This window comes from Rhodococcus kronopolitis, assembly GCF_042654025.1.
GTDB classification, from domain to species: domain Bacteria; phylum Actinomycetota; class Actinomycetes; order Mycobacteriales; family Mycobacteriaceae; genus Rhodococcus_G; species Rhodococcus_G kronopolitis.
The window spans coordinates 1-57,671 of the sequence record NZ_JBHSFO010000004.1; the positions used below are offsets into that span (position 1 = coordinate 1).

Sequence of the window (57,671 nt, forward strand, 5' to 3'; positions counted from 1 at the left end):
GCACACCGACCCGGACCGCGATCTCGGCCACGGACGGCGACTGTGCGCACAATGCCACGATCGTCGCGTCCACGTCCCCGAGTTCCCAGTTTCGGTTCGCGGTGTCCGGCAACGCCTGGATCAGCGCCTCGAGCGCCAACTCCACCGCGGGGCGGGTACGCCCGGACGTCAGCGAGTACGGCCGAACCAGGCTCGGCCCACTGCCGGAATGTTCGAAGTACTCGTCGTCCCTGGCCACCGCGAACTCAGCTGCCGGCGGCGGCCCGAGGCGCCGCCTGCACCGACGCGCCGACGCGGTCGACCAGCAGCGCCATCTCGTAGCCGACCTGCCCGATGTCGCAGCCCGTCGAGGTGAGCGTCGCCAGGTGCGAACCGTCGCCGACGCTCATCAACAGCAGGTAACCGCGCTGCATCTCGACGACGGACTGGAGCACCCCGCCGCCCTCGAACAGCCGCGAGACGCCTGCCGACAGGCTCGCGAGCCCGGAGGTCACCGCCGCCAGCTGCTCGGCCCGGTCCACCGGCAGGTGCGCGCTGGCCGCCATCAGCAGCCCGTCCGCGGACACCAGCACCGCGTGGGTCACACCCGGCACGTCGCGCGCGAAGTTCGAGACCAGCCAGTCGAGTGAGCTGCGACCCGCGGATCCCTGATCCAGGTTGAGCTCGGATCCCTGATCCATGTTCATCTGTCTCCTTAGATGCTGTTGCGTTCGGCCTGGCCGGCGGCGCGGCCGTCGCGAATGCCCTGTTGGTGCCTGCTGAGCTTCTCGCGGATGGCTTCCGGGTCGCGCAGCCTCTCCGGCTGGTTGATCCTGTCAGCACCCTCGACGCCACCGGGCACCAGTCGGTGCCCGGGCTGGCGCTGCGGCAGCCCCGTCGGGGTCCGCGGCTCGTCGCGCATTCCGGTGGCCCGGTTGGCGGCGTCCCAGCCCGCGTCCGCGGCGGACTTCCAGCCGGGGTTCACCTCGGCGTCGGTGGGGTCGGTGAGCCAGTCCGAGACCATACCCATGAAGATCGGCGTCGTCTCGGTGGAGAGCAGCGCAGGCGACTCCTCCGGACGCGGACGGGCCACGAAGAACGAGGCCGTCTTCTCGGAGTTCAACCGGTAGCGGTGCCGGCGCGACACGCCCTGCTCGTCGGCCACCGGGGCAGGAGCCGGGGCGGGTGCCTGCGCGACCACCGGCGCCGGGATCTGCGCAGGGGTCGGCCCGACAGTGTCGGTCCGCTGCGGCAACCCGGGAGTGGCTCCGGGGGTGCGTCGCGGCAGCGCAGCGGCGGGGGCCGGGGCGGGACGCTGCGGAGGAGCCGCCACGGGGGGCGGGGAGGGCCGCTGCGGAGACGTCGACAGCGGCGGCGGGGAGGGTCGCTCCGTGAACCCCGCAGCGGCGCCCGGGTTGCGCTGCGGCAACGACGGTCCGGCGACGGGCTGCGGCGGTGCCTGCGGTGCCTGCGGAGCGGGCGGAGCGGGAGCCGCTGTCGGCACGGGCGCGGTCACGGGCTGCGCGGGTGCGGCCGGTGCGGCCACGGGGGCCGGAGCTGTGGGAGCCGGCGCCGCGACGTCCTGCGCCAGGGTGATCGGTCCCGGACCGACCGTGACGGAGACCGGGACGACGGGCTCGGGGATCTGCGACATCGGCGCGGGAGCCCACTGCTGAGCGGTCGGCGCGGTGCCGTAGGTGTCCAGGGGCGACTGCGGCCCCGTCATCGCCAGCGCCAGCGGCGAGACGATCGCGGTGTGCGGAATGTGCACACTGGTCGTGACGCCCTGGTTCCGGACGGAGTCGAAGGTCCGGCGCATCCGGACGGTCAGGCCGTGCTGTGCGGCGAGCTCGCTGACGACGAACAGACCCATGTGCCGGGCGGTCTCGGCACTGACCTCACCGCCGGACGCGAGACGCTCGTTGATCTTCGCCAGCTCAACGGCCTGGATGCCGATGCCGCAGTCCGCGATCTCGAGCAGCAGGCCGCCGTCGACCGCCCGGGCGAAGTTGAAGGTCACCTTGGTATCCGGCGGGGACGCCCGCAGCGAGTTGTCCAGCAGTTCCGCCAGCAGGTGCACGATGTCCGTGGCGACGGCACCGGCGATCGCACCCTGCGGCGTGTTGCCGACCTCCACCCGCTGGTAGTCCTCGACCTCGGACATCGCGGCGCGCAGCACGTCGCCGACCTGGACGGGCTCGGAGTGGCCACGTCGGGTCCGGGTGCCGGAGAGGATCAGCAGGTTCTCGCCGTTTCGGCGCATGCGTGCCGCGAGATGGTCGAGCCGGAACAGGCTTTCGAGGCGCTTGGGATCCTTCTCCTCGAACTCGAGGTTCTCGATCAGGCCCAGCTGCTGGTCGACCAGCGACTTGCTGCGCCGGGCCAGCGTCTCGAACATGTCGCCGATCTGCAGGCGCAACTGCGCCTGCTCGCCGGCCAGCTTGAGCGCCTGGCCGTGCATGTCGTCCACGGCACGCGCGAGCTGGCCGATCTCCTCGGTGGTGTGCACCGGGATCGGCTCGAAGTCGGTGACCGCGGAGGTGTCGCCGACCTTGATCCGCTCGATCGCGTTGGGAAGGTCCTCGGAAGCCACCTTGAGCGTGCCGCGCCGGAGCCGGCGAATCGGGCGGACGAGGGAACGCGCCACGAGCAGACCCAGCACGATCGTCGCGAGCATCGTCGCGAGCACCGCGAGGGCGGCACGCAGCGCCGCGGAACGGGTCTCGTCGGCCTTCGCCGCCACCAGGTCGATGATCGCGTTCGACGAACTCTTGATCAGGGGCGTGTAGACCTGCTGACTGTCGAGCATCGTCTGATGCATCGCGAGCCCCGGCGGCACACCCGCAGGCGTGGTGGCCATGATGTTGCTACGCGCGTTGACCGCCTGTCGCAGGGCGTCCAGGTTCGGGTCGTCGGCCGGGAAGTAGCGGGCGAGGATGTCGAGCATGGCAACTTCGGAGCCGATGGCCGAGACCAGCGCGGTGTCGGTCGACGTCGGATCCTGGTAGCGCTTGATGATCGCGAGGGTCTGGTCGAAGAGGCGGCGCTGCGCGGCCCAGGCGTCGATCAGCCGGTTGCCCTCGTTGGCGATCGTCTCGTCGCCGACCGCGGCGATCGCCGCGATGACGGTCTTCGCCGCCTGCCCCTGGATCGCGGCCGTGCGGGCACCGATCTCGTCGAGGGGAAGCTTCTTCATCTCGTCGCGGAGCGTCTCGGTGTCGGCGATCACCTGCTCGACGTCGGCCACCAGTGCGGGGTCGACGTCGGGGTCGGAGACCACACCGCGCATCGTCTCGATGGTCTGGTTGACCAGTTCGAGGTCGTCGGCGGGCGATCCCTGCTGGGAGAGGTAGTTGGCGACGAGGAAGCCGGTGGCGACGTCCATGTCCAGCAGTGGGGCGATCAGGGCGGTCTGTTCCGCGGCGTGGCTGAAGTGTGAGGACGTGCTGAGGTCGTCCTGTACCCGCATGCCACCGAGCACCAATGCCACGGTGACCGGGAGCACGAGCACCGCGGCGACCTTCCATCGCAGACCCCAGCCTTCGAGGTTCCACGGCCTGTTGACAGGCGGCGACTGCGTCTTCATCTTCCAAACTCACTTTCCACCCAGGTCCGACACGACTTTGCGCACTCGTGCCGCCCCCCCGGACCACAGAACGACTGTTCAGTGGAGGGAGTCGAGGACCGACTCCTCGGCGGTTCCGGAGCCGGAGAGGCCCCGACCCCCGAAGTGCGGCCTTATCGATCTCGGGTCGTTACCAATCCGTGACCATATGCCGACAGACCCATCCCATGCCGAGATGATCTCGACACGTCAGCCCCTATTGATACCGCCATGCGCCATCCGCTTCAGCTGGTTCGTCGAGCCGGGCGGCGAAAGTGACTCACTTCACACCCGCCCGGCTCGCCGGCGCACTGCTGGGTCAGACGTCGAGGAAACGGACATCCTTGGCATTGCGGGTGATGAAGCTGCGGCGCGCCTCGACGTCCTCGCCCATCAGGACGCTGAACAGCTCGTCCGCGGCCGCGGCATCGTCGAGGGTCACCAGGCGGAGCACGCGGACCGTCGGATCCATGGTGGTCTCCCACAGCTCCTTGGCATTCATCTCGCCGAGGCCCTTGTAGCGCTGGATGCCGTCGTCCTTGTTGATCTTCTTGCCGCTCTTGAGGCCGGCGTCGATCAGGGCGTCACGCTCACGGTCCGAGTAGGCGAAGTCCGGCTCGGACCGCTGCCACTTGAGCTTGTACAGCGGCGGCTGCGCGAGGTAGACGTGACCGTGCTCGACCAGCGGACGCATGAACCGGAACAGCAGCGTCAGCAGCAGGGTGGCGATGTGCTGGCCGTCGACGTCGGCGTCGGCCATCAGCACGATCTTGTGGTACCGCAGCTTGGCGATGTCGAACTCGTCGTGGATGCCGGTGCCGAACGCGGTGATGATCGACTGGACCTCGGTGTTCTTGAGGACGCGGTCGATGCGGGCCTTCTCGACGTTGATGATCTTGCCGCGCAGCGGCAGGATCGCCTGGTACATCGAGTCGCGGCCGGACTTGGCCGAGCCGCCTGCGGAGTCGCCCTCCACGATGTAGATCTCGGACTTGGCCGGGTCGTTGGAACGGCAGTCGGCCAGCTTGCCGGGCAGCCCGCCCAGGTCGGTGGCGCTCTTGCGGCGCACCATCTCGCGGGCCTTGCGCGCCGCCATCCGGGCCTGCGCGGAGGACACCGCCTTGGTCACGATCGTCTTGGCGTCCGCCGGGTTGGACTCGAACCAGTGCGCGAGGTGCTCGTTGCACGCCTTCTGCACGAACGACTTGACCTCGGTGTTGCCCAGCTTGGTCTTGGTCTGGCCCTCGAACTGCGGCTCACTGACCTTGACGCTGACGATCGCCGCGAGCCCCTCACGGATGTCGTCACCGGTGAGCTTGGTGTCCTTCTCCTTGAGGAGCTTCTTCTCCAGCGCGTACTTGTTGACCGTCGCGGTCAGCGCGGCGCGGAATCCCTCCTCGTGGGTGCCGCCCTCGTGGGTGTTGATGGTGTTCGCGAAGGTGTGCACGGACTCCGAGTAGCTCGAATTCCACTGCATCGCGACCTCGAGCTCGTGGCCGGTGCCCTTCGCCGTGAAGCCGACCACCGAGTTGTGGATCGCGGTCTTGGTCTTGTTGATGTGCCGGACGTAGTCCTCGAGACCACCGGGGTAGTGGTAGGTCCGGGACTTGATCTTCGGCCGGGCGGCGATCTCCTCCTCCTCGGCGGCCGACTTCGGCGCCTCGGCGGTGTCGGTGCCCTCGTCGTCGATGACCTCCGCGCGCTCGTCGGTGAGCGTGATGGTCAGACCCTTGTTCAGGAAGGCCATCTCCTGCAGACGCCGGGCGACCGTCTCGAAGTTGTAGCGGGTGGTCTCGAAGATCTCCGGGTCCGCCCAGAAGGTGACCGTGGTCCCGGTCTCCTTGCTGGGGCCGACCTCGACGAGTTCACCGGGCTTGGACTCGGTGTACGTCTGCTGCCACTCGGAGCCGTCGCGCTTGATGTCGACGTCGAGCCGGGTGGACAGCGCGTTGACCACGGAGATGCCGACGCCGTGCAGACCGCCGGAGACGGCGTACGAGTCCGAGTCGAACTTGCCGCCTGCGTGCAGCTGGGTGAGGACGACCTCGACGGTCGGGACGCCCGACGCGTGCATGGCGACCGGGATGCCGCGGCCGTCGTCGACGACCCGGATGCCGCCGTCCTCGAGGATGCTGACCTCGACCTTGGAGGCGTAGCCGGCCATCGCCTCGTCGACGGAGTTGTCGACGACCTCCCAGATCAGGTGGTGCAGGCCGCGCTCACCGGTGGAACCGATGTACATGCCGGGACGCTTGCGTACCGCCTCGAGGCCCTCGAGGACGGTGATGGAAGAAGCGCCGTAGTCCTTGTTCGGAGTGCTCTTGTCTGACTTCTGGGCAGCCACGGGCGGGGTGCTCTCCTTCTCATCTACATGCCGACCGCGGCCAGTGGTGCAGGAGGCCGCGAGGTACCACGCCATCTTACTGGCACGGGCATGACCGGGGGCGCCTACGACACCCCTGACCGCCCCGTGGGCGCGTTTTCGAAGGACCCGGTAGGTGGGAGCCTGCCGGGTCGGGTCAGGAAGAGGCCTCGGCGGTGTCGTCGTCGAGGTCACGGGCCAGCACGTCCTCGATGAACGCGACGGTCAGCGCGGCCACCTCCGCGGAGTGCGAGACCGGCGACCAGTGACCGGCGCCGATCACCCGTCGTCGCAGGTCAGGGGCCCACCGCTCGGCGTCCTCGTAGACCACCGGGCGCACCGCCCGGTCGCGCGCGTTGAGGATCAACTGCACCGGCACGTCGGTGCGACGTTCCCGCGGACCGCCGAGACGCGGCCGGATGTTGGCCCGGTAGAGCTTGAGCCCGTTGACCATGTCCGCGCGCAGTGTCGGCGCGGTCGGCACCAGCGCGGGGTCGAGGCCGTCGAAGAACCTCAGGAATGTCGGCCACATCCGGTCCAGGCCGAGCCGGAACGGGAGCGGTCCCAGGACGGGTATCTGGAAGAGCACCGTGTACGCGGACGCGACCGCCTGGGTGAGCCGGTTCCACACCCGACGCGGGTTCGGGGCGGCGAACCCGGCCCGGATCCAGGTCGCGAGGTGATCCAGGTTGGGACCGGAGATCGACGTGAACGACGCGATGCGTCGGGTCGCTCCGGGCTCGCAGACCGCCTCCCAGGCCTCGACCGAACCCCAGTCGTGGGCCAGGACGTGCACGGGCGAGTCGGGGCTGACCGCGTCGACGACCGCGAACAGGTCCTGCGCGATCGTCTCGAGCCGGTAGGCCGACACCTCGGTCGGGACGGTGCTCGCACCGGCGCCGCGACTGTCGTAGCTGACCACCCGGAACTTCTCCGCCAGGCGTGGCACCACGTGCTCCCACAGCCGGTGGGTGTCCGGCCACCCGTGCACCAGCAACAGCGTGGGCGCGTCCGGGGGACCCTGCTCGAACACGGCCAGCTCGACGTCGCCGTTGCGGACCGTCGACGCGACGGCCGGACGAGTACCACCGGAATCGTTGACGCTCTTGCTCATTCGCTACTCCTCAGGTCTAGAGGTCCAGGACCAGGCGGTCACCGGACGATCTCGACACGCAGATCAACATCTCGTCCGCGCGCTCGGACTCGCTCAACCGGGTCTCCCGGTGGTCGGGGGCGCCGGCGAGCACGCGCACCTTGCAGGTGCCGCAGAAACCCTGCTGGCAGGAGTACCCGACGCCCGGCAGCCGCTCCCGGATCACGTCCAGCGCGGACCGGTCCGCGGGCACCGCGAGCACCTCGCCGCTGGACGCCAGCTCGATCTCGAACTCTTCACCGTCCAGAACTGGTGGGGCACCGAACCTTTCGAAGTGCAGTGCGCTCGCCGAGGTGTCCGGGAAGCGGGACCGCACCAGCTCGAGCATCGGCGCCGGTCCACAGCAGTAGACCGCGCCGCCCACCGGCGCCCGACCCAGCAGGTCCTGCGCACTCGGCAAGCCGAACTCGTCGTCCGGACGGACGAAAACCCTTGACTGGTCCCATGATTCGATCTCGGACAGGAATGGCATCGACTCGCGGGACCGGCCCGAGTACACGAACTGCCAGTCCATGCCTGCCTCCCGGGCGGCCCGCACCATCGCCAGGATGGGGGTGATCCCGATGCCACCGGCGACGAAGAGCGCCCGGCCGTGTCCGACGAACGGGAAGCCGTTGCGGGGGCCCCGGACGGTCACGGTGGCGCCGGGCCTCAGGCCGTGCATCTCGACGGACCCGCCGCCGCCGTCCGGAATCGCCCGGACCGCGATGCGGTACCGGGTGCGGTCGGCCGGGTCCCCGCACAGCGAGTACTGACGACGACGCCCGGAGGGCAGATGGAAGTCGAGGTGACAGCCCGGCTGCCAGGCCGGCAGGTCGCCGCCGCCGGGGGCGGCGAAGGTGAGCGCGGCGACGTTCTCGTCCAGCGCGACGACCTCCCGCTCGGTCACCGTGAGGGTCATCGCGGAGTCCGGGTTGTGGCCGGCGTGGTCCGGGTTGTAGTCGTGCCGCTCGATAAACCGAAAGTAGTTGTCCGCCAACAGTTTGATCGCGGACATCACCCGGTCGCCGTGGGCCCGGCCGCGCAGGTCCGGCGGCGGCGCGGCGTTCTCGTCGGGCACGTTCGTCATGGTCGTCATCGAGGGTGGCGCTACCGGTCCGTGGCCTGCGCGGCCGGGGAGGCGGCGAGGTACGCCACGGCCTGGGCCGTCGAGCCCTCGTGCGAGGGGTGGTAATTGCGGCCGAAGTAGCGGCCCATCCGCACCACCACCTCCCTGGTGGACGGCAGCACCCCACGCCGTCCCGCCGCCCGGAAGTCGGACCAGTGCGGCTTGCGCCGGTGCGGCGCCCAGCTCGCCAGCTCGGGATCGTTCGCCATCAGGAACCGGGTGCCGCGCACCCACAGGTAGACGATGGCGGGGGTGGCGATGAGCTGGGTGCGCAGGCGCCGGGACTCCCGCTTGTCGAAGTAGCGCATCACGTCGTAGGCGACGGCGCGGTGCTCGACCTCCTCGCTGCCGTGCCAGCGCAACAGGTCCAGCATCGTCGGGTGCGGGTTCGCCCGGTCCAGGCCCCGGGCGTTGAGAACCCAGTCACCGAGGAACGCGGTCAGGTGCTCGATCGCCGCGATCAACGCGAGCCGCTCGATCAGGTAGTTCTCCCGGCGCCCCGCCGTGAACGGTCGCGGCCCGAGGAGCTTGCCGAACACCCATTCCATCTGGTCGGTGAACGGCGTCGGGTCCAGGCCCTTCTCCTTGAGGTGCACGAGCACGCCGGTGTGGGCGTGCGAGTGCATCGCCTCCTGGCCGATGAAGCCCGCGACGTCGGCGCGCAGCTCCTCGTCCTCGATCAGCGGGAGCGCCTCCTTGAACGTCTCGACGAACCAGTCCTCGCCCGCGGGGAGCAGCAGGTGCAGCACGTTGAACACATGGGTGGCGAAGGGGTCGCCCGGAATCCAGTGCATCGGCAGGTCCGACCAGTCGAACTCCACGTTCCGGGCCTGCAGCAGGAGATGGTCGGGTTCCGCCACGGCCGGTACACGCGACGTGTCGATGGACATCGGATTCCCCTCTCGACGTCGCGGGACGCGACGCCTGTGACACAGTTCACTCAACTAGAGACGAGTAACCGTAACACTGGGTTATAGACAAATCCAGGGTCGGCCTATCCGTAGGTGTCACGCGGGCCGCGCCCACGAATGTGCAACTCGCCCTTGCGCCAGCTCGGGGCGGTCGGCCCGGCGATGCGCAGGGTGGTGACCACGCCGTCACCGACGGCGGCGGCGATCTTCGCGAGTATCTGCGGCTGCATCATCCGCAGCTGGGTGGCCCAGGCCGTGGACTCGGCGGAGATGCTCAGCACGCCGTCACGCAGCCCCGTCGGGTTGGCGTGGTCGGCGATGTCCTCCCCCACCACCTGGGGCCACCGGCCCAACACGGTGCCCTCGGTGACCTTCGACGACCAGCCCCGCGTCTTGGCGATCGAGCTGGTCAGCGAGCCGAAGGTCTGGGGGTCGCGCCGGTCCGGCCCGGCCCCCGACCATCCGCGCCGACCGGTGTGCTTCTTACCCGACGACGACGAGCGGCCCTGCCCGACCGACTGCCCCTTGGCCTTCGCGGCCGCGCGGGCCTCCTCGAGCGCGCGCCGGGCCAGGTCGATTCCCCGCAGCTCGCCGCCACCGCCCTGACCGGGGTCGGCTGCCGTGTTCTCTGCCATGGGTGTGTCCTTTCCGTTCGGTGGCTCAGCCGAGCCTGGAGGTGCGGCCGGTCGGCGTCGCGACGGCCTCGACCGCGAAGCGGGCCGCGTCGAGTTCGGCAGGCACGTCCTCCGCGACCGCCGCGGTGATCAGGACCTGCTCGGCCCCCGCCGCGACCGCCGCGAGGGCGCTGCGACGCTTGCGGTCCAACTCGGCGAACACGTCGTCGAGCATCAGCACCGGGTCGGTGCCGTCCGCGCGCTGCAGCGCGAACGCCGCCAGCCGCAGCGACAGCGCGAACGACCACGACTCCCCGTGGCTGGCGTACCCCTTGGCCGGCTGGTCCCCCAGCACCAGCTCCAGGTCGTCTCGGTGCGGTCCGACCAGGCACACACCGCGGTCGATCTCGCGCTGGCGGGCCACCGCGAGTTCGTTGAGGAAGCTGGCCTCGAGCACCTCGACGTCCTCGCGGAGCCACACCCGTGCCGGGTCGAGCAGTTCCGGCGGCATGGAGGCGCCCAGGCTGCTGCGGTACCCGATGCTCGCCGGCCGTGACTCGGGCGCAAGGTCCCGGTAGGCCTGGGCGACGTGCTCGGTGAGCTCACCGACGAGACGGAGTCGGCCTGCGAGCAGTTCGGCGCCGTGCACCGCCAGGTGTCCGTCCCAGACATCAAGGGTGGCAAGGGCACTCGTTCCGTCAGTGGAGCGACCGCCGCGCCGCAGCGCACCGCCGGCGGACTTGAGCAGGGCGCTGCGCTGCCGCAGCACCTTGTCGTAGTCCGCCTTGACCGCGGCCATCCGCGGCAGCCGCGAGCACAGCAGTTCGTCCAGGAACCGGCGGCGGTCGCCCGGGTCGCCGCGCACCAGGGACAGGTCCTCCGGCGCGAACAGCACACTTCGGAGCACGCCGAGAATCTCGCGGGGCCGACGCACCGGCGAACCGTTCATCCGGGCCCGGTTCGCCCGTCCGTCATTGATCTCCAGGTCGACGGCCAACTCTCGCGAGTCGTTGACCACCACCGCCCCGACCTGGGCCTGACTCGCGCCGGCCCGGATCAGCGGGGCGTCGGTGGAGACCCGGTGCGAGGCCAGGGTGGCCAGGTAGCCGAGGGCCTCGATGAGGTTGGTCTTGCCGTGTCCGTTGGGGCCGAGGAACAGGGTGGTGCCGGGTCCCGGCTCGAGGGTGACTCCGTCCCAGGACCGGAAGTCCCGGAGCGTGAACTTGCGAACGAACACTTAGCCGGATTCCGAGACCCGCTGGACGGCGTGACCACCGAACTGGTTGCGCAGCGCGGAGACTGCCTTCATCGCGGGCGAGTCCGACTGGCGCGAGGCGAACCGCGCGAACAGCGCCGCGGAGATCACGGGTGCAGGCACTGCATGGTTGATCGCCTCTTCCACGGTCCACCGTCCCTCTCCGGAATCCTGTGTGTAGCCAGAGATTTCGGAAAAATTCGGGTCCTCGGCGAGGGCCTTCACCAACAGGTCGAGCAGCCAGGAACGCACGACGGTGCCCTTGGTCCAGGCGCGCAGCACGCCGTGCACGTCGGTGACGAGGTCCTCCGCCTCGAGCAGTTCGTAGCCCTCGGCGTAGGCCTGCATCAGCCCGTACTCGATGCCGTTGTGCACCATCTTGGCGAAGTGGCCTGCGCCCACGGGTCCCGCGTGGACGTAGCCGTCGGCCCGGTCCCCCTCGGGTCGCAGTGCATCGAAGACCGGCAGGGCCCGTTCGACGTCGGCCGCCGCGCCACCGACCATCAGCCCGTAGCCGTTCTCCAGGCCCCAGACGCCGCCCGAGACGCCGCAGTCGAGGAAACCGATGCCGCGCGCGCCGAGTAGGTCCGCGTGCGGGCGGTCCTCGGTGAAACGGGAGTTCCCCCCGTCGATCACCAGGTCACCCGCCTCGAGCACCTCGGCCAACGCCGCGACGGTCTCCCGGGTGACCTGTCCGGACGGCACCATCACCCAGACCAGTCGCGGGGCCGCGAGGCTCGCGACCAGATCCGCAAGGGTGGCCACGTCGGAGACCTCCGGACGCGGGTCGTACCCGACCACGTCGTGACCGTGACCGCGCAGGCGTTCGCGCATGTTGAAACCCATTTTCCCGAGTCCGACCAGTCCCAGTTGCATCTCCGTGATGTCCCTTCACTCGGATTTCAGGTACCTGACGACTCGGGGCTTCGGCGGCGGTCGCCGCCGGGGGTGCTCAGCCCGGCAGGCGGACCGGCATCAACAGGTAGGTGTAGCTGCTCTCGGGCGCGGCGAAAGCCCCGGAATCACCGGGCACCGGCTCCTCCTCGGCGGCCGGACGCAGCACGGCGGGACGACTCGGGGTGGTGAAGCCGAACGAGACCCGCTCGGTGTGCATGGAGTTCAGGCCGTCGATCAGGTACCCGGGGTTGAAGGCGATGGTCAGGGCCTCGCCCTGGAAGTTGGCCTCGATGGCTTCCTCCGCGCGGCCGGCGTCGTCGCCACCCGCGGCGAGCAGCAGACCGTCTTCGGAGAACTGCATCCGGACCTGGGCGCCCCGATCGGCGACGAGTGCCACTCGCTTGATCGCGTCGACCAGCGGGGTGATCTCGACGGTCGCGACGGCGGTGTGCTCGGGCGGCAGCAGCTGACGGAACTTGGGGAATTCGGCGTCGAGCAGCCGGGTGGTGGTGCGGCGGCCCTCGCCGACGATGCCGAGCAGGCCTTCCGAACCGACCGTGGAACCCGCGCCGAAGGCGAGGTGTACCGGCGAATTCGACGGTCCTGCAAGGGTTTTCGCAGCCTCGGACAGGGTCTTCGCGGGAATGAGCACTGCGGCGCTGGTGTCCGCGCTGGCGGGCGTCCACTCGATCTCACGGACCGCGAGCCGGAACCTGTCGGTCGCCGCGAGGACGACGTTGGTGCCCTCGATCTCGACCCGGATGCCGGTGAGCATGGGGAGGGTGTCGTCCTTGCCTGCGGCGACGGCGACCTGACTGATCGCTTCGGAGAACACGTCCACGGGCAGGTGGCCGGTCTGCTGCGGCAACTCAGGCAACTGCGGGTAGTCCTCGACCGGCATCGTCGGCAGGGAGAACTTGGCCGGCCCGCAGGTGATCAGCACCCGGGTGCCGTCGACCGTGACGTCCACGGGCTTGGCCGGCAGCGATCGGGTGATGTCGGCGAGGAGCTTGCCGGAGACCAGGGACTGGCCGGGGACGGAGACCTCTCCCGAGATCCGGACCTGCGCCGACGTCTCGTAGTCGAATCCGGAGATGGTCAGACCCTGTTCGTCCGCGGAGATCAGGACTCCACCGAGGACGGGGACCGGCGGACGGGACGGCAGGCTGCGGGCCACCCACGCGACGGAATCCGCAAAGTCTTCCCGGGCGACTCGAAACTTCATACTCCCGAGCTCCATCGGTGGGTTGATCCTCTCGTAGACGTGATTGCCGACCGCCGCGGCGAATCTCAAGAATCCGGCACAGGCGACAGATGCACACCGTATGCCCTCGGGGCCGAAGTTGAAAGCTGAAACCGGCCGCGTCGTGGCCCCTGGGCCTGCTCGAGGATGGGTTACTCCACAGAACCTGTTTTCAACTGATCTCTCCGGAAGAGAAAACAGAAGTAGTAGTAGGTCCTGTGGAATCTGTGGACAAGGGCGGCAAAACGCAGGTCTGTCGGTGTGACGCACTGGGGACAGCTCGAGGATGAACTCGAGGATAGATCGTGCCTGCTGTGGACAGGGAAATTGTTGTTCGAGACCATCCTCGAGTTATCCCCAGATTCCCGAGGTTTCACACATGCTTATCCCCAGATGTGAGGGGTGCGAACGGCAGTGAGAACGCCCGGCCGGCCGCGGCGTGTCGGTGGGCACTCGAGGGCCGGCCGGGGGTGAACGAGCGTGATGGCACGTGGGTGATGACACGACGGTGATGTCACCGGACGCCTGACGTGTCCGGTGACGGAGTGACGGGGCCGGGATGTGTGCAGACAGGTGTGGGGGGCGTGCGACCCCCTGTCGCGCACGCCCCCCACACCTCTACCCACAATGGACCCCGCCGGGGCCTGCGTCGTGCGTAGTGCACTACCTGTATTGACAAAGGGTCCGGCGGGAACACCCCGCCGGACCCTTCACCTGCATTTCTGTCCGGACGATCAGCGCTTCGAACGCTGCTTGATCCGCGCGGTCAGCTCCTGTACCTGGTCGTAGACCTTGCGCCGCTCGGTCATCTCCTTGCGGATCTTCTTGTCGGCGTACATGACCGTGGTGTGGTCGCGACCGAAGGTCTGCCCGATCTTCGGCAACGAGAGGTCGGTCAGTTCGCGGCACAGGTACATCGCCATCTGCCGGGCCTGCGCGATGGGCCGGGTCTTCCCGGGGCTGCACAGCTCCTCGATGCTGGTGTTGAAGTACTCGGCCGTCGCCGCCATGATCGTCGCGGCATTGATCTCGAGGGTCGCGGAGTCCGGCATCAGGTCGCGCAGCACCACCTCGGCCAACGTCAGATCCAATGCCTGCCGGTTCAGCGAGGCGAAGGCGGTGACCCGGATGAGTGCGCCCTCGAGTTCACGGATGTTGCGCTCGATCCGGCTGGCGATCAGCTCGAGCACGTCGTCCGGGACGTCGAGCCGGTCCATCCGGGCCTTCTTGCTCAAGATGGCGATCCGGGTCTCGAGCTCGGGCGGCTGGACATCGGTGATCAGGCCCCACTCGAAGCGGGTCCGGAGCCGCTCCTCGAGGGTCGCGAGCTGCTTCGGCGGCCGGTCGGAGGCGATGACGATCTGCTTGTCGGCGTTGTGCAGGGCCTCGAAGGTGTAGAAGAACTCCTCCTGGATCGCTTCCTTGCCCTCGATGAACTGGATGTCGTCGACCAGCAGGACGTCGGTCTCGCGGTAGCGCTGCTTGAACGCGGTCTTGCGGTCGTCGCGGATGCTGTTGATGAACTCGTTGGTGAATTCCTCGGTGGAGACATACTTCACCCGGATGCCGGGGAACAGTCGCTGCGAGTAGTGGCCGGCCGCGTGCAGCAGGTGCGTCTTGCCCAGCCCGGAGGATCCCCACACGAACAGGGGGTTGTACGCCCGGGCGGGAGCCTCGGCGACCGCGACCGCGGCGGCGTGGGCGAAGCGGTTCGACGAGCCGATGACGTAGGTGTCGAAGGTGTACTTGGCATTGAGGCTGTTCGCGCGCGACTGGGCGGGGGCCGAGGACGGCGGCTTGGTGAAGTAGGACGGCCAGGACTCGTGGACGCTGGCGATCGCCTCCCGGTCCTCGTCGATCTCCTCCGGATCGGTGTCGTCGGGTTCGGGGGCCACCGTGTCGTCGGGCTCGTCGGCCCCGGGCCGGCGACGCCGGTAGGTCGGGGTGCTCAGTGCGGACGGCTCGGCGCCGGGGAATCCGGGCAGCCGCGCCGGCTCGGCCTCGGCCGACTCCTCGGGCGGCGCGACGCGCACGCCGAGGCCCTCGACGCCGGAGCTGACGTGCCGGTTGAGCGCCTGCATGATCGGCTCACGCAGGTCGCGCTCGATCGATTCCTGCACGAACGCCGACGGGACCGAGAGCAGGGCGAACCCCTGCGTGAGGGTGAGCGGGCGAACCAGCGCGAGCATTGCCTTCTGGGCCCTGGACAACGGTGTGTGGGAGTCGTCGGCCGTCAGTTCAGCGAGGACCTCCACCCAGACCTGATCCAGGGTGTGTGCATCCTCGTTCAACTTCAGTCCTCCCAGGTCAGGGCGGTCAGACGGCGTCTTACGCGACTCGGGTACCGGGACCTGTCAACGCGTCAAACCTGGGGATAACCATCCCCCTACAAGCCACCGAATATGCCACCTGAACTGTAATTCCACACAATTATCCACATCTGTGGATAAACCACAGGGCTGTGAGTAGACCCGCCTCGTCGCGGCGAGACTTCGGTGCGGAGCGGCTCACCTGCGCCTCACCTGCGGCGTCGACGTGCCCGCAGGTGAGGCGTGGTGAGACAGGTGTTAGTTGTCTTACACGACCGTCGGCGACGCGGCTCGACGACACGCCGCCGGGCCGAACCGCTGTGCACAGGCTGGTCCACAGGCGGGAACCGCCGCGGTCGCGGCGGGTTCGTGCGGAGCTGGTTTGACCTCGAGGAATGCACTGCGTACCCTCGTACAGTCACCTGAATTCGAGGTGTCGGATTCATGCTGGCTGCAATTCGCTGGGCACGGTTCGTCACGCACTCGGCGGACGGTGACCATCAATTTTCAGTTTGAGAGGCGTCGCCTGACGCCGATGATCTATTAGGAGTGTTGACCGTGGCCAAGGGCAAGCGGACGTTCCAGCCGAACAACCGACGCCGCGCGCGCGTCCACGGCTTCCGTCTTCGTATGCGTACCCGTGCAGGGCGCGCGATCGTTGCAGCGCGTCGCCAAAAGGGCCGCGCATCTCTCACCGCCTGATTCTGACTGCGGGAGCTCGGGATGCTTCCTGAGCCGCACCGGTTGCGTCGACGGTCGGACTTCGCGTCCGCCGTTCGGCGTGGTCAGCGGGCTGCCCGGCGGGACGTGGTTGTCCACGCTCTGACCGGGATCCAGGCCGAGGCGCTGGTGAGGGATCCGGGTCCGCGTTTCGGACTGGTGGTAAGCAAAGCTGTCGGGCCGGCGGTGATTCGACATCGAGTCGCACGCCGGCTTCGTCATATCTGTGTGGGCCTCGTGCGCGAGGTGCCGGAGGGCACCCACGTGGTGATCCGGGCGCTGCCCGGCGCGGCGACGGCCACCTCGGAGGATCTGGACCGGCAGTTGCGGTCCGGCCTCCGCAAACTCAATCTTCTTGTCAGCGTGGGAAATTCGGCATGACCGACAGTCGAGCTGCGGGTGCGTCCCGGTGGTGGACGTCGGTGCGCCATGCCCCCGCCCGAGCTCTGATCTTCGTCATCGAGCTCTACCGCAGCTACGTCTCCCCGCTGCGGCTGCCTACTTGTCGATTCACGCCCACCTGCAGCGAGTACGCCGTGGACGCCCTGCGCGAACGAGGCGTGGTGATCGGTCTCGGATTGGCCGTTGTGCGGCTGCTCAAGTGCGCGCCCTGGCACCCTGGAGGCTGGGATCCGGTCCCGCCACGGGTCCGCCGACCGCGGGGGCACGGCGGTGCAGCGCCCGCTGACACCGGTAGGGATACTGACAAGCAAACCCACCGTCTGGTGGACGCGCACGAACAGAGGAGTACCTAGAGCCGTGCTCGACGTCATTTACTATCCGGTGTCTGGGATCCTCTGGGTCTGGCACAAGCTGTTCGGGGCCGTGCTGGGCGCCGACAACGGGTTCGCGTGGGCCCTGTCCGTGGTGTTCCTGGTGTTCACCCTGCGGGCCATCCTGTACAAGCCGTTCGTCAAGCAGGTCCGTACCACCCGCCAGATGCAGGAACTGCAGCCGCAGATCAAGGCCTTGCAGAAGAAGTACAGCAAGGACAAGCAGCGCATGGCGCTGGAGATGCAGAAGCTCCAGAAGGAGCACGGATTCAACCCGATCATGGGCTGCCTTCCGGTGCTGCTGCAGGCCCCCGTGTTCATCGGCCTGTTCCACGTCCTGCGGTCGTTCAACCGCACCGGCGAGGGCTTCGGTCAGCTCGGCATGTCCATCGAGGACAACGCGAACACCCCCAACTACTTCTTCAGCGCGGCCGATGTCCAGTCGTTCCTGGACGCGCGGCTCTTCGGCGCGCCCATCTCGGCGGCCATCACCACCAAGCCGGACCAGCTCGCCGCCTACGGTGTGCCGATCCCCAGCGTGTGGACGATCGCGGCCGTGGCCGTCCCGCTGATGATCATCGCCTCGGTCGCCACGCACTTCAACTCGCGTGCCTCGGTGGCCCGGCAGAGCGAGGCCGCCGCGGCCAACCCGCAGTCGGCGATCATGAACAAGCTGGCGCTCTACGTCTTCCCGCTCGGCGTGCTGGTCGGTGGCCCGTTCCTGTTCATCGCCATCCTGCTGTACTGGGTGGCGAACAACGCCTGGACCTACGCTCAGCAGCATCTGGTGTTCCGCCGCATCGACATCGAGGAAGCCGAGAAGAAGAAGGCTGCCATCGAGCGCCGCGCGGACAACGGCCCCAAGCCTGGTGCCCGCCCGGACCTGGCGAAGAAGCGCAAGGCGAGTCCCGCAGTCGACGCTGCCGCGGCCGACGTCGCGGACGTCTCGGATGCCTCGGAGACCGCCGACGGCGATTCGGCCACTCCGGCGAAGACGCCGAAGCCCGGCACCCGGCCGTCCGGCAACCGCGGTAAGACTTCCAAGCGCAACAAGCGGCGCTGACTCGAGAAAAGGGAACGACGATGGCGAATGATCCGGTGGCCGAGCGGGACGGAGACGACGAGGTCGTGGCGGAAGTGGTTTCGGATGTGGCGGTCGAGGCCGAGTCGGAGGACTTGGATCCCGAGGACGCGCTGATCGAAGAGGGCGAGATTGCCGGCGACTACCTCGAGCAGTTGCTCGATGTGCTCGATTTCGACGGTGACATCGACCTCGACGTCGAGGGCGACAGGGCGATCGTCAGCATCGACGGCGGCGAGGATCTCGCGAAGCTCGTCGGTCACAAGGGTGAGGTGCTCGACGCGCTCCAGGAGTTGACCCGCCTGGCGGTCCAGCAGGCGACCGGCGAGCGCAGCCGACTCATGCTCGATGTCGCCGGCTGGCGTGCGGGTCGTCGTGCCGAGCTGACCGAGATCGGTGTCGCGGCGGCGAAGCGGGTGCTGGATTCGGGTGAGCGTGAGTCGCTCACCCCGATGACCCCGTTCGAGCGGAAGATCGTGCACGACGCGGTGGCCTCGGTCGCCGGCGTCTCCAGCGAGAGCGAGGGCGTCGAGCCGTCGCGTCGGGTGGTCGTCCTCAGGGACTGACCGTCTCCCCGCTCCCCCGCGGAGTTTGTCACGGGCCCCCAGCCGAGAGGTTGGGGGCCCGTTTCGTTCTCCGCTCCGGGAGTTTCGTCAGGTGTCACCGTGACGAAACTCCCCGGTGTGACGGTGTGCCCCAGTTTCGGCCGAGAATTGCGGATTTTGCGCCGGGTCGGCGGTCGGATCCGGGCCGTCGGTGTGGGCAACCGGACGGAGGTGCCGGGTCCGGTTCGCCGACATGTTTCACGTGAATCGGCGCCTTCCCGATTCCTGGGTGTCGGTCCCGCGCCGCGCATCGGTTCGAGGTGTGACGGATCCGGCTCCACTCCCCTCCCCCGGTCCGCCGGCGACAACCACGACGCGGCGCGAGGGGCGGCGCAGGGCCGCTCGCCGGACGCTCGGATTCGGTCGCGCGGTACCGCGGGGCGATGTCGGGCATCGTCCGCGCCGACTCGGGGTGGTCGCGTCGGGTCGTCCCTCTCGGCTTCCGACGACGGCGCGCGACAGTTGCCGCTTCACGTGAAACAGTGGGAATGCCCGGAACCGAACCGTCGGGCGTCGGCGTCCGGTGTGAAGGCAGGCCGGCGCCGCCGGCTCACGTCCGGCGGTGAGGGTCGACGCCGGACCCCAGGGAGTTGCCGGTGTCAGGGGCTCGGAGCCTCCCCGCGTCGATAGGGATGCGTCCCTGGCCGGAACCTGTAGTCGGTCCGGCGGAGCCGATGGGTTGTGGTGGGTGGGTGCGCGCCCGTGCGATCGGCAGCGCGAAGCGAGAAGATTCGCCGCGCAGGTGTCGCCATGCGGTCGACGGATCGAACTCCGACACGGCCTCGGCCGGCCAGGTATCGGGGCTGAGGCCCGCCCGGCGGCGCCGTCCCTGTCGTCCCCCGCGTCGATCCAGCGGCGTGGGCGCATTCCGATGCCCACCTGGCGGTGTTTGTGTGGGCTCGTCGATTCCCCCGGTGATCGGGAGCCGCCGCGACGACGCGGCGTCTTCGTTCCTCGGTGCGGCCGGCGGAGATCCTTGACCGCGTACCGCCGTGGCCCCCGGTGAACAGGGCGACGCATGGTTCGCTGCCCGACCGGCACCGGGCGCACGAATCGGGTGGTGCGCGCCGGTATTGCCGCGTCGGGGTGACGGTGGCGCCTCGAAGGCCGGCGTTCGCGGGTGAGGAATCGGCCTCCCCACACAGGTCTCGCCTCGGGGCCGTGCGCTCCCCTCCCCCGCTCGCCGGGCAGGTGTCGCAGGAGGTTGTTTCACGTGGAACGCGGCTCCGACATACGGACCGACGCGCGGTGCGGCGCGACCTGGTGGTGCGGCACCTGCCGCTGCCGCTGCCGACGTCTGACCGGCGGAGGGCTCGGCCCGATCTCCCCGAGCGCGGGCACGGCGTCGCGGGAGGGCGTGGTCGCCACCGGACGGATGCGTTTGCCCGGTCAGTTTCACGTGAAACGTCACAGCGGCCGAACACTCGCAGGCGGCGCATCTGTGCGCGGCCTGCGAGGACGTACGGTGAATCTCGCGGGTTGGCCGAGACCCGACGTCCGGCACGGCGGTTCTCGGTCACGGCACGATGCGCACCGGGTGGATCGTCCGCCGCGGACCACACCGGATCCCAGAGGTGGCGAACCCGCGCACCCCGACCCCCAACCCGGCATGCCGGAACCCGACACCCGCCGGGGCCGCCGACTCGGACGCCCCGGTCGGGGGCCCGCGGTGTCCTCGCGGGCGCCTCCCGTCGGGGCGCGGTGCCCGGATGCACCGCGCTGCTCGTGTCGCGGCCGCCGCGGGCCCGAACGGGGCGGCTGTCGCGCCCACCGTCGCGAGCTCGACGCCGTGCGCGCCCGACCAACCCGGACGACCGGCGGGCAGCGCCCGCGCGTGTCGTCTCGAAAGGGGCTTCGACGCGTGCGGCACGGGACGGTCTCGCCGCCCGGTTCGGCGACGGCGCCGACGGACGAACTCGGGCGGTGATCCGCCCGGCGCCCACGACGGCATGTTCCGCCGGGTCGGCCCGGTCGTCCGAACCGGCGGACCGATCTTCTCGACCCGGCGACGCGGGCCGTCCACCGGATTCCGTGCTGTCCGCCCCCCTCGCCTCCCCCGTCGACCCGGTCCCAGATTCACCCGACGGAGTGCGGGGCCGCAGTGAGACGTCGGGATCCGATCCTCCGTGGTGGTCGAGCCTGTCGGTGAACCACGTCGACGGGTTGCCCGGCCACCGCGGTCGAGATACCCGCCGGGTACCCCGACACACGCCGCGCACCCCGGCACCACCAGCCCCTCCCCTCCCCCACCGGTCGTCCGGGCCGCCCGGTCGGATGGTCGGGGCAGGTACCTTCGGTCGCCCGGAAGTGCCCGGAGACGTATCGCGACAACCGTTCGCCTCACAGATTGGGATATCCCGCGCGTCTGGTTTGTGGAATGACTCGGCCGCGCGGGAAGATGTTTCACGTGGAACACATCGAGCCCGACGACATGCCCGAGGCCGCTCAGACCGTCTTCGGAGATCGCCTCGATCTCGCGATCAGGTACCGCGACTCCCTCGCCACGGCGGGTGTCGAACGCGGACTGATCGGACCCCGCGAGGTGCCCCGACTCTGGGATCGGCACCTCCTCAACTGCGCGGTGATCGGCGAGCTGATCGGCGAGGGCGAGTCCGTCGTCGACGTCGGCAGCGGCGCCGGGCTGCCCGGCATTCCGCTGGCGATCGCCCGACCGGACCTCCGGATCACCCTCGTCGAGCCGCTGCTCCGCCGGTCGGTGTACCTGGCCGAGTTCATCGAGGAGGCCGGGTTGGACGTGCGGGTGGTCCGCGGTCGCGCGGAGCAGCCCGGGGTGCTGCACGAGGCCGGCGGCGTCGACGTGGTCACCTCCCGCGCGGTCGCGCCGTTGGAGAAGCTCGCCCGGTGGTCGGTCCCGCTGGTGCACCAGGGCGGCCGGATGCTCGCGCTGAAGGGTTCGAGCGCGGCGGAGGAGATTGCTCGCGACCGGGCGGCACTGACCAAGCTGGGCCTGGGCGAGCCGGACATCCTCGAGTGCGGGGTGGGCATCCTTCCGACTCCGACGATTGTCGTTCGCGCGGAACGCGTCGCCCGGCGTGGTCATCGCAGATAATGGTCGAGTCGAACCGACGCAGCGCAGCCGTGGCGATCGAGCAACAATGAAGGAGCACTACATGTCGAGTGGACCCGCAACTCCGGTTTCACGTGAAACGGGACATGACCCCGCTCAGGTCGCCAACGGCATCGGCTCGAGCCCCTCCCCCGCTTCCGCCTACTCGGGCATCTCGCTCGAGGAGACCCCGATCGGTGCGGCCGCCCAACGGGCGAGTCAGGTGCTGCACCCCCACGGCGTCACCGTCTCGAAGCCGAAGCAGCGACGGGTGCTCACCATCGCGAACCAGAAGGGTGGCGTCGGCAAGACGACCACCGCGGTGAACATGGCGTCGTCGCTCGCGCTCCTGGGTCTGACCGTCCTCGTCGTCGACCTGGACCCTCAGGGCAACGCCAGCACCGCGCTGGGCGTTCCCCACCACTCGGGTACCCCGTCGAGCTACGAACTGCTCATCGGCGAAGCCACGGCCCGCGAGGCCCTTCAGCAGAGCCCCCACAACGAGCGCCTGTACTGCATCCCGGCGACGATCGACCTGGCAGGCGCCGAGATCGAACTGGTGTCGATGGTGGCCCGGGAGGGCCGGCTCAAGACAGCGCTCTCGCACGCCGTGCTCGACGAGATCGGGGTCGACTTCGTCCTGATCGACTGCCCGCCCTCGCTGGGCCTGCTGACGGTCAACGCGATGGTGGCCGCGCGGGAGGTGCTGATCCCGATCCAGTGCGAGTACTACGCGCTGGAGGGCGTCGGCCAGCTGCTGCGCAACATCGAGCTCGTGCAGTCGCACCTGAACCCGGACCTGCACGTCTCGACCGTGCTGCTGACCATGTACGACGGCCGGACCAAGCTGGCCGACCAGGTCGCCGACGAGGTCCGCCGGCACTTCGGTGACCGGGTACTTCGGGCTGTCATCCCCCGCAGCGTGAAGGTCTCGGAGGCACCCGGGTACGGCATGACCGTCCTCGACTACGACCCCGGGTCACGGGGTGCCATGAGCTATCTCGACGCCGGCCGCGAGCTCGCTGCCCGCACCGCCACGATGAACGCCCAGGAGATGCAGTGAGCCAGAGAAGCAAGGGTGGACTGGGCCGGGGTCTCGCGGCACTGATTCCGACCGGTCCCGACGCGGGACCGCGACTGGGCAGCGCCGCCGCGGACGTGATCATCGGCAACGCGGTGAACACCGCGCCGCCGACCGCACCCGCCGCCGCGAAGCCGAGGAAGAAGGCCGCCGCGGCCGCCGCCGCGCCTGCGGTCGCGGACCCGGAGCCCGCGGTCGTCGTCCCGGAGCCCGCGGTGGACCTCTCCCCCGTCGGTGCCACCTACCGCGAGATCCCGGCGGCACAGATCGAGCCGAACCCGCAGCAGCCGCGTCAGGTCTTCGACGACGAGGCCCTTGCCGAGTTGGTGTTCTCGATCCGGGAGTTCGGCCTGATGCAGCCGATCGTGGTGCGTCGGGTGGGTGAGGACCGCTACCAGTTGGTGATGGGCGAGCGTCGCTGGCGGGCCAGCCAGCAGGCGGGCCTCGAGAGCATCCCGGCGATCGTCCGGGAGACCAACGACGGCGCGATGCTGCGCGACGCGTTGCTCGAGAACATCCATCGGGTGCAGTTGAATCCGCTGGAGGAGGCGGCCGCGTACCAGCAGCTGCTCGAGGAGTTCAACGTCACGCACGAGGAGCTCGCCGCCAAGATCGGGCGTTCCCGTCCGGTCGTCACCAACATGATCCGGCTGCTCCGTCTGCCCATTCCGGTGCAGCGCCGCGTCGCGGCCGGGGTGCTTTCCGCAGGCCACGCCCGGGCGTTGCTCTCTCTCGACGCGGGTGCCGAGGCACAGGAGGCGATGGCCGCGCGGATCGTCGCGGAGGGGATGTCGGTGCGCGCGACGGAGGAGGCGGTGACGCTGGCGAATCGGGAGGACGCCGCGGCCCCCACTCCCCCGGCCAAGCGCAAGCCGATCCAGATGCCGGGCCTGCAGGACGTCGCGGACCGGTTGTCGGGGGCGTTCGACACCCGGGTGACGGTGAGCATCGGCAAGCGCAAGGGCAAGATCGTCGTCGAGTTCGGCTCGGTTGACGACCTGCAGCGGATCGTCGAGATGATGGAGCACCAGGGCGCCAACTGACGCCGTTTCTCCAGGTGCGCGCACCCGCGGCCGATCCGTCACTGTGACAGCAGGGCGGGTCGGCCGCGGTGTCGGTGGCGGCGACCATTCGAATTGACCTTGCCGTCAAGGTCTTTCGGGAACGGGTAGGTCGTACCCGCTCGCCGGATCGCCGATCGCCTATCCTGGGGTGAGAAGTAGTGCCCTGCGGGCGTCCGAGGCCCGCGTTCGGATGTTGGAGGCGGGTTCACCGGTGTCGATGCGCATCAGCCCGCTCACGCTCGACGGACTCGACAGGCTCCCCCGCCACTCCCGTCGGTGCGTCTTCTGGGAGATGGATCCCGACGCGGTGCACAGTTCCCGCAGCTTCGTCGATCCGGAGTTCGAGAAGGAAGCCTGGCTCTCGATGGTGATGCTCGACTGGGGCTCCTGCGGCCAGGTCGCCACCCTCGACGGCCGCCCCGCCGGATGTGCGATCTACTCCCCGCCCGGCGCGGTGCCGCGGGCCAAGCTCTTCCCCACCGCACCGGTCAGTGCGGACGCGGTCCTGCTGACCACGGTGCGGCTCGAACCGGCCGCGGAGCTGGACGGAGTAGGGCCCAGCCTGGTTCAGGCCGTTGTGGGCGATCTGGTGCACCGTGGGGTGCGGGCGATCGAGGCGTTCGGGATCGTCCGGGACGAGGAGGAGCGTCGTCCCGGACGGCGTACCGGGGCGCAGTGCGAGCCCGCCGACTGCATGATCGAGGCAGGATTCCTCGTCGACATGGGCTTCGAAGTGGTTGCCGCGCACCATCGTTACCCGAGGCTGCGGCTCGAGCTGGACCGCGACCACGGCTGGAAGGCGGATGTCGAGTCGGCGCTCGAGCGGCTGCTCCTGGCGGCGTCGCTGACGGTGACCGACATCGAGCACCGGTCGACGGTCGGCGCGCACTGAGGGTGCGCGGACCGTCGACCCCCGGCGCGGGCGGACCCGGCCGGGCCTAGGCGGGTTCGGACTGGGCCAGTTCCTCGGCGAGCAGTTCCGCGAAGGTGAAGGTCCCGGTCGGCTGATCGTCCTGGCCGAGCAGGTAGAGCCGCTTGACCGCGATCAGGATGGCCTCGGCGATGATGTCCCGGTTGCGCGGGTTCACCAGTGTCTTGACGTCGGATTCGTTTGTGAGATAACCGATGTCGATCTGCACTGTCGGCATATTGGTCAGTCGCAACAGATCCCAGGTGCGTCCGTGCGTGCGGCAGTCCTGAAGTGCTGCACGAGCGACGATTTCGCGCTGGATGAAGCTCGAGAGCACCTGTCCGATGCGGGAGGTGGCGCCGTGTGAGTTGCCGAAGTGGAAGCTCGCTACGCCGTTCGCGTGCGGGCTGGAACTGGTGGCGCACCGCAGCGAGATCATCAGGTCCGCGTCGAATGCGTTGGACGTCTCGGCGCGGACGCCGGCGGAGGGGTTCGCGTGGTGCGGCCGGGAGAGGAATGTCTCCATGCCCGTGGCCGCCATCCGGCCCTCGAGCCGGCTGGCGAGGTCCCAGAGGATGTCGGCCTCGGTGATCGGACCGTCGGGGGTGTGCAGCACCACTCCGGTGGCGTCTCCGCCGAGGTCCGGGTCGATCACGATTCGCTTGCCGCTGAGCTGCGGACCGGACCGGCGAACCGACTCCTCCTCGGTGATCGCGTGGGGCGAGCCGCCGGTGACGCGGGTGCCGAGCAACTCCAGCGACCGCAGCGTCTGCGGTCCGCAGATCCCGTCCGAGGCGATGCCGATCTCACGCTGGAACGAGGAGAGACCCTCGTGGGTCTTCCGGCCGAAGTGTCCGTCCGAACGGGCCGAGTAGAAGCCGAGGTCCTGGAGTCGGTTCTGCAGCGTCGCGACGTCGTCGCCGTAGAGCGGCGCGGAGACCTGGTAGGTGAGGGTGCGGGCACCGAGGCGGTACGACGCCTCCTTCAGCGAGTGGTACGTCGCGGCGCCCACGACGCCGTCGACGAGGAGCCCGCGCTGCTGCTGGAACGCCCGGACCGCGCTGTCGAGGTGGTTGTCGAACACTGCGTCGGCTGCCACCCACTGGGCTCCGTTGGCCGCGCCCAGGGGCGCGGCGGGGATTGCGCTGTGGAGGAAGCCCAGGCTCGAAAGGGTGCCGCGGACCTCGGCGACGGCGGGACCGCTATCGCCGTGACAGAGACGCTGCATGGATTTCCGGTCCTTTCGATGTGCCAACGACGCGGCGAGGCCGCGTCGCGCTGGTCAATTGTCGCAGAAGCCCCCGAGATTACGACAATCTCGGGGGCCGCGACGTGTCTTACAGGACGTCGGAAAGATCCTTGAGCAGGGCGGCCTTGCCCTTGGCTCCGACGATCTGCTTCACCGGCTTGCCGCCCTGGAACAGGATCATGGTCGGGATCGACATGACCTGGAAATCACGGGCCGCACCCGGGTTCGCATCGATGTCGATCTTGGCGACCGTGAGCTTCTCGGCGTGCTCGCCTGCGATCTCCTCGAGCACCGGCGCGACCATCTTGCACGGGCCGCACCAGGTCGCCCAGAAGTCGACGAGCACGGGCTTGTCGGAGTCGAGGACGTCCTGCTTGAAGGAGTCGTCGGTGATGGTGATGGTGTTCGACATGGATGTCTCCTCGGGTGACGGTGTGGATCCGTGAGGGGGTGGCTCAGGCCTCGGCGCCGACGGGCCGGTCGGTGGCGGCGAGCGTGTTGGCGGCGATGTCGCCCTTCTCGGCGAGCCAGCGCTCGGCGTCGATCGCCGCGGATGCGCCGGTGCCTGCGGCGGTGATGGCCTGCCGGTACGTGTGGTCGACCAGGTCGCCTGCCGCGAAGACACCCTCGAGGGAGGTCGCGGTGGACGGCGACTGCACGCGGACGTAACCCTCGTCGTCGATGTCGACCTGTCCCTTGACCAGTTCGCTGCGGGGGTCGTGGCCGATCGCGACGAACATGCCGGTGACGGGCAGGGTGGACTGCTCGCCGGTGACGGTGTCGCGCAGCACCAGGCCGGTGACGCTGGTCTCGCCGAGCACCTCCACGGGCTCGGCGTTGGTCAGGAAGCGGATCTTGTCGTTGGCCTTGGCGCGCTCGAGCATGATCCGCGACGCGCGGAACTCCTCGCGGCGGTGCACCAGCGTCACCGAGCGGGCGAAGCGGGTCAGGAAGGTGGCCTCCTCCATCGCGGAGTCGCCGCCGCCGACCACGGCGATGTCCTGGTCCTTGAAGAAGAAGCCGTCGCAGGTGGCGCAGGCGCTGACGCCGCGACCGAGCAGCGTCTCCTCGCCGGGGATGCCGAGGTAACGGGCCGCCGCACCCATCGCCAGGATGACCGCGTGCGCGTAGTAGGTCTCGCCGTTCGCGACGATCCGCTTGACGCCGCCGGAGAGGTCGATCTCCTCGACGTCCTCGGTGCGGATCTCCGCGCCGAAGCGCTTCGCCTGCTCACGCATCTCGTCCATCAGGTCCGGGCCCATGATGCCCTCGCGGAAACCCGGGAAGTTCTCGACCTCGGTGGTCGTCATCAGGGCCCCGCCGAACTGGGTGCCCTCGAAGAGCAGGGGCTCGAGTTCCGCGCGGGCGGCGTAGACGCCCGCGGTGTATCCGGAGGGTCCGGAGCCGACGATGATGAGATCTCGGACCGAGGTCGGGTTAGTCATGGGGCCTTCCAGGTAGGGAACGATGTCTGGCTCAACACCAGACTAAGGGGTGATGTTCCCACGGACCCCGGATGTGGCGGCCAGTGTTACGTACGGCTCGATCAGCTCCGCGGCGCGGGCCTGCACGGCCGCGATGTCGTCGCCTGCCTCGACCTGCCTCGTTGCGGCGTGCACCACGGCGTTGACGAGCTCGGCGGTCGCGGCGGCGTCGACGGCCCCGAGTTCGGTCAGCGCCGCGATCAGCGGGGTCGAGAGCTGCCGGTGCAGCGAGGCGCTCTCCGCCGTCGTCCTCGCGGTCGGCGCGAGCGCGGCCAGCGAGGAGGCCGCGGCGTGTTCCCCCTCGGCGACCAGGTCCAGGTTGGCACGGACGTAGGCCAGCACCCGGCGGTCCGGCCCCCCGGCCGCGTCCATCTCCCGCTGGACCCGCTCGGACCAGCGCGGGAACGAGTCCTCGATCAGCGCGTCGATCAGGTCCCGGCGGGACTTGAAGTACTGGTACACGCTCGACCGCGCCAACCCGGCCCGGGTGGCCACCTCGGCGAAGCCGAGGTCGTCGGCGCTGCCCTCGGCGAGCACCTCGCGGGCGGCGTCGAGGAGGGCCCGTCGCTGGGCGGCCCGGTGCTCGGCGACGGTGGGCGCGTTGATCCGCGGCAACGCGTCTCCCCTCGGTGGCGTCGGGTGTTCGACGCCTCACATGTCGGTCGGCGACCGCCCGTCCTCGTGACGACGCGGTCGATGTGGTCGACGACATGGTAGTCGCGGGCAACCGTGGCGAGGGTTGCCGATCGACTTCGCGGTCGCAGCCGTGGCTCAGCCGCCGGTGCCCACCCGTGGCAGCGGTAGCTCGGTGAGGGCCTCGCGGATCACGCATCGGGTTCCGGAGTAGATGGTCGGCATGCACCTGTTGCAGTGCACACAGCTGCCCTCGGTGGCCGACTCGGTGCGAAACTTGTTGACCAGTGCTGGATCTCGGAGCAGGGCACGCGCCATGCCGACGAACTCGAAGCCCTCCTCGACCGCCGTCTCGACGGTGTCGAGCCGGTTCACCCCGCCGAGCATGATCAAAGGCATCGACAGGGCCTCGCGGAACTGGCGGGCGAACGGTCGGAAGAACGCCTCCTCGAACGGGTAGGTGGGGAAGATGTGCGGGCCGTAGAACCGCAGCCCCATGCCGACCAGCTTTGGTTGGGAGGCAATGAATTCCGCCATCGGAACCTCGCCGCGGAAGAAGTACATGCCGTTGAACAGCGAGCTGCCCCCGGTGAGCTGCATCGCGTCGACGTACCGGTCGGACTCGATCAGCCCGGCGATCTGCAGGCTCTGGTCCAGCCAGAGCCCCTTCGGGACGCCGTCGGACATGTTGAACTTGACCGTGACCGCCACGGAGTCGCCGACCGCGCGGCGGACCCGCTCGAGCACCTCGCGCGGGAACCTGGAGCGGGCGGCGACGCTGCCGCCGTACCGGTCGTGCCGTCTGTTCAGGTTCGGGCTCATGAAGCTGCTCAGCAGGTAGTTGTGGCCGAGGTGCACCTCGACGGCGTCGAACCCGGAGTCGACCGCCACCCGCGCCGCCCGTTCGAAGTCGGCGGTCACCGCGGCGAGCTGGTCGATCGACGCGCCGCGGACCAAACCCATTGCCGGAGCGCTGATCCGGGTGGACGGGGCCAGCGTCCTGGTGCCGTTCGAGATCATGTTGGCGACCAGGCCTGCATGCCCGATCTGGGCAGCGGCCAGGGCACCCTCGGCGTGTACGGCCTCCGTCAGCCGGGTGAGCCCGGGCCGGCTGGCCTCGTCCAGCACCAGGGTGTCGCGGTGCACCCGGCCGCTCTCGGACACCGCGCAGTAGGCGACGGTGGTCATCGCGGCGCCGCCGGCCGCGACCGCGCGGTGGAACTCCACGAGCTCGTCGGAGACCGCGCCGTGGGGCATCACGCCCTCGAACGTGGCGGCCTTGACGATGCGGTTGCGCAGGGTCAGCGGGCCGAGTGGCGCGGGCTCGAAGACCCGCCGGGTGTCGGCGGGGGTGGGGGTGGCGTTCATCGTCGGAATCCTTGCGCTCTGTTCGTCCAGTTACGATGCCACTGGACTCGTAATGGGACACGGTATAGCCCCCGCGGCCCCGATGGCAGACAATTCGGTCGATGACTGCCACCGGATCGGGCCGACCCCGCGACCCCCGCATCGACGCCGACGTGCTCGCGGCCGCCCGCGACCTCCTGGTGGAGGTGGGGTTCGAGCAGTTGAGCGTGCGGGCCGTCGCCGCCCGCGCAGGCGTCAGTCGCGCGGCCATCGCCCGACGCTGGGAGTCGAAGGCGCACCTGGTCCTCGACGCGGTGCTCGGCCTGGAGCCGGACCTGCGGCCGTTCGAGGGGGCGGACCGGGCCGGCTGGATCCGCTGGGTGGCGACGGGCAGCTCCGAGGTGTTCCGTCAGCCGGCCGTGCGGGCGGCGGTGCCGGCGCTGCTGGCGACGCTGCGCGACCACCGGGAGCTGCGAGGGGCGGTGTGGCGGAACTTCGGCGGACCGAGCGCCGCGCTGCTGCCGCGGGCCGACGCGTCGGGACCCGACGATCAGCTCGAGGCGGGCGCGCTGCTGGCGCTGGGCGCGGGCGCGGCGATGTTCCTGTCGTTGATCGCCCCCGAGGAGGACACCCCACAGATGCGGGCCAAGGTACTCGAGATCCTGCTGCTGGCGGCCGGACCCGACTGAACGTCCGCCGAGCGGGCGGTTGCCGGGGCATCGACCCCGGCAGCCGCCCGTTCGGCGTCTGACGCGACCCTCAGCCGATGTCGGCGCGGGCCAGCGTCGCCGGGTCGGAGTCCGTGCATCCCATGCCGACCACCAGCGCGGTGATCTGGGGCAACTGTGCCCCCGGGAACAGCATCAGCAGCCCGGGTACGCCACGCAGGCGGACCGGGCCGGAACCCAGCAGCGGGGTGGTCGGGTCCACCCCGTTGGCCCGGAGGCATCCGTCCCGGGCCTCCGGTACGGACAGCGGACCGAGGTCGGTACTGCCGAGCAGCCCGAGCACGGTCGCCGGATTCAGGTCGGAGCCGAGGTCCACGCCGGTGCCGGACGGGGTCGGTGCGTGGAGTGCGACGGTGGGCGTCGCGGGCCGGGTCTCGTCGGCCCGGGTCAGCGCAAACAGGGCGCCGGCGGCGACGACCGCCACGGCGGCGGCCGCGGCGAGCAGTCGGACCGGGCGGCGTCGACGCGCGGTCCGCCCGGCCAGGGGCGAGACCGTGGCCGGCGCCGCGGCGCCCTCGGCGGCCAGCGCGGCCTCGATCCGGGCGACCACGTCGGGCGGTGCGGGCGGCGGCGGCACGTCGGAGGTGCGCAGCGCGCCGAGCTGCCCGCGCACGGAGTCGAGCGCGGCGAGGACGCGCTGGGCCTCCGGGTCCGGTGCGGACGCCACACGCAGCCGGTCCGCGAACTCCGGCGGCAATGCCCCGGCGTGCAGATCGGCGAGCAGGTCTGGGTCGAAAGGGGGGTGCAGCGCATCCTCACCCTGGGCGACCATGACACCTCCTTCTGGTTGGAAGAACCGGTACTCGAACCTGAAACTACGTGACCGGCCGTCGGAATCCGGGCCCGTCGACCCGGCCGCACCGTCGACCGCCGCTACTGGGATTAGACCTCGTTGACGTCGATCTGGTTCCGCTCGACCCGCAAGTAGTTCAACTCCCGGGCGAGCTTGTGCCGGGCCCGGGCGCAGCGGCTCTTGACGGTGCCCTCCGGGATCCCGAGCAGTGCCGCGGCCTCCGCGACGGAGTAACCCTCGAGGTCCACCGTCACCACGGCCGCACGATGTTCCGGCGACAGCGTGAAGAGGGCGCCCTCGATGGCCAGCGCGGTCTCCCGATCGGCCATGGCGTCCCGGGGGTGGCTGGGCTCGCGGGTGTCGTCCTCCGGCAGTGGCACCGTGGGTCGGACCTTGTTGCGGCGGATCCGGTCCAGACAGGCGTTGACCACGATCCGGTGCAGCCAGCTGCGGACCGCGGCATCGGCGCGGAACGTCCCGGCCATCCGGTGCGCGTTCAGCAACGCCTCCTGCAAGGCGTCCTCGGCGTCGGCGAGCGTGTAGCTCGTCCGTCGCGCCGTCTGCCACAGATGGTCGTAGTGCCTGCCGAGCAGTTCTGAAAATGCGCGTGCGTCCCCCGACGCGTGCGCTGCCAGGAGCTGAGCGTCTGACCTGTCAGCTCCGGCGATCCCCCTGTAGATTCGCACGCCGGATGTTAACCGACCACAAGGTTTCGAGTCCTCGAATCGACCCGAAGTGCCAGGTGCCGGGTGGTTACGGGGTCTTGGTGAAGCCGACCTCGGCGATCGAGGACTGGTTCTTCCCGCCGTCCTCGGCGAGCTTGGTGATCCACACCAGCACCTTGCCGACATTGCCGTCCGTGGTCACCGGGACGGTGGTGACGCCCTTGCCGAGCACGGCGGTCCCGATCACCTGGGTCTGGTCCAGCGCCGAGTTGTCGTCGGGCGCGGTCCGGATCTCGACGGTGGTGCCGGCGGAGGGTGAGTCGATCCACACCTCGCGCAGCGCGCTCGGCTCGGCCAGGTTGACCATCAGGCCGATGCCGTTCTTGAACGACGGGAACTGCTGGAGGTAGGTGTCGGTGCTCCACTTGGTGGCCGGGTTGCCGTCGACCGCCTGGCCGGCGGTGGCCGGGTTGTCCGGCGATCCCTGCGGCGAGTAGACCGCGGCACCGGCCGGCACCACCGCGACCGGGGCCGCCGCAGGCGCGGGTGCTGTGGCGTCGCCGGTGGGCTCCGCCACGCTGGTGGTGGTCAGTCCGATGTTCTGCTCGGTGAGCGGCGCGGTGGAACCGCCACCCGCCAGCGTGTTCGCCAGCCACCAGCCGAGGAAGGCCAGCACGATGACGGTCAGGACGCCGAGCCCGGCGAGGGCGATCACCATCCGGTTGCTCTTGAGTCGCGCCGCCGCGTCGTGCTCGGGGCTGCTCAGCGCATGCCCGGTGGCTCCCGGAGGGCGCTGGCCGAGTCGGAGCGCGGGCATGAGGTCGGTCTTCTGGTCCACGACCGACGCCTGGTCCAGCACGTGCTGCACGGTCGCGGCGGTGCGGATTCCACCGCCCTGCTCGAGGGCGCGATTCGCGACCGCGGAGATCTCGAAGGGCACCTCCGGGCGCACCAACCGGGGCTCGAGGGGCTGACCGTCGTTGCCGCGGTCGGCCGGGGGCATCCCGCCGACGGGTTCGGTCGAGCCGGGGTCGCCGAGCGGCCACCGCGCGGTGATCAACGCGTACAGCATGGCGCCGAGCCCCTGCACGTCCGTGGGTGCGTCCGCGTCGGCGAGGGTTGCGGGGAAGGCGAGCACCGCGTCGCCGGCGACGGAGATCCGAACCCGGTCCGGATGGTCGATCGACAGGGCGCCACCGCCGCGGTGGGCGGCCTCGGCCGCGGATGCCAGCGCCCGGATGGCGCGGGCTGCGCCGATCGGGGACGGCGCCGTCTCCGCCATCTCCTTGAGGGACCGGCCCGGGGTCCACTCGGCGACCACGATGCCGCCGGAACTGCCGCGCACCACGTCGAGGACTCGCGCCAGCCCGGGCGAATTGATCCGGCCCAGCCGGAGCGTCCGCGACAGCACGGCCTGCGGGTCCTCGGACAGCTCGCCGCCGGAGCTGGCCCGCTGCTCCGAGTCGACGAACGTCAGGGCGACCTCGCGGTCGAGCTTGATGTCGTGGGCCTGCCAGAACTTCAGGCCGCGGGCGCCGCCGTGCGGCGCCAGCAGGCGGTACCGGCCGCCGGCGACGGATGCGCCCGCGATCAGCTTCGGGCCGCGCGTCTGCTGCCGGCTGGACGCGTCCGCAGCGCCGATCCGCATCGGGGGCAGCGGCGGCGAGCCGATCGGGATGACGCCGGTGTCCAGGACGAGATCGCGTTCGGGTGCCTTGCGGGTCGCGTTCGCGGGGCGTGCCTGCGGCCGGGCCTCGACCTTGCTCTCGGCGACGTCGGCCTTGGTGGGTTCGCCCGTGGTGACGGAGGGATCGTTCTTCGCGGCGCCGGTGGGTTCGGCTGCGCGAGTTGCCGATCCACGTGTCGTCGCCTGCGCCGTCGAACCACCGGACTTGCCGGCAACGTCTTCGTCGCTCATCCGCACTCCTTCGCGCATTCGGTCGGACCCCTCCCTAGCAGTGTTCGGCGTCCCGGTACGCCCGGGACCAGGGTACGGGAGCTGGTGACTGTCACCTTGTAGTGCCTGAGAACGGCCGAATGCGGGCAGCAGCACCGTAGCGGCGTCGTCGTAGTAGATCGGCATCGCACCGGTGTCGGTGATCGGCGCCGCGTCGGTGACACCGGCCGGCTGCGGCGAGCGGCCGCGGACGCGGTTGACCAGACGGGTCAGCGCGACGGTTCCGGCAACCACCTCGGGGATGCCCGCGAACCGCAGCAGCGTGAACGTCACGCCGAGCATGATCACCGCGCAGATGCCGACCTGGACGAAGGCGCCCGGGCCGCCGAAGCGGTCGCTGAGGCTGTCCAGGCCGAGCAGCTCCTCCGCGGTGAGCATCGTGATCGACCCGGCGAGCGAGGCGACCACCACCAGGAAGGCGGTCTTGCCGACGTTCGCCATCCGCAGTGCCCCGAGGCTGCGGTGCAGCAGGATGGCGCCGATCACGGCGCCCGCGGTGAAGCCGAGACCGTTCGCGACGCCGAGCAGGCTCACCACCTGGCTGTCGTCAGAGGCCACCACCGGTGCCAGCAGCGAGAGCCCCACCTTCACGCTGGTGATGCCGAGGATGATCCAGGTGGGGGTCCAGGCCTGCTCGCGGGCGTAGAAGACCCGCAGGTGGATCAGCACCAGCGCGTACGGGATCAACGTGAACGCCGACCAGCTGACCGCGTGGCCGAGCCGTTCGGCGTCCTCCGGTCCGAACTTGCCGTAGCCGAACAGCGCCTGCCCGATCTGCGGGCCGGCGAAGGTCATGAAGACCACCACCGGCACCAGCGAGACCATGGTCAGCCTGGTCGCGACGGACAGGTCGTCGACGACGGCCGGGGTGTCCTCCGCGGCGGCGTTGCGGCTCAACCGCGGCATGATCGCGGTCAGCACGGTGACGCCGAGGATGCCGTACGGCAACTGGAGCAGGATCCAGGCCTGGTTGTAGATGACCGGTCCGGCCCCGTCGACGCCCGCGGCGATGCGCGTGCCGATGCTGAACCCGACCTGGCTGATCAGCACGTACAGCACGATGGCGACGCCCATGCCGGCGAACAGCCTGAGCCGGGCGTCGAGACCCCACAGCGGCTTCAGGCTGATGCCTTCGCGGCGGATCGCCGGCAGCAGGCAGGCGGCCTGGGTGACGACGCCGAGGGTGACGCCGATCCCGAGGACCAGCAGCTGTGCGGTGGTGATCGCGTCGGTCCCGCGTGACATCACCCAGAACATGCCCAGGACCACCAGCACCACGCAGTTGTTCAGCACCGGCGCCCACGCGCCCGGCTTGAACACACCCCTGGTGTTGAGGATCGCCGTGAGCAGTGCGGACAGGCCGTAGAACAGGATGGCGGGCAGCAGGAGGTAGGCGAACCGGGTGGTCAGGACCGGGTCGACCTCGCCGTCCTCCGGCAGGAACAGCCTGACCAGCAGGGGGGCGCCGGCGACCGCGGCGACCGCGGCCACGCCCAGCACCAGGCCGGCGATCGTGAACAGCCTGCGTACGAAGGCGGCGCCGCCGTCGTCGTCCTCCTTCTCCGCGCGGACCAGCACCGGCACCACGATCGCGGACAGGACCGCGCCGAGTACCAGCTCGGAGATCATGTTCGGCAGCTGGCTGGCGACGGTGAACGAGCTGGCGGTGACGGCGCCGAGGGTGGTCAGCAGCAGCACCTGCTTGAGGAATCCGGTGATCCGGCTGACCAGCGTTGCCACCGCGATCGAGCCGGTCGCGGCCATCAACGACCTGCCGGAGTTCTCGGACTCGGCACCGTCGGCGATGTCGACGTCGGGCGGGTCGAGGTGCGGCGGGTCGCTCTCGGCCGCGGGATCCGGAGCCGGGCGGGCGGCGACGGCCGTTGCCGGCCGCGGCGGAGCCGTCACCCGGGCGTCGGCGGGCAGGTGGCGCTGCGGTGCGGCCCGCTGCGGCGCGGGCTGCGGGGGGTACGGCTGGTCGGTCGGGTTGGGCCGGTACAGGGGCCGGTACGGCTCGTGCGACTGCGCCTGTTGTGGCCGCTGAGGCTGCTGGTGCTGAACGGGGTTCGGGTGCTGCGCGGGGGCCGGCGGCCGGGGGTCGCGGCGCTCGGGTACCGGTACGCCGGGCTGGGTCCGCTCCCAGGGCGCGGCCGGTGCGGGGCCGGCGCCCGTGGTGCGTCCCGCCGGCGTCGTTCCGGTGTTCCTGGGTCGGCCCGTCGGTTCGGTTCCGGAGCCCTGGGGTCGTTCTGCGTCGCCTTCGGGTCCTGCCGTTCCCGGCGGCCGGTGCATGCTCCCCGTCATTGCGGTTCGTACCCTTCGTCCGCTCGGTCCGGCTGGCCCCGGAACCGGTGCCACAGCCGTCGTCCCGCGAGTAGCAACAATAGTGCGCCGGCGCAGCCGGTGACGATCGCCAACACCCGTCCGTAGGCGTTGGTGCGAATCGACACGGCGGTCGGTTCCCCCAGCTCGCGGCCGTTGACGGTGGTCATGGCCACGTCGACCACCATCTTCCCGGAACCCTCGACCTTTGCCGGGACCTGCAACGCGCGGCTGCCGCGCGGCGGCAGCTGCTGGTCGCCGATGTCGGTGACGGTCATCGCGGTCGGCGCGGATATCTGCAGCCTGACGGTGATGCCCACCGGCAGGTCGTTGCGCGCCACCAGCAGCAGCGGGCTCTGCTCGGAGGCCAGCGTGTAGGCGCCGCCGGGCGCGAGCACGGTCACCGCCCCGTAGATCCGGTCCATGGCCAGGTCCACCTGGGCGACCCGGTTGTCGGCCGCCGCCGTCGCGGGTCCCTGGTCCCGATCCCGGCGTCCGGAGGTGCTCAGCGCCCGCAGCAGGTCCTCGTTCAGCGGTGCCGTGTACCGGACGGGGGTCAACGCCGACTGGGGGTCGTTGACCAGCGTCGCGGTGATCGCCTCGATCTCGGGCGCCGCCGCGGCCGCGGCGGCCTGCACCGGTCCCGGCGCGCCGTCGCGCACCGCCTGCTCCGGGTAGACGAGGTCGAACGGCGGCGTCGTCACGTTCCGGCTCAGCACGTCCGGCAGCGACCGCGCCGTGGCCAGGCCGGACCGCAGCATGGTCGAGACGGTGGAGAGCACCGTGCGGGCCTCGTCGCCGTCGACGGTCCACTGCTGCGGCGGCACCACCAGCAGCGTGCGGGGGTCGGGACTGGCCATCCGCGACTCCATGGTCCGGGTGCTCAGCGACTGCCAGGTCACCGCGCCGAGCGCGTCCTGCAGGCGGGCCGTCCGGGAGTCGCCGCTGAGGTCGATCCGGGCACCCGCGGGTGCGAAGGTGGGGGTCTGCGGGGTGTCGCCGACGGCGGCGAGCGCACTGGCGGTTGGCACGTCGAACAGCGCCGCGTTCAGCGGCCCGCCGTTGTTTCCGCCGGTCAGCGGCACCTTCTGCGGCGCGGTGTTGTCCGCGACCGCGTTGGCGGCGAGCAGCACCGTCGGCCCGAGCCCGTTCAGCGAGGCGGCGGCCTCGGCGTCGAGCACCCCGGCGTCCGGCCAGGTCAGCCCGCGCAGCGAGGTCACCCCGAGGGTGCCGTCGACGATGTCGGCGGGGGTGGTCAGGGCCCGCGCGACCAGGGTCGGGTCCGCGATCCGCTGCAGCGCCGCGAGGTCGACCTGGGCGAACGGCACGGCGGTCGTGCACATCCGTGAGGCGAGCGCCTTGAGCCGGTCCAGCCAGGCGCCTGCCGCGGCCTGCCCGGTGCCGCTGCGCGCCGCGCCGGTCGGATCCGCCGGGTCGTCCACCACCAGGTAGCCGTGGGTCATGCCGCTCACCGTGACCAACAGGTCGGGGTCGACGGCCAGGCAGAGGCTCTGGGCCAGTTGGTGGTCGCGGTCGACGCCGTCGGCGGTGGCGAACTCGGCCGCCGCGAGCAGCTGCTCCAGGCGGCCGCCGCTGGCGAGGGAGGTGGCGAGGTCGTCGTCGACCAGACGGACCGGTTCCTCGGTGGAGCCCGGAACTCCCGCGGCGATCCGCGGTCGGTCGGCGACCGGCCACAGCACCGTCACGGCCACCGGGTCGGCGGTCGACGGCGGAATGGGCGCGGCGGCGAGGTCCGTGGAGTCGTCGACGCTGGGGTCGCGGGGCAGGCCGAGCACCGGGAGCAGGAAGCGGGCGTCGTCGAGCCGGGCGGCGCCGCCGTACTCGGGGGTGCCGTTGACGTTCACCAGCAGCGGGTACACGCCGGGTTCGGCGATCTCCAGTGAGGTGGCGGTCGCGGACCGCAGCGGCAGGGTCAGGGTGAAGGTGGCGGACCTGCCGACGTCGAGCCGGGCGGCGACCGACTGGAACGCGCCGACGGTGTCGAACTGCTCCTGGTCGGCGGCGAGGACGGTGCGCAGCTGCGCGGGCGCGTCCACCTTCGGGGCCCGCTGCAGGCGGACCTGGACGTCGGCGACGGGCCGGTCCCCGACGTTGGTGACTGTGCCCCCGACCGTCACGAACGGGTCGCTCGAGGTGGTGACGGTGTTCGGGGCGACGGAGTCGATCGACAGCGAGACGAACTGCGACTGCGTGTCCCGGGCGCTCGACGCGGCACCGGTCGACGGAGTGGTGGGCGTGGCCGTGCTCGGGGCGGTGAGTCCGAGCGGTGCGGCGGCCAGTGCCAGTGTGGTCAGGGTCGTCACGGCGAAGCGACGTAGGGCCGTCCTCATCCGTGCTTTCCGGTTGCTTCGCGGGTTCCGTTGCCCCGCGCCGCGGACCGCCGCGTGGCGGTCACCTCGCGGCGACGGTCGGTCGGGATCGGGCTGGGCGCCGGCAGCGGTGCCGGGGCGTCGGACATCCGGTCGATCAGAGCGCCGGCGACCTCGGCGAGCCGTCGCTCGTCGGCGTAGGCGAGCCGGGAGCCGAGCTCGAGCAGCGGCACCCAGGCGACCTCGGTCACCTCGACGTCCTCGTCGGAGAGCTCGCCGCCCTGAAACCGGAGCAGGTAGTGGTGCACCGTCTTGTGGACGCGTCGGCCCTCGGTGACGAACCAGTAGTCGATGCTGCCGAGTTCGGCGAGCACGGTGCCGTGGATGCCCGTCTCCTCGGCGACCTCGCGCATGGCGGTCTGCTCGGCGGTCTCCCCCGCCTCGATGTGACCCTTGGGCAGCGACCACAGCAGTCGCCCACGGCGGTCGGTGCGGCCGATCAGCGCGGCGCACTGCTGGTCACGGGGCCCGTCGAGGCCGTCGACCACGAGGCCGCCCGCCGACGTCTCCCGGACCGTGCGCATCCGCTGGGCCGTGCGTTCGCCGTGCGCGCTTCGTCGCCGCGGGTTGCGGCGACTGCGATTTGCACGTTCGGCAGCAGACACCCAATCAATACTAGTTGGCTCCCGGGACCTGCCCCGAATCCCACACCGCAGCGCCGGGTGCTGCGGTCGGCGCGCTGCTCGGGGGCGGCGGGCGCCGGTAAGCTGCACACTCGTGGTTTCCCCAACTCCCGACGCCGACCGACGCACCCGACTGCTCTCGGGCGCGACCGCGACCCTGCGCGACCTCTCCGAGGTGCTGACGCCCCTCGGTGCGAGGTTCGCCGCCGCGGGCCACGAGCTGTACCTGGTCGGCGGCAGCGTCCGGGACGCGGTCCTCGGCCGGCTGGGCACCGACCTGGACTTCACCACCGACGCGCGGCCGGAGCAGGTGCAGGCCCTGCTCAAGGGCTGGGCCGACAACCAGTGGGACACCGGCATCGCCTTCGGCACGATCAGTGCGGCGAAGGCCGACCAGCAGATCGAGATCACCACCTTCCGCACCGACGCGTACGACGGCGTCACCCGCAACCCCGAGGTGAAGTACGGCACCAGCCTCGAGGAGGACCTGGTGCGCCGCGACTTCACCGTCAACGCGATGGCCGTGCGGCTCGGCGCCGACGGCGACCAGGAGTTCGTCGACCCGCTCGGCGGGATGGACGCCCTGCTCGCCGGTGTGCTCGACACCCCCGCCGCGCCGGAGCGCTCGTTCAACGACGACCCGCTGCGGATGCTGCGCGCGGCGCGGTTCGTCTCGCAGCTCGGCTTCTCGCTGGCCCCGCGGGTCCGGCAGGCGATCGTCGAGATGGCCGGGCAGATCGACAGGATCACCGCCGAACGGGTGCACGCCGAGCTCGACAAGCTGATCCTCGGCGAGTACCCGATCGACGGCATCAACGTGATGTGCGAGACCGGGCTGGCCGCCCGGGTGATCCCCGAGATCCCGGAGATGGAGCTCGAGATCGACGAGCACCACCAGCACAAGGACGTCTACCAGCACTCCCTGACGGTGCTGCAGCAGGCGATCGACCTCGAGGACGGCGACCCGGACCTGGTGCTGCGCTGGGCGGCGATCCTGCACGACATCGGCAAGCCGGACACCAAGCGCAACGAGCCGGGCGGCGGCGTGAGCTTCCACCACCACGAGGTGGTCGGCGCCAAGCTGGTCCGTCGCCGGATGCGGGCGCTGAAGTACTCCAAGCAGATGGTCGACGACGTCGGTCAGCTGGTGTTCCTGCACCTGCGTTTCCACGGCTACGGCGAGGGCCAGTGGACGGATTCCGCGGTGCGCCGGTACGTCAACGACGCCGGCGACCTGCTGCCCCGGCTGCACAAGCTGGTCCGGGCGGACTGCACCACCCGCAACAAGCGGCGCGCCGCCAAGCTGCAGGCCACCTACGACGACCTCGAGCAGCGGATCGCCCGGCTCGCCGAGCAGGAGGACCTGGCGCGGGTGCGCCCGGACCTCGACGGCAACGCGATCATGGAGCTGCTCGGCATCCCGGCCGGTCCGGAGGTCGGCAAGGCCTGGACCTTCCTCAAGGAGCTGCGTCTGGACCGGGGCCCGCTGCCCCGCGAGGAGGCGGAGGCCGAGTTGCTGAAGTGGTGGCAGCAGCAGACGTAGGCTGGTTCCCGGGCGCCCGGTGCGCCCGTCGGAGGAGTCCGCTCATGACGACCGATCTGCAGGCCTGGCAGGCGCGCGGGCGGTACCTCACCGTCGGTGCGGACCGCATCTTCGTCGTGGAGGTCGGCGCGGGCGCGGGTTCGCCGGTGGTGATCGTGCACGGGTTCCCCGGTTCGTCACACGACTTCGCTTCGGTCGCGGAACTGCTCGGCGCCACCCGGCGGGTGGTCCTGCTGGACCTGCTGGGCTTCGGGCTCTCCGACAAGCCCGCGGTCGCGCGCTACTCGCTCTTCGAGCAGGCCGACCTGGTCGAGACGGTGTTGGGACGGTTGGGCATCGCTCGCTGCGTCCTGATCGGCCACGACATGGGCGACACCGTCGTCGCGGAGCTGATGCACCGCCACAACCACGGCGAACTGGGCTTCGTGCCGGAGCGGGTGGTGCTGACCAACGGCTCGATCTTCATCGACCTCGCGCACCTGACGCCCGCGCAGCGGGGGATGCTCCGGCTGCCGGCGCGGGCGCTGCCCGTCTCGCCCCCACGCCGGCTCCTGGCGCGTTCACTCGAGCGCAGCTTCGCACCCGACGCCCCGGCGCCGCCGGGCGCGATCGACGCGCTGGTGCAGGCGATCGAGCGCAACTCCGGCGGCCGGCTGCTGCCGCGCCAGAACCGCTACCTGCTCGAGCGGCGCCGGCACCAACCCCGTTGGACCGCGGCGCTGGTGGAGTACGCAGGCCCGATGGGCCTGGTCTGGGGCGCGCTCGACCCCATCGCGACGAAGGCCATGCCGGCGCACCTGCTCGGCCTGCGCCCGCAGACGCGGGTGACGATGCTTCCCGACGTCGGGCACTGGCCGTCGCTGGAGGCGCCCGAGCGCCTCGCGGAGCTCGTCGAGCAGGAGCTCCGCTGAGGCGAACGCCGCTGCATCAGTTCAGCTTTGCGTGCATCAGGTAGACGTTGTAGCTGTCCCACTCCGAGACGGTGAAGTACAGGTCGTGCTCGGTGGACCACGGGTGGATGAAGCCGCCGTAGATCTTCGGGTAGTCGACGGCGTTGACCAACGGCACGGCGTCGGTCCAGCTTCCCTGCGGAGTCTTGGCCTGCCGCAACACAATTGTTCCGGCCAGGGTGTCGAGGTAGCTCATCTGCCACAGGTCGCGCCGGGCGTCGTAGCGCACCGACAGCTCGGCGGCGTTGCCGGACATCACCGGGGTGGGTGAGTGTTCCGCGACCGGGCTCCAGGTGCCGCCCGTCCAGTACTGGTACGCGGACTTGTTGAGCACCTGGTCCTTCGGGGCCCGCGCCACCGCCACGGTGCCGAGCCGGCCGTTGGGGGTGCCGAACATGTACACGTGGTCCCCCGCAGGCACCATGCTGGTCACCTGGAACTTGCTGCCGCCGAACAGGTTGTCCCAGTTGGCATACGGATCCTTCGTCCAGGTCTGACCCCGGTCGTCGGAGTACGCGATGCCGCCGCGGTTGGTGTCCCACATGCCGGGGATCACGCTCCAGCGCCGCACCGACATGTAGCTCAGGTACTGCCGGTCGCCGATCGCGAACCCGGACGTCGGGATGGTGGTGGTCTCCCAGTTCTTGACCTTGCGGCTGCCGAGCACCTCGACGGCGTGGCAGCGGCTGTCCTGCACCATCGAGTCGATGGTCATGCCGTCGGACAGGTCGCGATCGGTGCTGTGGCCCAGCACGTTCGATCGCCAGTCGGAGCCGTTGGCACCGGGTGGGGCCCAGCCCCTGCCGAAGGTGTCGCCGAACGCGACCGACACCTCCCCCGGCCCGGACTCCCAGGTGATGCCGAGGTCGGTCGCGTTGACCTGCCAGCGCTTGTCGGTGCGGTTGATCGAGCCGGGGCCGGTGAGCTGGGCGACCAGGGACACCTCGCCGACGGCCGGTGCGGGTGCGGACGCGGCGACCGGGCCGGGCTCGACGGGCGGGGACTGCGGGGTGGGGGCGGGCGGCCGCGGCTGCTCGGGGCCGGGAATCGGGATGGGAATGGGTTCCGGGTCCGGTCCGATGGAGATCCGCGGCACCTGCGGGCCCAGCGAGCCCGCCGCGGAGCCGTCGGAGCCCGACGAGCTGGAACCGCTCGAACCCGAGGAACTCGAACCGGAGTCGGAGCCGGACGATCCCAGTGACCCGGTGTCGTCGGGTTGCTCGGGTCCGGCGTCGGTCAGGTCCGGGCAGGGGTCCGCGCACGGGTCGGCCGGCAGCGGGTCCTGCGGGACCCGGGTCAGGTTCGGTGCGGGGTCGGGGACGGGCACCGGGACGATCTCGGGCCACGGGTACTTCAGGTCCAGTCGGGGCGGCCCCGTGGTCTGGCCGACGTCGGCGGCGGACGGGTCGAAGCCGCGCTCGCCGCAGGCGTTGGTGGGGGCGGCCGAGGGCGCCGTCGTGGCCGCGGCGGTGCTCACCAGCGATCCGGAGATCGCGAGGGTCAGCGCACACAGTGGTGTAGCGATACGACGAATCACAACGCCCCCGTCCATTCCACGATCGCTCGGCGCTGCGGTGCGCCGACCTCGAGGTGTCTGGAGAAAGTAGCAGGATCCGTTGCGTGGAGCGGGGACATCGGTTCGTCGGCAGCAGGCATCGCCGCCCGGTCGATCGCACCGAAACCGTTGTCGCACCAGGTGAGTACGGTTTCCTTCGTGTGGAAGCACGAGGTTGTCACCGGCTGCACGACATCCGTCCGCCACCGCGTGGCGGTGGCGGACGGATCCGTCTGAGTCCCAACGTGCGAGGGTCTCGGTGGCGCGCCCGCTCCACTGGGCCGGTCTCGCCCACGAAGCTGGGAGCGGGCCTGCCGATCGGCAGATTCGTCACCGATACCCGGCGATCACTCAGGTGGAGCTACCGTCGCGAGCCGGTCGAACGACGACCGGTTGCGCGGCACGTTTCGTGCCGACGGGTGTCGGGTTCAGCTGCCAAGTCCGGTCGACAGCTTGCCGACCACGTCGAGGATGGTCTTGAACGCGCCGAGCAGATCAGACAGGTCTGACGAGGACATGCTTTCTCCTTCTTATTGGTGAGCGATGCTGCGGTAGTTCCAACCGTCGTAAATTCGACGGAACCGGCCGACAGGCACGCCGGGATCAGGTGAACCCGTGCAATTGCAAAACGAAATTCCGAATGTCCGGTGTCGACGCGGTCGCGCCCGGTCCGGAATCGGACCGGGGGCAAATTTCTTCTAGTCGCGCCGACGATTTCCGGTGTTCCGGCACGGCGGCGACGCAAGTCGTGCCGTCGCCGACTCCGGCCGGTGTGAGGCAAAGAAGTCGGCCCACGATTCGATGTCGGGATGGTCCTTCAGCAGTGCCCTGCGACGGCGTTCGGTCATCCCGCCCCACACTCCGAACTCGGTCCGGCTGTCGAGGGCGTCCGCGGCGCACGGCACGAGCACGGGGCAGTGGCGGCAGATCGTGACCGCCTCGCGCTGGGCGGCTCCCTGCACGAACATCCAGTCGGGATTGTCGATGCATCGTGCGAACGCTCGCCAGGTGGAGGGGATCTCGGGCGATTGTGTCGCCGTGGGGCCTCCGGTCTCGGTGATGCTCATTGCGCCTGTCCTCGTTCGTGCGGAAATCGGGTGTGCTGCTGAGGGGGTGAGTCGAATTCGCGTGACCATGACGTGGAGAACGGTAGGGCGAAGAGTTAAACGTCGGACTGCCGTCAGGTGACGCATCCTGGACGATCGTCCAGGGTTTGAATGAACGCATGACGCCCCTCCTCGGCGTGCCGCAGGCGGAACCCGCGCCGCCGGTCCCACGTCCAACATGTATGGGCTTCGTGGTGGAGTACGCGTTCGGGACCGGCGACGACGACCCGTTCGTCTGGGAGTCGGCGGCGGACCTGGACATCGGTGCCGACCAGGTGGCCGACGCGGTCCGTCTGGACTTCGACGGCGACGGCCTGCTCGACGACGCCATGTGGGACAGCGACGGGGACGGGCTGGCAGACCGGTCGGTGCTCGACGTCGAGGACGTCGGCGCCCGGTACTTCGCCGACCCGAGCGGCCTGGGTACCTGGGACCGCGAGGTGCCCGGTCCGGCCGCCGCGCCGGACCCGGTCGGGTGGTCGAGGGGGCCGGACCCGCGGACGCTGCTGGTGGACGAGAACGGCGACGGGACGCCGGAGGCGACCCTGTCCGACACCGACGGCGACGGCCGCCTGGACGCGGTTCGGTGGCGGCAGCCGCCGTCCGGTGACTGACCGGCTACCGGCGCCGCGAGTTCAGCGCTACAGCGAGCAGTCCCAGCGCGTACACCCCGGCGCCCGCGACCACCAGGCCCGGCGAGCGGCCGTCGGGTGCGATCACCGTCGCCGCCGCGGCCAGCGACCCGATGAACGCGATGTTGAACACGGTGTCCTGCAGCGCGAACACCTGGCCGCGCCGGGTGTCGTCGATGTCGATCTGCATGGCCGCGTCGCCGGTCAGCTTGACGGTCTGTCCGGCCAGGCCGAGCAGGAACGCGCCGGCCAGCAGCATCGGCTGGGTGAGCGCGGCGATCAGCGTCAGCTGCACCACGATCGCCGCGAGCAGTGCCAGCGCGATGGTTCGTGGCCGACCGAGTCGCGGGATCAGCAGCGGCGTGAGCGCCGCCGCCAGCAGCATCCCCGCGGCGGTGGCGCCGACCGCGACGCCGAAACCGGCCAGCCCGCCGGGCAGCGTGCCTGCGGCCGCGGGGTCGCGCAGGACCAGGACCATGACCAGGGTGTCGATCCCGAACACGATCCGGTGCGCCCCGATGCCGAGCATCGCGGTGGTGACCCCCGGTGCCCGCCACACGGCGGTGGCGCCGGTGCGCAGCCCGGCGGCGACGGCCCGGACGGCGGCCGCCCGGGTGGGCGCAGGCGCGGTCCGCTCCGCCGTGCGCGGGCCGAGGCCACGCGGGGCGAACCCGGCGGCGGCGAGCGCGCCGAGCACCGAGCCGACGGCGGCCGCCGCGACCGCGACACCGGATCCCCGGTCGCCGTCGCCCACCAGCGAGATCATCACGACCGCGGCCGCCGCACCGGCGGCGGCGACCCCGGAACCGACGGTCGCCAATACGGAATTGGTTGGCACCAGCCAGGATTGACGCACCACGTGGGGCAGTGCCGCGGACACGCCTGCGCCGACGAAGCGGCTGACGCCGACGGACGCGAGAGCCAACAGCAGCAGCGGTGTCTCCGGCGCGCCGGAGACCAGCAGGACCGCCGTGCACAGGATCAACGCGCCGCGCAACGCGTTCGCCCACATCAGCACCGCGCGGCGGTCCCAGCGGTCGAGCAGCGCACCGACGAACGGTCCGAGCACCGAGTACGGCAGCAGCAGCACCGCGAATCCGGCGGCGATCGCCAGCGGGTCGGTCTCGCGTTCGGGGTTGAACAGGATCGCGCCGCCGAGGGCGGCCTGGAACAGCCCGTCGCCGAACTGGCCTGCGAAGCGTACGGTGGCCAGCCGGCCGAGGCCGGGTGAGTTGCGCAGTGCCGCGCGCAGGCGTCCGGTCGTCGAGTCCACCACCGCGTGACCCTATCGCGCGGCGGGCACCGCCTCCCGCGTCCGCCACCAGGCGACGGTGGCCGCGGCCGCCTCGGGCAGCGGGGTCGGCGCCAGGCCGAGCAGTCGCTCGCTGCGCGCGGAGTCCACCACGAACGGCCGCTCGAACTGGTAGAGCGTCTCGGCGAGCTCGCGGGTCTCGCCGTGCACCCGGCCGACCGCGCGAATCAGCCACGCCGGCAGCACCCCGGTGCGGGGGTCGTCGAGCCCGGCCACGGCGGCGAAGGCGTGCACCAACTCCCGCTGGGTGAGCGCCGGCCCGGTCGGCGCGTGCAGCACGGCGTTCCACCGCGCCGGGTCCGCGGCGGCGGCGATCATGGCGGCCGCGAGGTCCGGCACGTAGGTGAAGGAGTGCGGGACGTCCAGTGCGGCGAGGACCCGAACCGTGCTGCCCGCCAGGATCTTCGGCACCATCCGCTCCCCCGCGTGCGCCATCAGGACGTGCGGTCCGAAGAAGTCCGAGGCGGCGACGCTCACCGTCGGCGTGGTGGACTCCGCGCGCTGACGCAGCAGCTCGGTGCGGACCCCGAGCTTGCCGTCGCGGGCGTCGCGCGGGGTGTCCTCGGTGATCGGCCCGTCTACCGGGCCGTACGAGTAGAGGCTCTCGGGGAACACCGCCACCGCCCCGGCCCGGCCGGCGGCGGCCAGCACCTCGCGTTCGGTGCCGGGCAGCTCGCGCCGCCAGGCCGCCGCCGAGTACGCGGAGCCGTGGGTGCAGTGGAAGACCGCCGCGGCGCCGTCGAGGGCGTCGTCGAGCGCCCCGGGCCGGGAGACGTCCACCCGCATCCGACGCACGCCGGGGTGCTCCGGCCCGGACCCGGAGCGGGTGAGCACCCGCACGGCGTGACCCTGGTCGGCGAGTTGCTGCGCGACCGTCCATCCGACCGGGCCCGCCCCGGTCACCACCTGTACTGCCGCCATCGTGATCACGTCCTGTCCGTCTGGGTAGATGTTTGAGAGCACCGCTCTCGAATCAACAGTGCGCCGCGGAAGGGCCTCCTGTCAAGAGCAGTGCTCTCTAAAGTTGACAGTGCTCACGAAAGGGGGTCACCCTGGACGGCGTGACCGGTACCCCCCGCGCCCGCGCCCGCGAACAGACCCTGGCCGACATCACCCGGATCGGCCGCGAGCACCTGGCCCGCGACGGGGCGGCGGCGCTGTCGCTGCGCGCGGTGGCCCGCGACCTCGGCGTCGTCTCGTCGGCCGTGTACCGGTACGTCAAGAGCCGCGACGAGCTGCTCACCCTGCTGGTGGTCGAGGGCTACACCGAGCTCGGTGACGCGGTGGCGGCCGCGCTCGACGCCGCACCGGCCGACGACCCGACCGCCCGATTCCGGGCCCTGGGTCATGCCGTTCGGGACTGGGCATTGCAGGAGAAGGCTTGTTACGGACTGCTTTTCGGTAGCCCGGTGCCCGGCTACCGGGCGCCCGCCGAGCGCACCACCGGGCCGGGTACCCGGGTGGTCAACGCGCTGGTGGCGCTGATCGGCGAGGCGCACAGCGCCGGTCGGCTGCGGCCGGTGGCGGATCCCGCCACGACGGCTCCGCTGCGCGCGAACGTCGACGCGATCCGCGCCGAGCTGGGTGTCGACCTGCCCGACGAGGTGCTCCTGCGCGGGGTGCTGGTGTGGTCGTCGCTCTTCGGCGCGGTCAACTTCGAGGTCTTCGGGCAGTACGGCCCGGACACCTTCACCGACCCGCGGGCGCTGTTCGAGCACCAGTTGTCGGTGCTCGCGGAGGTGGTCGGTCTCGCAGGCTGACCGCTCGCGGCGTCGGGCTGCAACCGATCGGCCCGCGGTGCGATGATTGACCGGTGGAGTACGCAGACGAGTCCGACGACCGCAGGGCCGCGACGGAACCGGTCGTGCGCCCCGGCAGCCTGCTGGTCTCCTCCACCGGACTTACCGAGCCGTCGTTCCGCCGCACCGTGGTCTACGTGATCGAGCACAACGAATCCGGCAGTCTGGGTGTGGTTCTCAACCGGGCCAGCGCCACCGCCGTGCACACCGTGCTCCCCCAGTGGGGCGACCTGTGCGCGCGTCCCCGGGCGCTGTTCGTCGGCGGCCCCGTCAAGCGCGACGCGGCCCTGTGCCTGGCCACCCTGCGGACCGGCGCCGGGATCGACGGCGTCGAGGGCCTGCGGCGCGTCCACGGCCGGGTCGTGATGGTCGACCTGGACTCGGACCCCGACCAGGTCGGACCGCTGGTCGAGGGCGTGCGGGTGTTCGCGGGTTACGCAGGGTGGAGCATCGGTCAACTCGACGGCGAGCTCGACCACGACGACTGGACGCTGGTCTCCGCGCTGCCGTCGGACGTGATCGGACCGCCCCGCGCGGACCTGTGGGCGCAGGTGCTCCGCCGTCAGCCGCTGCCGCTCTCGCTGCGTGCCACCCACCCCATCGACGTCGAGCGCAACTGACCCGCGCCCCTCGACCGCAGGCCGTCATCCCCAGTCCGTCTCCGCGGGCCGAGTGAACGTACCGTTCATGCGATCCAATCGAATGAACGGAAGCGTTCATTCGATTGGATCGAGTGAGTGTGCCGTTCATTCGGCGGCGGCGGCGGCGCCGGCCGCGGCGCCGGGCGACCGCAGCCGGCCCGGCACCGAAGGACTACGAGGACCCTGCGGAGGACCCGGTGGCGACCGGGTCGGGGCAGGTGGCCAGCACCCCGACGATCGCGTCCTTCTCGGCCTGGGTGACCCAGAGCCGGTAGGCTGCCTTCACCTCCACCTGCTTGGCGACGTACGCGCAGCGGAAGGCCTTGTTGGCGGGCAGCCAGGACGCGGCGTCGCTGTCGGACTTCTGCTGGTTCGCCGGGCCGTCCGAGGCCAGCAGGTTGCGGGGATCGTTGGCAAAGTCCTTACGGGTCTGCGCATCGAGCTTCTGCGCGCCCTTCTGCCAGGAGTCGGACAGCGCCACGACGTGGTCGATCTGCACGGCGCTCGAGGTGTTCTGGCCGCGGACGAAGTCGACGGTCTTGCCGGTGTACGGGTCGGCCAGGGTCCCGGTGAGGACCACGCAGTCCCGAGTCCCGGTCTTGTAGGTCACGGCCGTCAGGTCCCGGCGGAGGATGTCGTTGCGGGTGTCGCAGCCGTTGTGCCCGCCGGCGACGCCGACATCGTCGGTCCAGGCCGGGCCGTAGAGGTCACGGTCGTACCCGGTCTTCGGGGCGCGACCCTTGACCGGGATGGTGTCGAGCGTGGCGAGGGTGGCGCTCGCGCCGGTGAACGGCGCGCCGTCGGTCGGGGTGGCCTCAGCCGACAGGGCGCTGCAACCGGTCGCGACGAGGACGGTGGCGCAGGCGGTCGCCAGTGCCAGCGCGCGGCCGGTGGTGGTACGAAAACTCAACAGGGGTACTCCCTTTCACGGAACGGACCCCCGATTATGGCGAGCGGCCCACCGGCTCGACGAATCCCCTGGTGCCGGAGCCGGTTTCCGTGACGAAGTGCTCAGTGGCCGGTGTCGGCCGGCTCCGGCTGCGGGTCCGCCCGCCGGGCGTACCGCTGCGCCAGCGCCGCGCAGACGATCAGCTGGATCTGGTGGAAGATCATCAGCGGCAGCACGATCAGGCCGATCGGCTGGCCGGCGAACAACACCGTCGCCATCGGCAGGCCGGTGGCGAGTGACTTCTTCGACCCGCAGAAGACGACCACGATCTGGTCCGGCACCGAGAAGCCGAGCCGGCGGCCGGCGAACCACGTCACCGCCAGCACGACGGCCAGCAGTCCGCACATCACCGCCACCAGACCGAGCACCTGCCACGGTGAGAGCCCGGCCCAGGCGTTCTCGACCATGCCCGCGCTGAACGCCGCGTAGACCACCAGCAGGATCGAGCCACGGTCGACGAGCTTGGTCGGGGCGGCGTTGCGCTGCAGCCAGTCCGCGACCAGTGGGCGCAGCAGCTGGCCCAGGACGAACGGCAGCAGCAGCTGCACCACGATGTCGAGCACCGACGACGCGTCCACGTGCGCCTCGCCGGTCGTGTTCATCAGCGCGATCACCAGCAGCGGCGTCAGGAACACCCCCAGCATGTTCGACAGGGTGGCGCTGACCATCGCCCCCGGCACGTTGCCGCGGGCGATGGAGGTGAACGCGATCGACGACTGCACCGTCGAGGGCACCAGGCACAGGTACAGCACGCCGGTGTACAGCCCGCCGCTGAGCAGCGTCGGCTCGAGCACGCTCAGTGCCAGCCCCAGCAGCGGGAACAGCACGAAGGTGGCGGTGAGCACCGCCGCGTGCAGCCGCCAGTGGGTCAGGCCCGCCAGTGCCTCGCGGGGATGCAGCCGGGCGCCGTAGAGCAGGAACAGCAGGAAGATGGCGATCTTGGTGGCCCACGACAGGACCTCGGCCGCGGTGCCCTGGGCCGGGAAGATGCTGGCCAGTACCGCGACGGCGATGATGGAGAGGATGAACCCGTCGATGTAGAACCTGGAGAGAAACTTCACGACCACCACGGTAGGCCCCGGGGTCCGGCGGTCCGGTGCGAGACCCCAGTGGTGTCGAGACGCCGGGGCCCCGCGGGCGGTGCGTCACCGCGCGCGGGGCCCTACGGATGGGACTACCTCAGAACTTGATCACGCCGCGGATGTTCCGCCCGGCGTGCATGTCCTCGAAGCCCTTGGCCACCTCGTCGAGGGCGTAGGTGCGGGTCACCAGGCCGTCGAGCTCGAGCTTGCCCGCGGTGTAGAGGTCGATCAGCCACGGGATGTCCGCACTGGGCGCCGACGCACCGAACAGCGAGCCCTGCAGCCGCTTCTGGTAGAGCGTGAGCTCCATCGGGCTGATCGGGATGCCGACGTCGGTCATCTTCCCGAGGCCGGTCACCACGCACACCCCGGCCTTGCGGATCGCCGAGAACGCCTGCGCGATGTGCTCGCCGGTGGTCACCCCGACGGTCACGATCGCCGCGTCGGCACCCTGCCCGTTGGTCAGCGACCGGGCCACCTCGGTGGCCTCCTCGATGGTCGCGAATGCCTGGGTGGCACCGAACTTCAGGGCGCTCTCGCGCTTGAACGCCACCGGGTCGACGGCCAGGACGTGCGCGGCGCCCGCGTGCGCGGCGCCCTGCACCGCGTTGATGCCGATGCCGCCGACGCCCATCACGATCACCGTCTGGCCGGGATAGACCTCGGCGGAGTTGACCGCTGCGCCCCAGCCCGTGCCGACGCCGCAGCCGAGCAGGCAGAGCACGTCGAGCGGCAGGCTCTTGTCGTGCACCTTGACCGCGGAGTCGGTGCTGACGGTGGTGTACTCGCTGAAGGTGGACAGCCCGCAGGTCTGGGCCACCGGCTGCCCGTCCAGGCTCAGCCGGAAGCTGGTCGGGTCGTCCGGTCGGCTGCCGGTCATGATCGCGGCGCCGCGGTCGCACAGGTTCTGCAGCCCCTTCGCGCACCAGCGGCAGCGTCCGCAGCCGGCGACGAAGGAGAACAGCACGTGGTCGCCCTCGGCAAACCCCGTCGTCTCCGGGCCCACCTCGACGACGACGCCTGCGCCCTCGTGCCCGCCGCAGATCGGGTAGACGCCGACGGCGTGGTCGCCGAGGGCGACGTGGTCGTCGGAGTGGCACAGGCCCGAGGCCACCATCTTGACGGTGATCTCACCGCGCCGGGGCGCGTCGAGGTCCATCTCGACGACCTCGTAGGTGCCGGGGGTGCTGCGGATGATCGCGCCGCGGGTCTTCACTGAATGTCTCCTCGTTCAAAGATGTTGCGGAACAGGCTGTTACGGGGTGACCTGGGCGGCCATCATGGCGCGGAACTGGTCGGTGTACGGCGGCAGCATTCCCCACTCGCCACGCAGGTCCGGGCCGGCGGACTCGTAGACGGCGCGGGCGTGGCTGAACTCGAGGAAGCCCTCGCGGCCGTTGTAGTGGCCCATGCCGGACGCGCCGACGCCGCCGAACGGGGCGTCCTGCAGGCCGGGGTGCATCATCACCTCGTTGATCGTCACGCCGCCGGAGGAGGTGCGGCCGACGACGGCGTCCTGCTCCGCGGTGTCGGTGCCGAAGTAGTACAGCGCCAACGGCTTCGGTCCCGCGTTGATCGCGTCGACCACCTCGTCGATCGCGTCGTACCCGAGCAGCACCACGGCGGGGCCGAAGATCTCCTCCTGCCGGATGACGGCGTCGGCCGGCGGCTCGATCACCATCCGCAGCGGCCGGCGTCGGCCGGCGGCGGGCAGCGGGACGTCCGGCGCCGACTCGACGCGGGCCCCGCGGTCGGCTGCGTCGGCGACGTAGCCGTCGATCCGGGCGGCGTGCCGGTCACTGACGATCGCGACGGCGTCGGCGTTGTCCTCGATCGTCGGCAGCAGCGCGGTGTACGCCTCGCGCAGCGCGGTGACGAACTCGTCGAGGTGTTCGCGGGGCACGTGCACGGTGTCGGGGCTGACGCAGATCTGGCCGCCGTTGGTGGCCTTGCCGACGGCGATGCGGTGGGCGGCGTCGGCGAGGTCGGCGCCGCGGCCGATCACCGTCGGGGACTTGCCGCCGAGTTCGAGGGTCACCGGCACCAGGTTCTGCGCGGCGTTGGCCATCACCAGCTTGCCGACCGCGCTGCTGCCGGTGAAGACGAGGTGGTCGAACGGCAGTGACGTCAGCGCGTCGGCGACGTCGGGGCCCCCGGTGACGATGGCGACCTCGGCGGGGTCGAGCAGGGTGGCCACCGCGTCGGCCAGCACGTCCGCGGTGCGGGGCACCACCTCAGAGGGCTTGAGGACGGCCCGGTTCCCGGCGGCGAGCACCCCGGCGAGCGGGCTCATCAGGGTGTACACCGGGGCGTTCCAGGTGCCGATGATCCCGACCGTGCCCTTCGGCTGGTGCAGCACCTGCGCGCGGGCGCCGAGCTGGTCGTAGGGCGCGAAGACGGGCCGCTCGTCCGGGGCCATCCAGGCGTCCAGGTTGTCGCGCGCGTGCTTGAGGGCGGTGATGGAGCCGACCACGTCGTTCATCAGCGAGTAACCCTCGGGGCGTCCACCGAAGTCGGCGTCCAGGGCCTTGGCGATGTCGTCGGCGCGGGCCACGAGCAGGTCGATCACCGCCTGGATGCGCTGGCGGCGGCGCTCGGCGGTCGGCTGACCCTCGGCGACCAGGGCGGCGCGTTGGAGGGCGAGGAGATCGGTCAGGCGCGTGCGCACGCCACTGTTCGGGTCCATGCGGCGAACGCTAGGACGTGCTCCAGATCACTCTCAGCGCAAATCCCGGTGACCGGGACCAGTTTCAGAACCGTTTGTCCGCCAATGCATTGAGGGCGCCGGCCATCTCCGCCGCGCGGGCGGAGGTGACGGTGAGCCGCTGCCCGTTCGCCGCGGTGAACACCACCGCCGGACCGGACCGGGTGGCGACCGCGTAGTTGCCGCGGCCCTTCACCCGCAGGCCCCAGCCGCCGAAGTCCCGGAACGGCTTGACCTCGTCCACCCTGGCGCCGATCAACTCCTCGACTCCGTAGGCCATGGTGGTCATCCCCATGTTGCGCACGCGCAGGCCGGTCTCGTCGACGGTGACCCGGTACCGCAGCAGCGAGAGCGACAGCAGCCCCGCCGCGCCGAACACGGGGAACAGCCACCACGAGTCGGCCAGCCGGCACAGCAGGACGGTGACCGCGGCGCCGCCGAGCGCCCAGCAGACGGCGGCGGCGGTGCTCAGGCCCAGCTGGTCGACGATCGGCAGCTCCACAGGCCCGCGGGGCAGGTCCGGGTCGGGCGGGGCGTCGGCCGCGGAGCGCTCGCGGTGGTCGCGCAGCAGGACGGCGCCGAGCGCCCCGACGGCGAGGCCGGCCACCATGCCCGCCGCGAGGGCGGACATCGGCATCCGCGCGTCCGCCGCGTCCGCGAGGTCCAGTTGCGCCCACAGCAGCGTGATCCAGGCGGCGGTCAGCAGGCCGACCACGCCGAGGCCGATCAGCAGCATGGCGCGCCGCGTCATCAGCTGGGCGCCGGCCAGCGCCGCGAACGCGCTGCAGCCGCAGCCGACCAGGACCAGCACGATGGCCATCGTCGTGGCCGTGGACCAGGCGGAGCCGAAGCCGTCGGGTGTCCCGCCGGACCAGTGGACGGCGATCGGTTCGGGCAGACGCGGCGACCGGAGCCAGGTCAGCAGCAGTCCCGAGGCGGCGGCGAGGAGGGGGATCGCGATCCCGAACAGGGCGCCGGCCGGATCCACCGCGCGGGGCCGCGACGGGGCGGGCGGCACGGGCCGGTCGGCCGCGGAGTTGCTCATGGCGGCGATTCAACCAGCCGCGTGAGGGAGCTCACCCCCGGCGGTGCGCCGGGCGGGTGTCTACGAGGGCAGGCAGGCGCCCTTGAGGGCGCACGACCCGCAGGAGTCCATGCCGCAGTCGGCCGCCGCGGCAGCGGCGTCGGTGTTACTCTCGTCGGCCGCGGCGGGCTCCGGCGCGCTGCCGCACCCGCAGTCGTTGCCGCAGCCCGACGCCTCGGCCGGCAGCGCGGCGGCCACCCGGGCGCCGAGGGATCCGCCGTACGCGGCGACGCCCAGGGCCGCGACCACGGCGACGAGGGCCACCGCGACACCGGTGACGCCGCCCAGGACCAGGGCGCCGACACCGCCGATGACCAGCAGCAGGGCGGCCGCGGCCAGGGTGGGCCCGGCGACGCGGTTGGCGAGGGCGAAGGCCTTGTCGTTGGCCAGGGTCTCCGGGGTGCGGACGCCGGCCCAACGGTTGCGCGGCAGCTTGCCGGCGAGTCCGGCGACCGCAACTCCGCCGACGGCGAGGGCGAGGACGAACAGCACGATTGCAAGGATCAGCACCCGACCATGGTACGTGGGGGACCGCGGGCGGGGGCCGCTGGCCTGACCGTTTACGCTGGTGGTCGGAGATCCCTACCTTCAATTCGGGGCTCCGCGTATCCCACGCACCACCCGAACCCGAGCGCAGAGAAGCAGCGAATCACGTGAGCAGCACAGTGCAGCAGTCAGCGGACGACGCGACCCCCCAGCACCGGTACACCGCGGAACTCGCGGGCCGGGTCGAGCAGCGGTGGCAGGAGCTGTGGCGCGAGCGCGGCACCTTCAACGCGCCGAACCCGGTCGGTGACCTCGCAGGCGAGGTCCCGGCGGACAAGCTGTTCGTCCAGGACATGTTCCCGTACCCGTCCGGGGCGGGCCTGCACGTCGGCCACCCGCTCGGCTACATCGCCACCGACGTCTACGCCCGGTTCCACCGGATGCACGGACGCAACGTGCTGCACACCCTCGGCTACGACGCCTTCGGTCTGCCCGCCGAGCAGTATGCGGTGCAGACGGGTACCCACCCGCGCACCACCACCGAGGCGAACATCGCCAACATGCAGCGGCAGCTGCGCCGGCTCGGCCTCGGCCACGACGAGCGGCGCTCGCTGGCCACCACCGATGTGGACTTCTACCACTGGACCCAGTGGATCTTCCTGCAGATCCACGGCGCCTGGTACGACACCGAGCTCGGCAAGGCCCGGCCGATCGCCGAGCTCGAGGCGGAGTTCGCCGCCGGTACCCGCACCCCCGCCGACGGCCGGGCCTGGGACGCCCTCACCGCGGACCAGCGGCATGCGGTGCTCGACTCGTACCGCCTTGTCTACCAGTCGGATTCGATGGTCAACTGGTGCCCCGGGCTGGGTACCGTGCTGGCCAACGAGGAGGTCACCGCGGACGGTCGCAGCGAGCGCGGCAACTTCCCGGTGTTCCGCAAGCACCTGCGGCAGTGGATGATGCGGATCACCGCGTACTCCGACCGCCTCACCGACGACCTCGAGTACCTGGACTGGCCGGACAAGGTCAAGGCCATGCAGCGCAACTGGATCGGCCGCTCGCACGGCGCCCAGGTGCGGTTCGCGGCGGGTGAGGTCGGCATCGAGGTGTTCACCACCCGTCCCGACACGCTGTTCGGCGCGAGCTACGTGACGCTCGCCCCCGAGCACGAGCTGGTGGACCAGCTGGCCGCCGCGTCGTACGCCGACGACGTCGACCCCCGCTGGACCGGCGGCGCCGCCACCCCGGCCGACGCAGTGGCGGCCTACCGCGCCGCGATCGCGGCGAAGACGGACCTCGAACGCCAGGAGAGCAAGGAGAAGACTGGCGTCTTCCTCGGCACCTACGCGGTCAATCCCGTGAACGGGCACCGGGTTCCGATCTTCACCGCGGACTACGTGCTCACCGGCTACGGCACCGGCGCGATCATGGCCGTCCCCGGTCACGACCACCGCGACTGGGAGTTCGCCAATGCCTTCGGCCTGGACATCCTCGAGGTGATCTCCGGCGGCGACGTCACCGAGGCCGCGTACACCGGCGACGGACCGCTGGTCAACAGCGACTACCTCGACGGGCTCGAGGTCGCCGACGCCAAGAAGGCCGTCATCGAGCGGCTCGAGGCGGACGGGCACGGCAAGGGCACCATCCAGTACAAGCTGCGGGACTGGCTCTTCGCCCGTCAGCGCTACTGGGGCGAGCCGTTCCCGATCGTGTACGACGCCGACGGCACTGCCCATCCGCTGCCGAAGTCCGCTCTGCCGGTTGAGCTTCCGGAGGTCGAAGACTACGCACCGGTGTCCTTCGACCCGAACGACGAGAACTCCGAGCCCTCTCCCCCGCTGGCGAAGGCCACCGACTGGGTGAACGTCGAGCTCGACCTCGGCGACGGGATGCAGAGCTACCACCGCGACACCAACGTGATGCCGCAGTGGGCGGGCAGCTCGTGGTACCAGCTGCGCTACATCGATCCCACCAACCAGGACGCCTTCTGCGCCCCGGAGAACGAGCAGTACTGGATGGGGCCGCGCCCGGACATCCACGGGCCCAACGACCCGGGCGGCCTCGACCTGTACGTCGGCGGCGTCGAGCACGCGGTGCTGCACCTGCTGTACTCGCGGTTCTGGCACAAGGTGCTCTTCGATCTCGGGCACGTCAGCTCGAGCGAGCCCTACCGTCGGCTGTTCAACCAGGGCTACATCCAGGCGTACGCCTACACCGACAGCCGGGGCGTGTACGTGCCGGCTGCGGACGTCGTCGAGTCCGACGGCAAGTACTTCTACGAGGGCGCCGAGGTCAACCGCGAGTACGGCAAGATGGGCAAGTCCCTGAAGAATGCCGTTGCGCCGGACGAGATCTGCGAAGAGTTCGGTGCAGACACCCTGCGCGTCTACGAGATGTCGATGGGTCCGCTGGACACCTCGCGTCCGTGGGCCACCAAGGACGTCGTCGGCGCCCAGCGGTTCCTGCAGCGCGCCTGGCGGACCGTGGTCGACGAGGAGACCGGTGACATCCGGGTCACCGAGGACGTGCCGACCGACGACACCCTGCGCGCGGTGAACCGGGCGATCGACGGGGTGAACGCGGACTACGCGGCGCTGCGCGACAACACCGCCGCGGCCAAGCTGATCGAGCTGACCAACCACCTCACCAAGGCGTACCCGGCCGGTGCGCCCCGCGCCGCGGTCGAGCCGCTGGTGCTGATGCTCGCCCCGCTGGCCCCGCACATCGCCGAGGAGCTGTGGAACCGGCTCGGGCACGAGGCGTCGCTGGCGCACGGCCCGTTCCCGGTCGCCGAGGAGAAGTGGCTGGTCGACGACAGCGTCGAGTACCCGATCCAGGTCAACGGCAAGGTGCGCAGCCGCATCACCGTGGCCGCGGACGCGGATCCGAAGACGATCGAGGCGG

At 70.6% G+C, this 57,671-nt stretch carries 48 protein-coding genes (1 of these 48 running past the window's edge); 16 read left to right on the top strand and 32 right to left on the bottom strand.

Annotation, left to right across the window (positions count from 1 at the left end):
- The 12 genes from ACFO6S_RS08960 to dnaA all read right to left on the bottom strand — a co-directional run.
- Positions 1 to 238 (bottom strand): DUF742 domain-containing protein (locus ACFO6S_RS08960; RefSeq protein ID WP_378416144.1); only part of this gene is annotated, 238 nt, incomplete at its 3' end.
- A 7-nt stretch (positions 239 to 245) separates the two neighbouring features.
- Positions 246 to 680: a roadblock/LC7 domain-containing protein gene (locus tag ACFO6S_RS08965; protein ID WP_378416146.1), complete on the bottom strand. Its 435-nt coding sequence runs from the start codon at positions 678 to 680 to the stop codon at positions 246 to 248.
- A 14-nt stretch (positions 681 to 694) separates the two neighbouring features.
- Positions 695 to 3,565 carry a HAMP domain-containing sensor histidine kinase gene (locus ACFO6S_RS08970; protein ID WP_378416147.1) on the bottom strand — a complete coding sequence of 957 codons (2,871 nt, stop codon included), beginning with the start codon at positions 3,563 to 3,565 and terminating at the stop codon, positions 695 to 697.
- Positions 3,566 to 3,902: 337 nt separating this feature from the next.
- Positions 3,903 to 5,927: a DNA topoisomerase (ATP-hydrolyzing) subunit B gene (gene gyrB, locus ACFO6S_RS08975; protein WP_378416149.1), complete on the bottom strand. Its 2,025-nt coding sequence runs from the start codon at positions 5,925 to 5,927 to the stop codon at positions 3,903 to 3,905.
- 175 nt (positions 5,928 to 6,102) lie between these two features.
- The gene (locus tag ACFO6S_RS08980; RefSeq protein ID WP_378416151.1) at positions 6,103 to 7,059 is read right to left on the bottom strand and encodes an alpha/beta fold hydrolase; all 957 of its coding nucleotides are present in this window, start codon (positions 7,057 to 7,059) and stop codon (positions 6,103 to 6,105) included.
- A gap of 16 nt (positions 7,060 to 7,075) precedes the next feature.
- Entirely contained in the window at positions 7,076 to 8,167 is a 1,092-nt protein-coding gene (locus ACFO6S_RS08985) for a PDR/VanB family oxidoreductase (protein WP_378416153.1), read from the bottom strand.
- A gap of 20 nt (positions 8,168 to 8,187) precedes the next feature.
- Positions 8,188 to 9,096: a metal-dependent hydrolase gene (locus tag ACFO6S_RS08990; RefSeq protein WP_378416155.1), complete on the bottom strand. Its 909-nt coding sequence runs from the start codon at positions 9,094 to 9,096 to the stop codon at positions 8,188 to 8,190.
- 104 nt (positions 9,097 to 9,200) lie between these two features.
- Complete coding sequence (locus tag ACFO6S_RS08995) at positions 9,201 to 9,752, bottom strand: DUF721 family protein (protein ID WP_378416157.1); 552 nt, start codon at positions 9,750 to 9,752, stop codon at positions 9,201 to 9,203.
- Between the two features lie 25 nt (positions 9,753 to 9,777).
- Positions 9,778 to 10,968 (bottom strand): DNA replication/repair protein RecF, encoded by a 1,191-nt coding sequence (recF, locus tag ACFO6S_RS09000; protein WP_378416159.1) that lies wholly within the window; start codon positions 10,966 to 10,968, stop codon positions 9,778 to 9,780.
- Positions 10,969 to 11,862 (bottom strand): phosphogluconate dehydrogenase (NAD(+)-dependent, decarboxylating), encoded by an 894-nt coding sequence (gene gnd, locus ACFO6S_RS09005; protein WP_378416161.1) that lies wholly within the window; start codon positions 11,860 to 11,862, stop codon positions 10,969 to 10,971.
- Positions 11,863 to 11,938: 76 nt separating this feature from the next.
- On the bottom strand, positions 11,939 to 13,123 hold the full coding sequence (dnaN, locus tag ACFO6S_RS09010) for a DNA polymerase III subunit beta (protein WP_378416163.1): 1,185 nt from the start codon (positions 13,121 to 13,123) through the stop codon (positions 11,939 to 11,941).
- Between the two features lie 737 nt (positions 13,124 to 13,860).
- On the bottom strand, positions 13,861 to 15,417 hold the full coding sequence (gene dnaA, locus ACFO6S_RS09015) for a chromosomal replication initiator protein DnaA (RefSeq protein ID WP_378416165.1): 1,557 nt from the start codon (positions 15,415 to 15,417) through the stop codon (positions 13,861 to 13,863).
- A gap of 576 nt (positions 15,418 to 15,993) precedes the next feature.
- Between dnaA and rpmH the strand changes: the two genes are divergently transcribed.
- The 9 genes from rpmH to ACFO6S_RS09060 all read left to right on the top strand — a co-directional run bounded on the left by rpmH (position 15,994) and on the right by ACFO6S_RS09060 (position 24,718).
- On the top strand, positions 15,994 to 16,137 hold the full coding sequence (rpmH, locus tag ACFO6S_RS09020) for a 50S ribosomal protein L34 (RefSeq protein ID WP_378416167.1): 144 nt from the start codon (positions 15,994 to 15,996) through the stop codon (positions 16,135 to 16,137).
- Between the two features lie 21 nt (positions 16,138 to 16,158).
- Entirely contained in the window at positions 16,159 to 16,536 is a 378-nt protein-coding gene (gene rnpA, locus ACFO6S_RS09025; RefSeq protein ID WP_378416169.1) for a ribonuclease P protein component, read from the top strand.
- A complete protein-coding gene (yidD, locus tag ACFO6S_RS09030) occupies positions 16,533 to 16,910 on the top strand; it encodes a membrane protein insertion efficiency factor YidD (protein WP_378416170.1) in 378 nt (125 codons plus the stop codon). Before rnpA ends, yidD begins: the two co-directional genes overlap by 4 nt.
- Positions 16,911 to 16,914: 4 nt before the next feature.
- The gene (yidC, locus tag ACFO6S_RS09035) at positions 16,915 to 17,991 is read left to right on the top strand and encodes a membrane protein insertase YidC (protein ID WP_378416172.1); all 1,077 of its coding nucleotides are present in this window, start codon (positions 16,915 to 16,917) and stop codon (positions 17,989 to 17,991) included.
- Between the two features lie 20 nt (positions 17,992 to 18,011).
- Positions 18,012 to 18,575, top strand: a complete 564-nt coding sequence (locus tag ACFO6S_RS09040) for a Jag family protein (RefSeq protein WP_378416173.1) — start codon at positions 18,012 to 18,014, stop codon at positions 18,573 to 18,575.
- A 2,437-nt stretch (positions 18,576 to 21,012) separates the two neighbouring features.
- Positions 21,013 to 21,684 carry a 16S rRNA (guanine(527)-N(7))-methyltransferase RsmG gene (gene rsmG / locus ACFO6S_RS09045; RefSeq protein WP_378416905.1) on the top strand — a complete coding sequence of 224 codons (672 nt, stop codon included), beginning with the start codon at positions 21,013 to 21,015 and terminating at the stop codon, positions 21,682 to 21,684.
- Between the two features lie 61 nt (positions 21,685 to 21,745).
- A complete protein-coding gene (locus tag ACFO6S_RS09050; RefSeq protein ID WP_378416175.1) occupies positions 21,746 to 22,744 on the top strand; it encodes a ParA family protein in 999 nt (332 codons plus the stop codon).
- Positions 22,741 to 23,805, top strand: a complete 1,065-nt coding sequence (locus ACFO6S_RS09055; RefSeq protein ID WP_378416177.1) for a ParB/RepB/Spo0J family partition protein — start codon at positions 22,741 to 22,743, stop codon at positions 23,803 to 23,805. Before ACFO6S_RS09050 ends, ACFO6S_RS09055 begins: the two co-directional genes overlap by 4 nt.
- A gap of 232 nt (positions 23,806 to 24,037) precedes the next feature.
- Positions 24,038 to 24,718: a GNAT family N-acetyltransferase gene (locus tag ACFO6S_RS09060; protein WP_378416179.1), complete on the top strand. Its 681-nt coding sequence runs from the start codon at positions 24,038 to 24,040 to the stop codon at positions 24,716 to 24,718.
- Positions 24,719 to 24,764: 46 nt separating this feature from the next.
- Here the strand turns inward: ACFO6S_RS09060 and ACFO6S_RS09065 are convergent, their stop codons facing one another.
- The 5 genes from ACFO6S_RS09065 to ACFO6S_RS09085 form a co-directional block, all read right to left on the bottom strand.
- On the bottom strand, positions 24,765 to 25,964 hold the full coding sequence (locus ACFO6S_RS09065; protein WP_378416180.1) for an N-acetylmuramoyl-L-alanine amidase: 1,200 nt from the start codon (positions 25,962 to 25,964) through the stop codon (positions 24,765 to 24,767).
- Positions 25,965 to 26,073: 109 nt separating this feature from the next.
- Complete coding sequence (trxA, locus tag ACFO6S_RS09070; protein ID WP_378416182.1) at positions 26,074 to 26,397, bottom strand: thioredoxin; 324 nt, start codon at positions 26,395 to 26,397, stop codon at positions 26,074 to 26,076.
- Positions 26,398 to 26,440: 43 nt separating this feature from the next.
- A complete protein-coding gene (gene trxB, locus ACFO6S_RS09075; protein WP_378416183.1) occupies positions 26,441 to 27,430 on the bottom strand; it encodes a thioredoxin-disulfide reductase in 990 nt (329 codons plus the stop codon).
- Between the two features lie 42 nt (positions 27,431 to 27,472).
- Entirely contained in the window at positions 27,473 to 28,084 is a 612-nt protein-coding gene (locus ACFO6S_RS09080) for a TetR/AcrR family transcriptional regulator (protein ID WP_378416185.1), read from the bottom strand.
- 156 nt (positions 28,085 to 28,240) lie between these two features.
- Positions 28,241 to 29,470, bottom strand: coding sequence for an NADH:flavin oxidoreductase (locus ACFO6S_RS09085; RefSeq protein WP_378416187.1), 1,230 nt, complete (start codon positions 29,468 to 29,470; stop codon positions 28,241 to 28,243).
- Positions 29,471 to 29,571: 101 nt separating this feature from the next.
- Between ACFO6S_RS09085 and ACFO6S_RS09090 the strand changes: the two genes are divergently transcribed.
- Positions 29,572 to 30,138 (top strand): helix-turn-helix domain-containing protein, encoded by a 567-nt coding sequence (locus tag ACFO6S_RS09090; RefSeq protein WP_378416189.1) that lies wholly within the window; start codon positions 29,572 to 29,574, stop codon positions 30,136 to 30,138.
- Positions 30,139 to 30,208: 70 nt separating this feature from the next.
- Here ACFO6S_RS09090 and ACFO6S_RS09095 read toward each other — a convergent pair whose 3' ends face one another.
- The 5 genes from ACFO6S_RS09095 to ACFO6S_RS09115 all read right to left on the bottom strand — a co-directional run bounded on the left by ACFO6S_RS09095 (position 30,209) and on the right by ACFO6S_RS09115 (position 39,014).
- Complete coding sequence (locus ACFO6S_RS09095; RefSeq protein ID WP_378416191.1) at positions 30,209 to 30,949, bottom strand: hypothetical protein; 741 nt, start codon at positions 30,947 to 30,949, stop codon at positions 30,209 to 30,211.
- Between the two features lie 110 nt (positions 30,950 to 31,059).
- Positions 31,060 to 31,656, bottom strand: a complete 597-nt coding sequence (sigM, locus tag ACFO6S_RS09100; protein WP_378416193.1) for an RNA polymerase sigma factor SigM — start codon at positions 31,654 to 31,656, stop codon at positions 31,060 to 31,062.
- Between the two features lie 67 nt (positions 31,657 to 31,723).
- Positions 31,724 to 35,893 (bottom strand): murein biosynthesis integral membrane protein MurJ, encoded by a 4,170-nt coding sequence (murJ, locus tag ACFO6S_RS09105; protein ID WP_378416195.1) that lies wholly within the window; start codon positions 35,891 to 35,893, stop codon positions 31,724 to 31,726.
- On the bottom strand, positions 35,890 to 38,262 hold the full coding sequence (locus tag ACFO6S_RS09110; protein ID WP_378416196.1) for a glycoprotein: 2,373 nt from the start codon (positions 38,260 to 38,262) through the stop codon (positions 35,890 to 35,892). Before ACFO6S_RS09110 ends, murJ begins: the two co-directional genes overlap by 4 nt.
- Complete coding sequence (locus tag ACFO6S_RS09115; RefSeq protein ID WP_378416198.1) at positions 38,259 to 39,014, bottom strand: NUDIX hydrolase; 756 nt, start codon at positions 39,012 to 39,014, stop codon at positions 38,259 to 38,261. The genes ACFO6S_RS09110 and ACFO6S_RS09115 overlap by 4 nt, the downstream gene beginning before the upstream one ends.
- Positions 39,015 to 39,018: 4 nt before the next feature.
- On the opposite strand from ACFO6S_RS09115, the gene ACFO6S_RS09120 reads away from it, so the two are divergent.
- Both ACFO6S_RS09120 and ACFO6S_RS09125 read left to right on the top strand, forming a co-directional pair.
- Entirely contained in the window at positions 39,019 to 40,467 is a 1,449-nt protein-coding gene (locus ACFO6S_RS09120) for a CCA tRNA nucleotidyltransferase (protein WP_378416200.1), read from the top strand.
- 44 nt (positions 40,468 to 40,511) lie between these two features.
- A complete protein-coding gene (locus ACFO6S_RS09125; RefSeq protein WP_378416202.1) occupies positions 40,512 to 41,378 on the top strand; it encodes an alpha/beta fold hydrolase in 867 nt (288 codons plus the stop codon).
- Positions 41,379 to 41,394: 16 nt separating this feature from the next.
- Here the strand turns inward: ACFO6S_RS09125 and ACFO6S_RS09130 are convergent, their stop codons facing one another.
- Positions 41,395 to 42,969, bottom strand: a complete 1,575-nt coding sequence (locus ACFO6S_RS09130; RefSeq protein WP_378416204.1) for a DUF4185 domain-containing protein — start codon at positions 42,967 to 42,969, stop codon at positions 41,395 to 41,397.
- 701 nt (positions 42,970 to 43,670) lie between these two features.
- The gene (locus ACFO6S_RS09135; RefSeq protein WP_378416206.1) at positions 43,671 to 44,039 is read right to left on the bottom strand and encodes a WhiB family transcriptional regulator; all 369 of its coding nucleotides are present in this window, start codon (positions 44,037 to 44,039) and stop codon (positions 43,671 to 43,673) included.
- Between the two features lie 158 nt (positions 44,040 to 44,197).
- Between ACFO6S_RS09135 and ACFO6S_RS09140 the strand changes: the two genes are divergently transcribed.
- A complete protein-coding gene (locus ACFO6S_RS09140; RefSeq protein ID WP_378416208.1) occupies positions 44,198 to 44,692 on the top strand; it encodes a hypothetical protein in 495 nt (164 codons plus the stop codon).
- A gap of 4 nt (positions 44,693 to 44,696) precedes the next feature.
- On the opposite strand, the gene ACFO6S_RS09145 is transcribed toward ACFO6S_RS09140, so the two are convergent.
- Complete coding sequence (locus ACFO6S_RS09145; protein ID WP_378416210.1) at positions 44,697 to 45,986, bottom strand: MFS transporter; 1,290 nt, start codon at positions 45,984 to 45,986, stop codon at positions 44,697 to 44,699.
- Positions 45,987 to 45,995: 9 nt separating this feature from the next.
- Complete coding sequence (locus ACFO6S_RS09150) at positions 45,996 to 46,943, bottom strand: NAD-dependent epimerase/dehydratase family protein (protein WP_378416212.1); 948 nt, start codon at positions 46,941 to 46,943, stop codon at positions 45,996 to 45,998.
- A 140-nt stretch (positions 46,944 to 47,083) separates the two neighbouring features.
- Between ACFO6S_RS09150 and ACFO6S_RS09155 the strand changes: the two genes are divergently transcribed.
- Both ACFO6S_RS09155 and ACFO6S_RS09160 read left to right on the top strand, forming a co-directional pair.
- Complete coding sequence (locus tag ACFO6S_RS09155; RefSeq protein WP_378416214.1) at positions 47,084 to 47,782, top strand: TetR/AcrR family transcriptional regulator; 699 nt, start codon at positions 47,084 to 47,086, stop codon at positions 47,780 to 47,782.
- 53 nt (positions 47,783 to 47,835) lie between these two features.
- The gene (locus ACFO6S_RS09160; protein ID WP_378416216.1) at positions 47,836 to 48,441 is read left to right on the top strand and encodes a YqgE/AlgH family protein; all 606 of its coding nucleotides are present in this window, start codon (positions 47,836 to 47,838) and stop codon (positions 48,439 to 48,441) included.
- A 193-nt stretch (positions 48,442 to 48,634) separates the two neighbouring features.
- On the opposite strand, the gene ACFO6S_RS09165 is transcribed toward ACFO6S_RS09160, so the two are convergent.
- The 6 genes from ACFO6S_RS09165 to ACFO6S_RS09190 all read right to left on the bottom strand — a co-directional run bounded on the left by ACFO6S_RS09165 (position 48,635) and on the right by ACFO6S_RS09190 (position 54,791).
- Positions 48,635 to 49,372, bottom strand: coding sequence for an HNH endonuclease family protein (locus tag ACFO6S_RS09165; RefSeq protein ID WP_378416217.1), 738 nt, complete (start codon positions 49,370 to 49,372; stop codon positions 48,635 to 48,637).
- 101 nt (positions 49,373 to 49,473) lie between these two features.
- Positions 49,474 to 50,472, bottom strand: a complete 999-nt coding sequence (locus ACFO6S_RS09170; protein WP_378416219.1) for a bile acid:sodium symporter family protein — start codon at positions 50,470 to 50,472, stop codon at positions 49,474 to 49,476.
- Positions 50,473 to 50,590: 118 nt separating this feature from the next.
- Complete coding sequence (locus ACFO6S_RS09175) at positions 50,591 to 51,709, bottom strand: NDMA-dependent alcohol dehydrogenase (RefSeq protein ID WP_378416221.1); 1,119 nt, start codon at positions 51,707 to 51,709, stop codon at positions 50,591 to 50,593.
- Positions 51,710 to 51,748: 39 nt separating this feature from the next.
- Positions 51,749 to 53,179, bottom strand: coding sequence for an aldehyde dehydrogenase family protein (locus tag ACFO6S_RS09180; protein WP_378416223.1), 1,431 nt, complete (start codon positions 53,177 to 53,179; stop codon positions 51,749 to 51,751).
- Positions 53,180 to 53,243: 64 nt separating this feature from the next.
- A complete protein-coding gene (locus tag ACFO6S_RS09185; RefSeq protein ID WP_378416225.1) occupies positions 53,244 to 54,242 on the bottom strand; it encodes a DUF1648 domain-containing protein in 999 nt (332 codons plus the stop codon).
- Between the two features lie 60 nt (positions 54,243 to 54,302).
- Positions 54,303 to 54,791: an SdpI family protein gene (locus ACFO6S_RS09190; protein WP_378416227.1), complete on the bottom strand. Its 489-nt coding sequence runs from the start codon at positions 54,789 to 54,791 to the stop codon at positions 54,303 to 54,305.
- Between the two features lie 143 nt (positions 54,792 to 54,934).
- On the opposite strand from ACFO6S_RS09190, the gene leuS reads away from it, so the two are divergent.
- Positions 54,935 to 57,671 carry the 5' portion of a leucine--tRNA ligase gene (gene leuS, locus ACFO6S_RS09195; RefSeq protein WP_378416229.1) on the top strand. Its footprint extends 98 nt past the window's final position, so the window shows 2,737 of its 2,835 coding nt (coding positions 1–2,737); its start codon is at positions 54,935 to 54,937; its stop codon lies beyond the right edge, outside the window.

Excerpts from the sequence above, each read along its gene's own strand:
- ACFO6S_RS08965 (WP_378416146.1), bottom strand. The coding sequence starts at position 680 with ATGGATCAGGGATCCGAGCTCAACCTGGATCAGGGATCCGCGGGTCGC.
- ACFO6S_RS08970 (WP_378416147.1), bottom strand. The coding sequence starts at position 3,565 with ATGAAGACGCAGTCGCCGCCTGTCAACAGGCCGTGGAACCTCGAAGGC.
- ACFO6S_RS08980 (WP_378416151.1), bottom strand. The coding sequence starts at position 7,059 with ATGAGCAAGAGCGTCAACGATTCCGGTGGTACTCGTCCGGCCGTCGCG.
- ACFO6S_RS08985 (WP_378416153.1), bottom strand. The coding sequence starts at position 8,167 with ATGACGAACGTGCCCGACGAGAACGCCGCGCCGCCGCCGGACCTGCGC.
- ACFO6S_RS08990 (WP_378416155.1), bottom strand. The coding sequence starts at position 9,096 with ATGTCCATCGACACGTCGCGTGTACCGGCCGTGGCGGAACCCGACCAT.
- ACFO6S_RS08995 (WP_378416157.1), bottom strand. The coding sequence starts at position 9,752 with ATGGCAGAGAACACGGCAGCCGACCCCGGTCAGGGCGGTGGCGGCGAG.
- gnd (WP_378416161.1), bottom strand. The coding sequence starts at position 11,862 with ATGCAACTGGGACTGGTCGGACTCGGGAAAATGGGTTTCAACATGCGC.
- dnaN (WP_378416163.1), bottom strand. The coding sequence starts at position 13,123 with ATGGAGCTCGGGAGTATGAAGTTTCGAGTCGCCCGGGAAGACTTTGCG.
- rnpA (WP_378416169.1), top strand. The coding sequence starts at position 16,159 with ATGCTTCCTGAGCCGCACCGGTTGCGTCGACGGTCGGACTTCGCGTCC.
- yidD (WP_378416170.1), top strand. The coding sequence starts at position 16,533 with ATGACCGACAGTCGAGCTGCGGGTGCGTCCCGGTGGTGGACGTCGGTG.
- ACFO6S_RS09040 (WP_378416173.1), top strand. The coding sequence starts at position 18,012 with ATGGCGAATGATCCGGTGGCCGAGCGGGACGGAGACGACGAGGTCGTG.
- rsmG (WP_378416905.1), top strand. The coding sequence starts at position 21,013 with ATGTTTCACGTGGAACACATCGAGCCCGACGACATGCCCGAGGCCGCT.
- ACFO6S_RS09050 (WP_378416175.1), top strand. The coding sequence starts at position 21,746 with ATGTCGAGTGGACCCGCAACTCCGGTTTCACGTGAAACGGGACATGAC.
- ACFO6S_RS09065 (WP_378416180.1), bottom strand. The coding sequence starts at position 25,964 with ATGCAGCGTCTCTGTCACGGCGATAGCGGTCCCGCCGTCGCCGAGGTC.
- trxA (WP_378416182.1), bottom strand. The coding sequence starts at position 26,397 with ATGTCGAACACCATCACCATCACCGACGACTCCTTCAAGCAGGACGTC.
- trxB (WP_378416183.1), bottom strand. The coding sequence starts at position 27,430 with ATGACTAACCCGACCTCGGTCCGAGATCTCATCATCGTCGGCTCCGGA.
- ACFO6S_RS09085 (WP_378416187.1), bottom strand. The coding sequence starts at position 29,470 with ATGAACGCCACCCCCACCCCCGCCGACACCCGGCGGGTCTTCGAGCCC.
- ACFO6S_RS09090 (WP_378416189.1), top strand. The coding sequence starts at position 29,572 with ATGACTGCCACCGGATCGGGCCGACCCCGCGACCCCCGCATCGACGCC.
- ACFO6S_RS09095 (WP_378416191.1), bottom strand. The coding sequence starts at position 30,949 with ATGGTCGCCCAGGGTGAGGATGCGCTGCACCCCCCTTTCGACCCAGAC.
- murJ (WP_378416195.1), bottom strand. The coding sequence starts at position 35,893 with ATGACGGGGAGCATGCACCGGCCGCCGGGAACGGCAGGACCCGAAGGC.
- ACFO6S_RS09110 (WP_378416196.1), bottom strand. The coding sequence starts at position 38,262 with ATGAGGACGGCCCTACGTCGCTTCGCCGTGACGACCCTGACCACACTG.
- ACFO6S_RS09125 (WP_378416202.1), top strand. The coding sequence starts at position 40,512 with ATGACGACCGATCTGCAGGCCTGGCAGGCGCGCGGGCGGTACCTCACC.
- ACFO6S_RS09130 (WP_378416204.1), bottom strand. The coding sequence starts at position 42,969 with ATGGACGGGGGCGTTGTGATTCGTCGTATCGCTACACCACTGTGTGCG.
- ACFO6S_RS09135 (WP_378416206.1), bottom strand. The coding sequence starts at position 44,039 with ATGAGCATCACCGAGACCGGAGGCCCCACGGCGACACAATCGCCCGAG.
- ACFO6S_RS09140 (WP_378416208.1), top strand. The coding sequence starts at position 44,198 with ATGACGCCCCTCCTCGGCGTGCCGCAGGCGGAACCCGCGCCGCCGGTC.
- ACFO6S_RS09150 (WP_378416212.1), bottom strand. The coding sequence starts at position 46,943 with ATGGCGGCAGTACAGGTGGTGACCGGGGCGGGCCCGGTCGGATGGACG.
- ACFO6S_RS09180 (WP_378416223.1), bottom strand. The coding sequence starts at position 53,179 with ATGGACCCGAACAGTGGCGTGCGCACGCGCCTGACCGATCTCCTCGCC.
- ACFO6S_RS09185 (WP_378416225.1), bottom strand. The coding sequence starts at position 54,242 with ATGAGCAACTCCGCGGCCGACCGGCCCGTGCCGCCCGCCCCGTCGCGG.